This is a genomic window from Gracilibacillus sp. HCP3S3_G5_2 (genome assembly GCF_052063305.1).
In the GTDB taxonomy this organism is placed as follows: domain Bacteria; phylum Bacillota; class Bacilli; order Bacillales; family Amphibacillaceae; genus Gracilibacillus.
Genome location: NZ_JBQHXU010000019.1, coordinates 1 through 54,223 on the forward strand (window position 1 = coordinate 1; position 54,223 = coordinate 54,223).

Genomic DNA, 54,223 nt, shown 5'->3' on the forward strand with positions numbered 1-54,223 from the left:
TAGTTAAGCTCTCCAGCGCCCATGGTAGTTGGGGCTCGCGCCCCTGCGAGAGTAGGACGTTGCCAGGCAATTGAAAGACTTCTTAGTCATAGGACTAGGGAGTTTTTTTGTTATCTTGAAATTAATCTTGACGAAAACTAATCATCCCTTTATCTAATTTTTGGTATATAATAATAGATGAAACAGGATAGGGGGATTTGATGGACTTTTGGTGTTCAACTTTATATGATGAAAGCCATGGATTTGTATCGAATTACGGAGAAAGTATTTTAGCTTTACTTGCTCCAAAAAAAGGCGAGCGAATACTTGATGTAGGCTGTGGTACAGGTGATCTTGCAAATGAGATAGCGAAAAGTGGTTCCATTATTAAAGGAGTAGATCGCTCATCTAATATGGTTAAACAAGCACAAAAAAAGTATCCAAATCTCCATTTTGACACTTTGGATGTCTATAGTATGAATTATCAAGACGAATTTGATGCTGTTTTTTCTAATGCAACTTTGCATTGGGTGACGGAACCAAAGAAAGCTTTGGAGAAAATATATCAAAGCTTGGATACAGGTGGAAGAATCGTGGCGGAATTTGGTGGTAAAGATAATGTTCAACAAATTAGACTGACCATTCAAGAGTCCTACGAGACTATATTTCCACAGAAAGATTCTTTAATGGAACCATGGTATTTTCCAAGTATAGCAGAGTATACATCGCTAATGGAGGAAGTTGGATTTACTGTTAGTTATGCAAGATACTTTTCTAGACCAACTCCATTAGATGGAGAAAATGGATTAAAAAATTGGATCATTATGTTTGCTGCGAGTATGTTAGCTCATTTGAGCGAAATGGAAAAGAGTCAATTAATACATCATATTGAGGGACAACTAAGGCCAATTCTTTATCAGGATAATCAATGGTTAGCAGATTACTGTCGAATTCAAGTGATTGGACATAAAAATTAACATGTTTCACGTGAAAAAACATTAAAAAATGTCGAAGAAAAAATCTATGATTCTTTGTATATCATTTAATAGATTGGCCATACTAATTAATGGAGGTGTGGCATATGGACAAAAATGTACATCCACATATTTGTGGTATATGTGACCAAGCAAAGCATGAAGGTATTTTCTTATATCAACTTTATATTTGTAATGAGTGTGAGAAAGAAATAGTTTCTATCAGTCCTAAAGATGAAAACTATCAATACTATGTAGAGAAATTGCGTGCTGTCAATCAATCTTCTTATACTATATAATGGAATCACATTACGTGATTCCATTATTTTTTTATCCAATCCAAAAAATAATAGGAATTGTCGTAATTAAGAAATAGCTTAATTTTATAGGAGAGAGGGCGTATCATGCATAATGAGCAAAATCAAATACCGCTCTATCAAGCACTGAAAGATTTTAAAGATAACCACAATATTTCATTTCACGTTCCAGGTCATAAAAATGGTGAAATATTCATATCAAAGGCAAAGAAGGAGTTTCAGCCTTTATTACAGTTAGATCTTACGGAATTGGATGGGTTAGATGACCTCCATGCACCAGATGGAGTTATTCATGAGGCGCAATCACTAGCTGCTGAGTGGTTTCAATCTAGCTATACCTATTTTTTAGTAAATGGCAGTACTGTGGGCAATCTAGCTATGATATTAGCAACATGTCAAGCAGGAGATCAAGTGCTTGTTCAACGGAATTGTCATAAATCGGTTTTACATGGAATGGAGTTAGCTGGAGTTCAGCCCATTTTCCTACCACCTGCATATCATAAAACGAAACAGAGATATACAGTCCCTTCTCTAGAAACAATAAAGAAGGCAATAAATGAATACCATGCAGCAAAAGCAATTATCCTTACTTATCCTGATTATTTTGGGGATATATATCCCTTAGAGGAGATAATTAAAGCTGCGCATGCTCGTAATATAATCGTCTTGGTTGATGAAGCACATGGTTGTCATTTTTCATTACCTTACCTATCCATTCGATCTGCTTTAGTATTGGGAGCAGATATTGTTGTTCAATCTGCTCACAAGATGACACCTGCATTAACAATGGCTGCCTATCTTCACGTACAGAGTAATCGAGTAGACCGTCAGAAGCTAAGTTATTATTTACAAATGTTACAATCAAGCAGCCCATCGTACCTTATTATGGCAAGTTTAGATTTAGCTCGTTATTATTTAGCAACCTACACACAAGAGCAAAGTGAAAAGCTATTTACATATATAGAGAGAATTCGTGCCTGTTTTGCTGATAATGATTATTGGATTTTAGAAACGAACAATGATCCCTTGAAACTGTGTTTACGCGTAAAAGAACATATAGATAGTACGGATGTCAAACAGCTATTTGAAGAAGAAAAGCTAATTCCAGAACTTACAACGGAAAAGCATATTTTGTTTATTTTAGGATTAGAGCCTAGCATTGATCCCCTTATTTTAGAAGAAAAAATAACAAGAATTAAAGATAAATTAATTTTTTCTTCTAAGCGTGCTACAATAGAAAGTAGAAATCAATACTTTTTTAATGAGGAGATTAGTCCATTAGCTTTATCGTATGCCGATATGCTGCACCAAAAGCAAAAATGGTGCCAATGGGAGGATGCGGTTGGTAAAATTGCAGCAGAGGCAATTATTCCATATCCGCCAGGAATCCCCTACATTATAAAAGGGGAACAAATCAGAGAAACAACTGTACAAAAGATAAAAGATCTATTCGAACAAAAAATAAACTTTCAACCAAGCAATAGAGAAAATGGCTTATTTATTTACGAGGTAGCAGAAGGAGAATGAACGTGTTTATAACATTTGAAGGTGGCGAGGGTGCCGGTAAATCGACAATCTTAACCCGCCTAGCACAACGATTAACAGAAGAAGGATATCAAGTAATCAAAACAAGGGAACCGGGTGGTATTCCTATTGCAGAAAGAATTCGTGATATTATTTTAGATACTAAAAATACGATGATGGATGCAAGAACGGAAGCTTTACTATACGCTGCTGCTAGAAGGCAACATTTAGTGGAAAAAGTAGAACCAGCATTAGCTGAAGGGAAAATTGTATTGTGTGATCGTTTTGTAGATAGCAGTCTTGCTTATCAAGGGGCTGCACGTGGTCTTGGCGTCGAGGAAGTGTTTCAAATTAACCAATTTGCTATTGCAGGCCAGATGCCAGATCTCACCCTGTTTTTTGATATAAAGCCTGAAGAAGGGCTAAAACGAATAAATAAAAATGCGGAAAGGGAACAAAATAGATTAGATTTAGAATCATTAGCGTTCCATCAACAGGTATATGAAGCGTATCAACAATTACTTGAGAAATTTCCAGACCGGATTGAGAGAATTGACGCAAAATTTGATATAATAGAAGTAGAAGAACAATCATATAAAAAGATTAAAGCATATTTATAAAATAAAAGGAGGCGGCAATTGTGAAATTAATTATGGCGGTAGTACAGGATAAAGATAGTAATCGTTTAATTGATGCACTTGGAGAGCATCAGTTCAAAACGACGAAATTGTCATCTACTGGCGGGTTTCTGAAGGAAGGTAATACGACATTGATGATTGGCTGTGATGATGAATATGTTGATGAGGCCTTGGACACCATCCGTGATAATTGTAGCAAACGAGAGCAATTGGTTTCCCCCGTTTCTCCAATGGGTGGGAATGCGGATTCTTATATTCCACGACCAGTCAATGTAGAAGTTGGTGGAGCAACTGTATTTGTGGTACCTGTCGATTCTTTTCATCAATTTTAAAAGGTAGGTTTGTTATGAAAATCAGTCAAGAAATGAGAACGCAACTGGAAGCATTAAATAAACAAAATCAACAATCAAGACCTCCAGCCCAACGATTTGATACAATGGTAAAGCAACAATCAACACAATTAAAACAAGCAGAACTGCAAAAATTAATGAGTGAACTGACTGCGCAAGGACAAAAAATTGCTCGTTTTCGTTCCTTTAAGGATATCGCTAAGTACAAAAGAATGGTAAAACGATTCGTAAAAGAAGCAGTTGACTACGGAATGACGTTAAAGCAGTCCCACAGCTTTATGTTAGATGGAGATAACCGTCGATTAACAATTGTAGAAGAAATTGATGAAAAATTAATGGAATTAACGGAATCTGTTATGGATCAGGAAAAAAACTCCATTCAAATTTTAGACTTAATTGGAGAAATAAAAGGACTCCTCATTAACTTATATACGTAAGAGAACAAGAGGGTAGATTAGCTGCGGGAAACAACTAATCCATCCTCTTCTTTATAAGGTAAGAAGCAGAGATGACTACGATGAGCTTAGTTAGAACGGACGCTCTGCACTTTTCTTTATTACAATTTATCACGGTGCTAAACGGCTGTAAGACCCCTTCAAGTTTCAAGTAAGATAAGGAGGATAACAGACGCTAACACCCTGATAAGTTTCGCTATTGATCAGGGAGGTCAAAACTCCCACTTTATCATAAAAAGGAAAGTAGGCATGAAAATGGACACTGTATGGGCAGATATGTTGGAAAAACAGCCTATTGTTAGTAAGATGGTGATTAACAGCATCAAAAAATCAAGAATATCTCACGCCTATTTATTTCACGGTGATAAAGGCACTGGAAAATATGAGTTGGCACTTCTTTTTGCCATGAGTATTTTTTGTAAAAAACGTACAACTGTCGATCCTTGTCATCAGTGTAGTGACTGTCGCCGGATTAAAAGTGGGAATCATCCTGATTTACATATTATTATCCCTGATGGTGCAAGTATTAAAAAAGAACAAATTTTACATTTACAAAAAGAATTTACTTATACAGGACTAGAATCAAACAAAAAAGTATATATTATTTCACAAGCAGAAAAAATGACCGATAATGCATCCAATCGGTTGCTGAAATTTTTAGAAGAGCCTAGTCAGCAAACAACAGCCATTTTATTAACAGAAAATAGTCATGCGTTGTTAACAACGATTCGATCAAGATGCCAGATGCTTGCCTTCCAACCATTAAATCCTAAGCAATTAGAGAGAAGTTTACAAGAGGAAGGGTTAACAGAAGCGAATGCCCGTCTAATGACTCATATAACGAATAATTTAACAGAGGCTATCGAGAAGAGTAAGGATACTTGGTTTGCACAGGCACGAAAATTAGTGGTACAATTAGTTGAAATGCTTCAACATAATAAGGACGAAGTGCCAATATTTGTGCATACGCAGTGGATGCCGCATTTTAAGGAACGTACACAATTACAAGAAGGTCTCGATTTATTATTATTATGGTTTAGAGATATTGTTCATTATCATCTGGACGAGCCTTCTGCCATTGTGTTTGCTAATCATCAAAGTAAGTTAGAATCTCAAGCGATGTATTGGTCTTTGCATGATGCAACCACTAACTTACAAAGTATTATGGATGCCAAGCGTAAGTTAGAACAAAATGTGCACCCACAGTTAGTATTGGAGCAATTAACACTTCAAATATAGAGGTGAATATTCGTGATAGAAGTTATAGGTGTCCGTTTTAAAAAGGCGGGTAAAATATATTATTTTGACCCAGATGACTTAAAAATCGCAACAGATGATTATGTCATTGTCGAGACTGTCAGAGGAGTAGAGTTTGGAAAGGTTGTAGTGGCAAATAAAAAAGTGGATGAAGAAGATGTTGTTCTTCCCCTTAAGAAAGTAATCCGTATTGCTAACGACAAAGATAAATTGATCGTCGTAGAAAATAAAGAAATTGCGGAGGAAGCCTATCAAACTTGTCAGGAGAAAATCAAAGAACATGAATTAGAAATGAACTTAGTAGATGTCGAATATACGTTTGATCGCAATAAAGTTATTTTCTATTTCACCGCTGATGGCAGAGTCGATTTTCGCAATTTAGTCAAAGATCTTGCGTCTGTATTCAAAACAAGAATCGAATTGCGTCAAATTGGTGTCAGAGATGAAGCTAAGCTTTTAGGAGGAATTGGCCCTTGTGGTCGTATGCTGTGTTGTTCCACATTTTTAGGCGATTTTGAACCAGTATCGATTAAAATGGCGAAAGATCAAAACCTTTCACTCAATCCATCAAAAATCTCTGGTCTTTGTGGACGATTGATGTGTTGTTTGAAATATGAGAATGATGGTTATGAAACAGCTAAAAAACAATTACCAGACCTTGGTGAAGAAATTACCACAGCTTATGGTCGTGGCAAGGTAGTTGGACTAAATATCCTGGAGCGCCTTATTCAAATTGAAATTCCTGAAAAGGAACGAATGATTGAATATACATTAGATGAACTTATAGATGAAGGAGTTATTAAAACCCAGGCCACAGAATAATGGGGTGGAAGTACGTGAAGAAAAAAGAATTATTTGAACAAGTTTCAGATATGGAAGAGCAAATTGGCCAATTATATCAGCAGTTAGGGGATTTGAAACAGCAGTTAGGAGAAATGCTGGAGGAAAATCACCGATTAGAAATGGAAAATCATCATCTAAGACAAAGATTGGACAATGAATCGGAGGATTCTGATCAATACGAAGAGGCTGATGGTGATTCTGAAATTGGTGAAGGATATGACAATTTAGCAAGACTTTATGAGGAAGGCTTTCATATTTGTAACGTACATTTCGGAAGCCCGAGACAAGAAGGCGACTGCCTCTTCTGCCTGCTATTTCTAAATAAAACCAAATAAATCGAACCAAGGCTGGCATAATAAATGTCAGCTTTTGGTTTATTTTCTACCCATTACTTAATATATTGAAGGAGTAAACAAATGCAACTTAAAGAAGATGAACGAATTGACGATCTATTAACAGATCAATCGATGCAAATCATTCAAAGTCCGACTAAGTTCGCTTTTTCTATTGATGCTGTCTTATTAGCAGATTTCGCAACGGTACCATTAACAAGAGGAAAAATACTTGATCTTTGTTCAGGTAATGCCGTTATTCCGTTATTATTATCAAGACGGTCTAATGTCCCGATCACGGGCGTCGAAATACAAGCACGATTATACGATATGGGATGCCGCAGTATTGCACTCAATCAACTTAACGATCAAATTAAGATGATCCATGGTGACCTGAAGGATATGCCAGATCATTTCAAAAACAATAAGTTTGATTTAGTAACCGTTAATCCTCCCTATTTTCAGACCGAAAATAAAAACCATCATAATCAGAATGATTACCTGACAATAGCAAGACATGAAATCTATTGTACATTAGAAGATGTGGTACAATCGTGTAGTAAGCTCGTAAAATCTGGTGGTAAAGTTGCAATGGTGCATCGCCCATCACGATTTGTCGACATTATTACGTTATTTAGAGAGTACAAAATAGAACCGAAACGAGTTCGCTTCGTCTATCCGAAGGAAGGAAAAGAAGCAAACATTCTATTAATAGAAGGAATTCGAGATGGTAAACCAGATTTAAAGCTGTTACCACCACTATATGCTTTCGACGAAAAAGGAAAGTATACAAAAGAGTTAGAAGGTATATTATATGGAAGAAAAAAATAATCATTACGTCTATATTCTCAAATGCAAGGATGGAACGTTATACACAGGTTACACAACTGATATAGAGCGAAGACTTAAAATGCATGAACAAGGAAAAGGTGCCAAATATACAAGAGGCCGAGCCCCATTTCAATTGCAGTACCAACAACAATGTCAGACAAAATCAGAAGCATTACAATTAGAAGCAAGGATTAAGAAGCTTTCTAGGAAACAGAAGGACTTATGGATAAAAGAAAAGCAAATGGAAAGGTATGGCATATATGCAGATACAAAGGAGTTACCAAACTGATACAGAAAGTGGCACGTTATATGTGGTGCCGACACCAATTGGTAATTTAGAAGATATGACGATTCGCGCATTACGTATATTAGAAGAGGTAGATACTGTGTTAGCTGAAGATACAAGAAACACTGGGAAGTTGCTCCATCATTTTGAACTCAAGAAAAAAATGATCAGTTATCATGAACATAATAAAATGGCAAGACAAGATCAAATTCTAGAGCTGTTGAGCAATGGAGAGAATCTTGCGTTAGTAAGTGATGCTGGTATGCCAGGGATTTCAGATCCGGGGTATGAAGTAATACAAGCCGCCATACAATCGGATTTTCCAGTTGTTGTTTTACCAGGAGCTAATGCAGGATTATCTGCGCTTGTTGGCTCAGGCTTACCAACCGACCATTTTTATTTTTACGGATTTTTACCACGAAAGAAAAAAGATCGCGATCAAGCATTGCAATTATTACAGTCAATAGATACGACGTTCATTTTATACGAGTCTCCTCACCGTATTGAGGAAACAATCAAGCTATTAGCTGAAACACTTGGTGATAGACAGGTAGCAATAGCCAGGGAATTAACGAAAAGATACGAAGAATATATTAGAGGGACTTTATTAGAAATAGCAGAATGGTTTGGAGGTAACTCTTTAAAAGGCGAATGCTGCATTATAGTGGAAGGTGCTAGGGAAAGCAGTGAAACGAATTGGTGGGTAGATTTAACGTTAAAAGAGCATGTTGAAAAGGTGATGGAATTAGAAGGATATTCAAGTAAAGAAGCGATCAAAACAGTTGCAAAGGAACGCAAGGTTCCCAAACGAGAGATTTATAGTGCCTATCATATGTAAATGGATTTAAACGGACATTAGTGGTAAATGTACATAAAAAAACCTCGTTTCAAGTTATGAAACGAGGTTTTTCCTATGGTTAATCTAACGAAAAATATGGTCAGATTATTGATTTAACTTTTTTTGGATTTCATCAATGAGCGTCTTAGCACCTTCAGGACTAAGTACTAGTTTCCCATCCGCTAATGTGAAATTGTCGTCAGAGATATCACCTGTAACATGACAAGTCATATTCGGTTTATATTTTTGTAAGATAATACGCTCGTCATCGACATAAATTTCAAGAGCATCTTTCTCTTGAATGCCTAAAGTACGACGTAATTCGATCGGTATAACAACACGACCGAGCTCGTCTACCTTTCTTACAATACCTGTAGATTTCATTAAATAATTCTCCCCTTCGATAAATAAATTCGGCAATATTCGACATCTATAGCGATATAATACCATTAGTTGCCATAAATGTCAAACTTAATTTAATCAATTTTCAAAAGGCTTTATCAAGTTTTTGAACAAAAAATAGTACCGCGATTATAGATAATATTCGACATTTTTTGTTGTTTTAAATGCTAATTAATTGGTGACAATGTATTTATGATGGAAAAATGTTCGAAAAATCGCTACAATAAAAGCAGACTCTTTATTTATATAGAATAAAAACGTATTGAGGAGGTATAACATGACAGAACACAACAACACTTTTTATATAACGACACCAATCTACTATCCAAGCGGAAATTTACATATTGGCCATGCATATAGTACGGTTGCTGGAGATGCGATGGCACGTTATAAGCGTCTTAGAGGTTACGATGTTCGCTATTTAACTGGAACGGATGAACATGGACAAAAAATCCAAAAAAAAGCGAACGAAGCAGGGGTTACACCTCAAGAATATGTAGACGATATCGTAAGTGGTATTAAGGATTTATGGGAGAAATTAGATATCTCTTATAGTGATTTTATTCGTACCACAGAAGAACGACATAAGAAAGTTGTCGAAAAGATATTCGCTCGTTTGTTGGAACAAGGTGACATTTACTTAGATGAATATGAAGGTAAATATTGTACTTCTTGTGAGTCCTTTTTTACAGAACGCCAATTAGTTGATGGACGCTGCCCTGATTGTGGGGGGCCAGTTGAGGATGTAAAAGAAGAATCTTATTTCTTTAAAATGAGTAAATATGTCGACCGACTTCTTGCTTTTTATGATGAAAATCCGGAATTCATTCAGCCGGAAAGTCGTAAGAACGAAATGATTAATAACTTTATTAAACCAGGACTAGAAGATTTAGCGGTTTCCCGTACAACGTTTGACTGGGGAATTAAAGTTCCTGGAGACCCTAAACATGTCATTTATGTCTGGATTGATGCATTAAGTAATTACATTACTGCTTTAGGGTATGGTACAGATGATGACAGCTTATATCAAAAATATTGGCCTGCAGACGTCCATTTAATGAGTAAGGAAATTGTCCGTTTTCATACGATTTATTGGCCAATTATGTTAATGGCATTAGATTTACCATTACCGAAAAAGGTATTTGCACATGGATGGATTTTAATGAAAGACGGAAAAATGTCGAAATCAAAAGGAAATGTCGTTAACCCGACCGATTTAACAGAGCGTTACGGATTAGATGCATTACGCTATTATCTGTTACGTGAAGTTCCATTTGGTTCTGATGGTGTGTTCACACCAGAAGGCTTTGTAGACCGTACGAATTACGATCTAGCCAATGACCTGGGTAACTTATTAAATCGTACAGTAGCAATGATTAATAAGTACTTTGATGGGGAGATCCCTGCTTTCCGTGCTTCTGAAGAATCTTTTGATGAACAATTGGAGAATTTAGCTAAAGAAACGGTAGCGAATGTAGAAGAAGCTTTAGATGAGATGGGATTCTCTGTTGCGTTAACACACATTTGGAAATATGTTAGTCGAACAAATAAATATATTGACGAAACAGAACCATGGGTTTTAGCGAAGGATGACAGTAAAAAAGAACGTTTAGGTAATGTCATGGCCCATTTGGTTGATAGTTTACGAAGAACAGCCATTTTATTACGCCCATTCTTGACACAAACACCCAATCAAATTTTTGAACAGATTGGTGTAATAGACCAAGAATCACTGCATAGCTGGGATAGTTTGTTAGAATTTGGTGTAGTGGAAGCCGGAACGAAAGTTGTGAAAAAAGATCCGATCTTCCCGCGTTTAGATGTCGAAAAAGAAGTACAAATTATTAAAGACATGATGACAAAACCTGAGCCCGAGAAGAAAGAAACGAAACAGTCATCAAAAGATGAGATCACATTTGATGACTTTATGAAATTAGATCTACGTGTAGCAGAAGTAACACACGCAGAAAAGATGAAAAATGCTGATAAATTGTTGCGTATCCAATTAGATCTTGGAAATGAAAAACGCCAAGTAGTGTCAGGAATTGCACAGTACTATAGCCCTGATGAACTGGTAGGAAGAAAAGTAATATGTGTAACAAACTTGAAGCCAGTTAAACTACGTGGCCAGTTATCAGAAGGAATGATTTTATCGGGAGAAGACAAAGACGGGAAGCTTTCTCTAGCTACCGTAGAAGCAGACCTTCCAAACGGCTCTGTCGTTAAATAAATAAACACTAAAAAGTATACACACGGTTACCATCCCAATGACACGCGTGTATACTTTTTGTTTAGCAAAATAATAAATATGCTGTGAAGTTATTCTTTAGTTATTGCTATCTTCAGCTTCTTCTAAAGAGTGCAGGAATACCGCTCCGGCAGAATACTTCGCTTTCCGTGGGTACGGCTTCAGCTAACTTGGTAAGGAAAATCCCTTTACCAAGTGGATCTTCAGCTCGTACTGTTCCCACAGGAGTCTCCGCATTCTGCCTGCGCTAACTTTCCTGTTCTGATTGTTGAAAGAAGAAAACCATTGGAATTATCATCGCAGGGTTTCTTCTTACCTGATCAAAAAATCACTCAAAGCTGCGGAAAAAATGCGAGACTCCTGTGGGAAAGGAACAGTCTGAAGACCCCGCAGACAAGCGATCTTAGCTTGTAGAGGAGGCTGAAGCGTTCCCCACGGAAAGCGAGTGTTTTTTCCGCAGCGACAGGTTAGCACTCATTCAGATCAGAATGGAAGAATGCCTTTTAGTGATAATTTTCATTAGTTTGCAGTAATTAAATACGAGGATATGGAAGATGGGTTTTTACCTGTTTTTGCTAAGGAGGAATTAGATGTTATTCGATACACACGTTCATTTAAATGTATCTCAATTTGACGAAGACCGCGAAGAAGTGTTACAACGAGCTAAAGAAGCAGGTGTCGAAAACATGGTTATTGTCGGGTTTGACCATGAAACAATCCCAAAAGCAATTGAGATGGCAGAACAGTATGAGCATATTTATGCGGCAGTAGGCTGGCACCCAGTTGACGCTATTGATATGACCGAGAAGGAACTGGAATGGTTAGAAGAGCTATCCGCGCACCCGAAAGTAGTTGCACTCGGGGAAATGGGGTTGGATTATCACTGGGACAAATCGCCAAAAGAAATCCAAAAAGAAGTTTTCCGTAAGCAAATTCAGTTAGCTAAGAAAGTCAACTTACCAATCATTATTCATAATCGGGAAGCGACAGAAGACATTATCCAAATACTGCAGGAAGAAAAAGCAGAAGAAGTAGGCGGTATTATGCATTGTTACAATGATTCAATCGATTATGTGGATGCATGCTTACAGATGAACTTTTATATATCATTAGGTGGACCTGTAACTTTTAAAAACGCTACACTTCCCAAGGAAGTAGCAAAGTATGTACCTGCAGACCGCCTGTTAATCGAAACAGATTGTCCATTCCTTGCACCACACCCAAATCGTGGAAAAAGAAATGAACCAGCATATGTGAAACTGGTAGCCGAAAAAATAGCTGAGTTAAGAGAAATAAGCTATGAAGAAATAAGTAAGCAAACGACAGAGAACGCACGCAAATTCTTTGGTATAACAAGCTAATTGTTGCTTAAACGGCAATGTTGCAAGTAATGTTACGGTAATGTAAACTATTTGAAATATTTAAATATAAAGAGCAGTGAATCCCTTTGAATTCAAGGGATTCACTGCTTTTTTTTATTGGTAAGCAAGTTTGACACTTAAAAAGTATCTTTATATAATACAACGGCGAGTAAAAGGAGGGAAGAGTTCATGAAGCGTCTTAAAATCAGTCACATTTTGAACAATAAAGACTTCGTCTATGCACTTTCTTTATTTGTCTTTATCGGATTTATCTGCATCTCATTTTATGAATTATCGAAGGCAGAAGTTACCGTTGTTCAAGATGGTGAAACTACGACAGTTCGTACACATGCTAATACTGTCGAAGATGTTCTAAATGAACTTGCAATTGATGTGAGAGAACACGATGCCCTTTCACATAAACTAAGTGACCTCGTAGATAGAGAGATGAGAATCGAGCATACAATTGCAAAAGAAGTAATTGTCACTATAGATGGAATCAGAGAAACATTTTTTACAACTAGTGATACAGTAGAAGAATTTCTGGCAGAGCAAGAAATTGAATTAACAGAAAATGATCAATTATCATTAGCAACAAATACAGAAATACATGATAACTTAGTGATCGATATTGAAAAAGCGTTTCAAGTTACCATTAATGATGCTGGTGAAGAACAACAAGTCTGGACTACGGGTGGTTCTGTTAAAGAGCTATTGAAAGAACACGGTATTGAAATAGATGAATTAGATCGTGTTCAGCCTAAACAGTCAGCCTCTTTAAATAAAAATACAGATATCGAAATTACCCGAATAGAAAAACTTACAGATGTTGTGGAAGAAGAACAAGATTATCCTGTTGTGAAGCGCAATGATAATTCTCTAGAAAAAGGAAAAGAAGAAATCGTTTCAGAAGGTGAACCAGGTTTAGTAGAAAAGCATTATGAAGTAGTCTTAGAAAACGGGGAAGAAGTATCCCGTAAACTTATTAAAGAAGAAGTGAAAAAAGAAAGTAAAGAAAGAGTAGTTGCAGTTGGTTCGAAAGTAGACCAACCATCAGCATCGACAGCTTCTTCTAGTAATTCATCTGCGAATGAAGCGAAAGTCGAAACTGTATCCCGTAGTGGCAGTGAAGAGAAGGGTAAAACCCTTTACATGAAAGCGACAGCATATAATTGGGATTGTTCATCCTGTGATGGCAGAGGACTGACAGCTACTGGATATAATTTAAAAAATAATCCAAATGGTGTTGTAGCAGTTGATCCTAGTGTGATACCTTTAGGTACAAAGGTTTGGGTTGAAGGATATGGTTATGCTGTAGCCAGAGATACAGGGGGCAATATTAAAGGTAATAAAATTGATCTTCATATGCCAACCAAACAGAAAGCTGCAAGCTATGGTACGAAAACCGTAAAAGTAAAAATTATAGAATAAAATACAAAGCTTACCTTTTTGAAAGGTAAGCTTTTCTTTTTTGGATAAGAACATAAGATTGCTACGGCGTTTCTCTTTTGTTCATCCGTCGCTAAGCAGGCACTAGTCCTTTTCTTATGTTAAAATAAAAAGAGTTTAAGCAAGAATGGAGGAGCCTTTTTGAAGGTGAAAGAAATTATTGTAGTAGAAGGAAAAGATGATACAGCCAAATTAAAACAGGCCATAGATGTCGATACAATCGAAACAAACGGCTCTGCGATTAATAAAGATATATTAGAACAAATTGCACATGCTAAAAATAAACGAGGAGTTATTGTCTTTACCGATCCTGACTATCCTGGTCAACGGATCAGACAAATTATTGACCAGCATGTTCCAGGATGTAAGCATGCCTTTTTAACGCGAGAAGAAGCTGTTTCAGACAGAAAACAGCATAAGAGTCTCGGAATAGAGCACGCCTCCTTAGAGGTGCTTCGTAAAGCGCTACAAGAAGTATACGAGTTAACAGAGGATGGACAATCAGAAATTACAAAATCAGATTTAATTCGTTTTGGTTTAATTGGCGGTCGTGGCTCAAAAGAAAGAAGAAAGAAATTAGGACAACAATTAAGAATTGGCCATATTAATGGCAAACAGTTATTAAAAAGGCTACAAATGTTTCAAATTACCAAAAATGAATTTGTAGAAGTGATGGAGCAAATAATACAGGAGGAAAGTGAATGACGGAGCAGAAAGCAATAGCCACACCAAAGCGAACAAAGGAAATTCTTGAGAAGTATGGCTTTTCCTTTAAAAAAAGTTTAGGGCAGAATTTTCTAATCGATGTAAATATTTTAAAAAACATTATCGATAAAGCTGGCATTACGAAAGAGATGAATGCAATTGAAATTGGCCCAGGTATTGGCGCGTTAACCGAACAATTAGCGATTGCAGCAGATAAAGTAGTTGCGTTTGAAATAGATGGACGATTATTACCGATTTTAGAAGACACGTTACAAGCATACGATAATGTCGAAATTATTAATCAAGACATACTGAAAGCAGATTTTGAAGAGGTATGGAAGACTCATTTTCAAGATGATAAGCTGGTAAAGGTTGTCGCAAATCTCCCTTACTACATTACAACGCCGATTTTAATGCAATTATTGATGGCTAATTTACCAATTTCCAGTATTACCGTAATGATCCAGAAGGAAGTAGCAGAACGAATGGCAGCACATGAGAATACAAAAGAATATGGATCCTTATCGATTGCCATTCAATATTATACAGAAGCACAAGTAAAGATGGTTGTACCGAAAACGGTATTTATGCCCCAACCGCGAGTAGATTCGGCAGTATTACATTTAGAAAAGCGAGAGAAGCCACCAGTTCAAGTAGACGACGAAGCATTCTTTTTTCAATTAGTACAAGCGAGCTTTCAGCAAAGAAGGAAAACGTTACGAAATAACTTATCACGACATTTTAAAGAAAGTCTTTCAAAAGCTGAGATCGAGGAAGGATTTGAACATGTCGGTATCGATGGCACAAGGCGTGGAGAATCGTTAACTATTGGAGAATTTGCCGCTTTAGCTAATTACTTTAAGCAAAAACAGCAAGAAAATTCCTAAAAAATTAGGAGTTTTCTTTTTTTATACATAATTTTCTTAGAAAAAGGCAAGCTATTGACATAACTTCCAACTTTTTTATTGACAGCTTTCAATTAGTATTGTTATAATAGAATATTTTTAATTGACGGTTGGACAAGAATGTAGTATAATTATCCTTAGTGAGGTGGAATGTATTGGCTAAAACATTGGTTGAAATCAAACAAGGTTTAGATGGAAATGTCGGCAAACGTCTACGGATCAAAGCAAATGGTGGAAGAAAGAAAACCATTGAGCGTTATGGTACATTAGCAGAAACATACCCTTCCGTTTTTATTGTTGAACTTGATCAGAAGGAGAATGCATTTGAGCGTGTTTCTTACAGTTATGCAGATGTTCTCACTGAAACAGTTGAATTGAATTTTACGGAAGATTTAGAAGCGGTCTCAGGAGAGCAGTAAACTTTGTTTACTGCTTTTTTTACTGCAATAACTCAGCTATTATGGATTATTTTTAATCCGGTTCGTCAAACATTCAATGCCAAGAAGATGACTATCACCCTTTTATTACCTCGTATCGTTCAAGTAATAAAACATAAAATAGGACTGTCGTAAAACACGACAGAAAGGGAGTATCTTCAGTGGGTAGAAGACGTGGTCTTATGTCCGATCAATTTAAAGAAGAGCTTGCTAAAGAATTAGGTTTTTACGACACGGTGCAAAAAGATGGTTGGGGTGGTATTACCGCACGCGATGCAGGTAATATGGTGAAAAGAGCAGTACAAATGGCAGAAGAGAGTTTACAAAAGGACAAAGTCTAAGACTTTGTCCTTTTTGCGCTTTTCTTTGTTTTTATGGTATCTTTACATAAAGTAAAATTCTGAATATAAAATTATCAGTAGGTGAGCGACTTTGTATATCATTGAAAAAGCCCCGGCTAAAATTAATCTAACACTAGATGTGCTTTATAAACGACCAGATCAATACCATGAAGTGGAAATGGTAATGACTACTGTCGATTTAGCCGATCGTATTGAATTCTTTCTCTTGGAAGATGATAAGATAGAGGTAGCATCTGAAAATCGTTTTGTTCCTAATGATGAACGAAATTTAGCATATCGAGCGGCAAAATTATTGAAGGATCGTTACCAGACGAAACAAGGAGTACGAATTAAAATAGACAAACAAATTCCGGTAGCTGCCGGACTTGCTGGCGGGAGCAGTGATGCTGCTGCAACATTACGAGGGTTAAATCGTTTATGGAACCTTCAATTAACATTGGACGAGCTGGCTGTTTTAGGAGCAGAAGTGGGTTCCGATGTAGCCTTTTGTGTGTATAATTCCACAGCTCTTGCAAAAGGAAGAGGTGAAAAAATTATCGAACTACCGGCACCACCTCAGTGCTGGGTGGTATTGGCAAAACCGACACAAGGTGTCTCCACACAATCTGTGTATCAATCACTACAACTAGACGATTTAGACCACCCAGATACAGAAGGCATGGTTAAAGCGATTAAACAATGTGATTACCAAGGTGTTTGTAGTAGATTGAAGAATGTACTGGAAACCGTCACATTACCTAAAAACCCCGAAGTATTCCAAATAAAAGATCAAATGTTACGATCTGGTGCAGATGCTGTATTGATGAGCGGAAGTGGTCCGACCGTATTTGGTCTCGTTCAACAAGAAAGTAGAGCTGACCGTATTTATAATAGCCTAAGAGGATTTTGTGAAGAAGTATATGTTGTGAGACTATTGGGTAGTCATCAAAAACTTGATTAAACACGTATAAAATGTTATATTTACCACAAATTATTCGGATTTTGAGGTGTAGTAATGAAAAGAAGTGATCGTCTGGTTGCGATGACAAATTATTTAGTAGAACATCCAATGGAATTAATTTCTCTTCCTTTTTTTTCTGAGACATATGGTGCTGCAAAGTCTTCGATTAGTGAAGACTTGTCAATTATCAATCGTATGTTTAAAGAAGATGGGATTGGCTATCTAGAATCCATTTCTGGTGCAGCAGGAGGAGTAAAATATGTACCAAATGTTTCTATAGAAAATAGTGAGTCTATCATTGAAAAGTTGTGTTACCAACTGGAAGATCCTAACCGGATTTTGCCTGGTGGCTATTTATTTATGAGTGATATTTTAGGGACGCCGAGTACAATTAGGGATATTGGCAGACTTTTTGCTTCTCGTTTTGCTGAATTAAATATTGACTCTATTGTAACAGTAGCAACGAAGGGAATTCCATTAGCTTATGCGGTTGCTTCGTTTCTAAATGTTCCTGTAGTAATTGTTCGTCGTGATCCAAAAGTAACAGAAGGTTCAACAGTAAGTATTAATTACGTATCAGGCTCTTCCAAGAAAATACAGACCATGGTATTGTCTAAGCGGAGTTTAAAGCCAGGAGAGAATGTATGTATCATTGATGATTTTATGAAAGCTGGTGGTACGATAAATGGGATCAAGAACTTATTACAAGAATTTGATGCAAATGTAAAAGCAATTGGTGTGCTTGCAGAAGCGGAGGACGAGGAAGAAGATCGAGTAGTGGATGACTACACTTCTTTATTACAAATAAAAAATGTAGACTCTAACAATAAAGAAATTGAGGTAATGAAAGGGAATTACTTTGACCAGTAGTAAAATATCGTGTACAACCGTTTAGATCTAAACCTATCGAATCATGTCATCACCACTTACTATAAGAAAATTTTCTTAAAAAAGATAAAATTTTTTATAAATTAGGCAGGAATTTTAAAAAGTTTGTTGAATTTAAGATAGTAAGTTCTTAAATAGGGAAAAGGTGGTGAAACATAGTGGAAGTAACTGACGTGAGATTACGCCGCGTGAATACCGATGGAAGAATGCGAGCTATCGCATCCATTACATTAGACCATGAATTTGTGGTACACGATATTCGAGTGATTGACGGGAACAATGGAATGTTTGTAGCAATGCCTTCTAAACGTACACCGGATGGTGAATTTAGGGATATTGCGCATCCAATTAACTCTGGTACAAGGGCTAAAATCCAAGATGCTGTTTTAGAAGAGTATCATCGTGCTGGAGAAGCTGAAGTTGAATATGAAGAAGCTGGAGCTTCGTAAAAAAGAGTGAAAAAGTCTAATCAAAATTTTGATTGGGCTTTTTATTTTTGTATATAAGCAGAAGGTTTCACAAGAGAGAGTAAATCTAGAAAAATAAATTCCCTATTCCTTGGTCTAAGTTAGAATTATAGATAAAAATCGCTACTGTATTATTGGTTATTAAATTATGCCATCTTTATTGAAAATACGCTGGTTTTCGTATATATTCATAATTGGGATATTAATGTTCAAATTCAGAATATCTTATATATAAATTATCGGAGTGAATCGAAACGGAGGGACTATCTTGTCAAATCGCTATGCAATTGTTTTAGCAGCCGGAAAAGGAACAAGAATGAAATCTAAATTATATAAAGTTCTCCATCCTGTATTAGGGAAGCCAATGGTACAACATGTGGTCGATGTGTTAAAAGGGTTGAGCCTTGCCAATATAACTACTGTTGTCGGTTTTGGAGCGGAAAAAGTACAAGAACAGTTAGGAAATAGTTGTGCATTTGTTATTCAAGAAGAACAACTAGGAACAGGACATGCTGTACAGCAAGCTAAAGAATATTTAGCCGATAAGGAAGGTACAACTATTGTCGTTTGTGGTGATACACCGTTATTAACGAAAGAAACAGTGCAAGCTGTATTAGATCAGCACGAAAGTGAAAATGCAGCCGTTACTATTTTAACTGCACATGCAGAAGATCCCTCAGGTTACGGCCGAATTATTAGAAATGCAAACAATCAGGTCAGCAAAATAGTTGAACAAAAAGATGCGACAGAAGAAGAGAAAGCCGTTCAGGAAATTAATACAGGAACCTATTGCTTTGATAATAAATGGTTATTTGAAGCATTGAAGAAGGTATCCAATGATAACGCACAGGGCGAATACTATTTACCTGACGTTATTGAAATTGCACAAGAGGAAGGTAAGAAAGTAACTGCTTATCAGACAGATAGCTTTGAAGAAACAATCGGTGTTAATGATCGTGTGGCATTATCTCAAGCAGAAGCACTTATGAAAAAACGTATTAATGAGCAACATATGAGAAATGGTGTAACGATTATCGATCCTGCTAATACTTATATTGGTGTTGATGTCCAAATTGGAACAGACGTAGTGATTGAGCCAGGATGTGTATTAAAAGGAAACACGACTATAGAGGATGAGGCTATCATTGGGCCTAACTCGGAAGTGACTGATTGCCATATTGGAGCAAATACGGTATTTCGTCATAGTGTGGCAACATCAAGTTATATCGGAAGCCGAGTCCAGGTTGGACCGTTTGCTCATATTCGTCCAGATGCATCTATTGGCGATGAGGTAAAAGTAGGTAATTTTGTTGAAATTAAAAAGTCAAAGATAGATAATAAAAGTAAAGTGCCACATCTTAGCTATATAGGTGATGCAGAAATAGGAAGCAACGTCAATATTGGCTGTGGTGCGATTACCGTTAATTATGATGGCAAGAATAAGTTCAAAACAATGATAGAAGATGATGCTTTTATCGGATGTAATGCTAATTTAATTGCACCAGTTACCATTGGTAAAGGTGCACTCGTTGCAGCAGGTTCGACCATACACCAAGATGTACCAGGTGACGCATTATCGATTGGCCGGGCAAAACAAGTAAACAAAGAGGAATATGCAAAAAAATATAAATAATTAAAAGAACTTATGGAGGTATACACATGTCCTATAAGGATTCATCCTTAAAAGTATTTACATTAAACTCGAATCCAAGGTTAGCGGAAGAGATTGCGGCCAATATTGGGGTGGAATTAGGAAAAAGCTCGGTAACGAAATTCAGTGATGGAGAGATCCAAATAAATATTGAAGAAAGTATCCGTGGCTGTGAGGTCTATGTTGTGCAGTCTACTTGTGAACCAGGTAATCAACATATAATGGAACTATTGATTATGATCGATGCATTAAAAAGAGCTTCAGCAAATTCGATCAATATTGTGATGCCCTACTATGGGTATGCCCGACAAGATCGTAAAGCGCGTGCCCGTGAACCAATTACAGCTAAGTTAATTGCGGATCTATTGCAAACAGCTGGGGCTACCCGAGTCATAACATTAGATTTACATGCTCCACAAATTCAAGGTTTCTTTGATATTCCGGTTGACCAGTTAGTTGGAGTTCCGATTTTATCTAGTTATTGGAGTAAAAAAGGATTAGAGGATATCGTGGTAGTTTCACCTGACCACGGAGGCGTAACGCGTGCTCGACAATTAGCAGATAGATTAAAAGCACCGATTGCAATTATTGATAAGCGCAGACCCCGTCCAAATGTGGCAGAAGTGATGAACATTGTTGGAAATATTGAAGGAAGAACAGCGATCCTGATCGATGATATTATTGATACAGCAGGAACCATAACATTAGGTGCCAATGCATTAATCGAAAACGGAGCTACAGATGTCTATGCATGCTGTACACATCCCGTATTATCAGGACCTGCAATTGACCGGATCCAGAATTCAAAAATTAAAGAATTAGTTGTAACAAATAGTATTCCACTACATGAAGATAAACAAATTGATAAGATTACTCAATTATCAGTCGCTCCTTTAATTAGCGAAGCCATTATACGTGTTCATGAACGTCAATCTGTCAGTATTCTATTTGATTAATTTCAAAAAAAGAGGTTTAGCCTATTAAACTCAAGGGAAATATAGTATTATCATTTATTTTTCTATGGAGGGTGATTAATGTGGCAGTAACTTTAGAAGCAAAAAAAAGAGAGGATTTAAAAAGATCTCATACGAAAGCTTTAAGAGAAGCGGGTGAGGTGCCTGGAATTATTTACGGCTACCAAGTGGAACCAAAGGCAGTGACAGTAAACAGTCTTGAATTAATAAAAACACTTAGAAAAGAAGGGAAAAATGCAATTATCTCTTTACAAATAGATAGTGATGCTGTCGATGTTATGCTACATGAATATCAAATTGATCCATTGAAAGATGAACTAGTACATGCTGACTTTTATGCAGTAAATATGCAAGAAGAAATGGATGTGCAAGTACCGATTACCTTAGAGGGCGAGGCTCAGGGGGTAAAAGAAGGCGGAGTTCTACAGCAACCATTATATGAGCTATCGCTTAGAGCGAAACCTACTGATATTCCAGAACAAATCAAGATTGATGTTTCTGATTTAGCTGTTGGAGACAGCATCTTAGTTTCTGATTTGAAGGATGGCAGAAACTATGAAATCCTAGAAGATGAAGCAGCAACTATTGTTTCCATTTTAGTACCTGATGAAGAACCGGCAGAAGAATCAACTACGACAGACGAATCAGTGGAACCAGAAGTTATTAATGAAAAGAATGCAAATAATGGAGAAAGTGAAGAATAGCTAAAGAGAACGTATTTTTAAGAAAAGGGATATTGCTTCTGTAAAATGCTTAAAAATAAGAGGTTGAGACAAAAAGAAAGTGTTTAGTCTAGAGGCCGGACAATTGCTAATAGCGCCTAGGAAATATACGTAGACTCCTGTGGGAAAGCGCAGTGTGAAGACCCGCAGAAAAAGCGAACTTCTTTTTTCGAGGAGGCTTGAGGACAAGCCTGCGAAAAAGGAGTATATTTCTGAAGCGAGTATTCGCACCATTTATGTTCGGAATTTGCTGGATAAAAAACACTTTTGTCTCAGCCTCTTTTCACCATTTTTATCACGGTGTTAAACGGTCTGTAAGACTCTCACTGGTCATCGTCCCATTTTATTCAGAAATTATACGCTTGGTCTTATTTGCAAACAATATTAATGACTTGGCTACAGAGGATATAACTATGCCGTTCATCCGTCTTTAAATGGGCGCTAGTGCTTTTCTTATGTTAAACTATAAGAAGAAAAAATTAGTTAAAGGAAGACTTTCTATGAAATGTATCGTAGGATTAGGAAATCCAGGAATTAAATATCAGCAGACAAGACATAATGTTGGTTTCATGGTCATTGATGAAATTCTGACACGTCAAGGATGGAGTTTGAATAAAAATAAATTCAAAGGGCATTTTACGGTGGAAAACGTTGAGGGAGAAAAAGTTATTTTACTTCAGCCTCAAACATATATGAATTTATCTGGTGAATCACTTCGTCCATTAATGGATTTTTACGGTCTTCAGCCAGATCAAGTAACGGTTGTCTATGATGATTTAGATTTGCCATTAGGTAAAATCAGATTACGACAAACGGGTGGACATGGGGGACACAACGGTGTTCGTTCTTGTATTGAACAATTAGGAACAAAGCAATTTAATCGATTACGATTTGGCATAGGTAGACCTGAAAGTCCGATGACTGTGATCGATTATGTTCTTGGCAAATTCGATGAAAAAGACCTCGACACCTTACAGCAATCGATTGAACATGCGGCAGATGCAATGGAGGCTTGGCTAAAACAACCATTTCCAAAAGTAATGAATGAATATAATAAATAAGTCATCATTAAGTATATATTTACCCTTTACCGGGTAGAATAACAATTAATCAAGCTATAGCTTTCTTACGTAGGGAGGCACGAATGATGACTTTACTTTATACTTGCAAGCATTGTGGTACGGAAATCGGCAGACTCAAGCCACAAATGTTGGATTTAGAAAAGATAGGATGGAATGTATTATCAACAGAAGAAAAAAACAAGCTGATGAACTATCAGCAAGATCAAACTGTTACACTTCATTCTATTTGTGAAGATTGCCAACAATTATTGGACCAACATCCACAATACCATGAGTTAGATTATTTTATTCAATAATTACTTTTATACTGCTTTTAATTTGACAAAGATAAGCTTTGGTTTGTTCACCAAAGCATTTTTGTATGGTAAGAAAGTATAGACAGAGATGTCTGTATAAGCGCCAAGAACTAGCTAATTTCCTGTTCGTTTGGTCTTGGCAAGGTGAAATAAATGGTTTGTTCGCTCATCTTGATTCTCTTTTGAAAGGGAAGGGATGTTTGATTTAAACCACTACTTTACGTGGCAAAAATCGAACTATCCGTGCTCCTTTTTATTTTTAAGTGGGCATATTGAGCTTTTCTTACAGGTTTAGCAATTATCGAAGAAATGGAACATATATTAGTTTTAAGGTGTTTAGGGGGAGCATTATGTATGAAATAAAACAATACTTACAAAACCGTGACGACGTCCATTCCATTATTAATGGCATTGAGTCCGGTCTAAAGGAACAAGTGGTCTCGGGGTTATCTGGTTCTGCCAGAAGCCTGTTTACAACCTTGATTCAAGAATCTACTCAGAAGAAAACGTTAATCGTCACACATCAATTAACTCAAGCGCAACAATTATATGAAGATATGTTAGAGTTTTCGGACGAGCAGCATGTGTACTTGTATCCTGTTAATGAGCTGCTTGCATCTGAACTAGCAATTGCTAGTCCTGAGTTGCTAAGCCAGCGTATTTCTGCACTGACAAATTGGCTTAATAAAGACAATGCCATTTTAATTGCTCCAGTAGCAGCATTAAAGCGGATGTTGCCACCGGTGGAGTATTGGCAAAAATATCAACTCCACTTTAAATTGGAGCAGGTTATCGATATTGATCAGACATTAGAATATTTAATTGAAATGGGATATGCCAGACAGGATATGGCTTCTAGCCCTGGTGAGTTTAGTTTGCGAGGCGGGATCTTGGATATCTATCCTCTAACGGAGGATCAACCACTTCGAATCGAATTGTTTGATGATGAAATCGACTCTATCCGTTATTATGATGCAGAATCACAACGATCATTGGCAAAGCAGGAACAGGTTACCATCACTCCTGCATCAGAGTTACTATTAAAGAATAGCGATTTAGTTGCTGCAGCTCAGAAGCTAGAACATTCATTAAACCAAACGGTTAAAAAGATCAAGAATAAATCAGATCAGCAAGTACTAACAGAAACGATTACAGCAGATATAGATCGTCTACATCATTGTGAACGTTTCCAAGAAATGAAAAAATATGTTTCCTTTTTCTATGAGGAGAGCTATAGTTTACTAGATTATTTGCCAGAAAATGGATTCCTTGTTTTAGATGAAATGAGCAGAATTCAGGAAACTGCTGCGCATTTAGATAACGAGGAACAGGAGTGGCTTAAAGATAATTTACAGCGAGGGAAGGCCGTTAGAGATTCAAAATTGTCATTTGATTGGCATCAGGTTTGGAATAATATGAAACAACAGCGGTTATACCTTTCGGTGTTTTTACGTCATATTCCTAATACAAACCCGGCTAATATTGTCAATCTCTCAAGTCGGGCAATGCAGCAGTTTCATGGACAAATGAATCTGTTACAAAATGAAATGGACCGTTGGCAAAAAGGGGATTTCTCTGTCATTATTCTAGCTCCGAATCAAAGTAGAATGGAGAAAATCCAGTCTGTGCTGGAAGATTATCAAATGAGTACATTGATAAGTGAGGACTTGCCTTCATTACCTGTAGAGCAACCAGTGATTACTATTGGAAATATTAGCGGCGGTTTTGAATTGCCTATGCATAAGCTTGCGGTTATTACTGAAAATGAGTTATTTAAGCAAAAGACTACAAGAAAAAAACGTAAGCAAAAAATCTCGAATGCAGAGCGAATTAAAAGTTACCAAGAGTTACAAGTCGGTGACTATGTTGTGCATGCTAATCATGGTATCGGTCGATATATCGGTATTGAGACACTAGAAGTGAACGGCTTGCATAAAGATTTTATGCTGGTTAAATATTCTGGGGACGATAAGCTGTTTGTACCGATAGATCAAATAGATTTAGTACAGAAGTATGTCGGTTCAGAGGGCAAAGAACCAAAATTATACCGTCTAGGCGGAAACGACTGGAAAAAGGTAAAAAGCAAAGTTCAGTCCAAGGTGGAGGACATTGCAGATGATTTGATGAAGCTATATGCGGAAAGAGAAGCTGCAAAGGGTTATGCTTTTTCACCAGATACGGAAATGCAACGAGAATTTGAAGCATCTTTTCCATATCAGGAAACAGAAGATCAATTGCGTTGTATTGAAGAAATTAAGCAGGATATGGAGAAAGAAAGACCAATGGATCGTCTTCTTTGTGGGGATGTTGGTTACGGTAAAACAGAAGTAGCAATTCGAGCGGCATTCAAAGCGATAGCAGATGGTAAACAAGTTGCGATACTGGTGCCTACAACTATTTTAGCGCAGCAGCATTATGAAACAGTGTTGGAGAGGTTTCAGGATTATCCGATTAATATCGGTTTATTAAGCCGTTTTCGTACAAGAAAGCAGCAAACAGAAACATTAAAAGGTTTGAAGAATGGCACCGTGGATATGGTAATTGGGACGCATCGACTACTATCAAAGGATGTTACCTATAAGGATTTAGGATTACTGATCGTTGATGAAGAGCAACGCTTTGGAGTCAAACATAAAGAGAAAATTAAACAGTTGAAAACAAATGTTGACGTTTTGACGTTAACTGCTACACCAATACCAAGGACATTGCATATGTCGATGCTTGGTGTTCGTGATTTATCTGTAATTGAAACACCGCCTGAAAATCGTTTTCCTATTCAGACGTATGTAATGGAGTTTAATGGGCCGTTAGTAAGGGAAGCGATTGAGCGAGAGTTATCCCGTGGTGGCCAAGTATTCTTTCTATATAATAGAGTTGAATCTATCGAAAAAATTGCCCAAGAAATTCAGTCGTTAGTAGAGGACGCACGGGTAACGGTTGCTCATGGACAAATGAATGAATCGGAGCTGGAGAATGTTATGTTTTCCTTCTTAGAGGGAGAAGCTGATGTATTAGTGAGCACAACGATTATCGAAACAGGGGTAGACATCCCTAATGTAAATACGCTAATCGTCTATGACGCAGATCGTATGGGGCTAAGTCAACTATACCAATTACGTGGTCGGGTAGGACGTTCTAATCGTGTTGCTTACGCTTATTTCACTTATCAGCAGGATAAAATTTTAACGGAAGTGTCAGAAAAAAGATTGCAGGCTATCAAAGAGTTCACAGAATTGGGCTCAGGTTTCAAAATTGCTATGCGTGACTTATCCATCCGAGGTGCTGGAAATATTTTAGGTGCCCAGCAACACGGTTTTATTGACTCTGTTGGATTTGATATGTATTCACAGATGTTAAATGAAGCGGTTGAAGCGAAAAAACAAGGGAAAGCTGTTGAGGAAATACAACCATTTGAAGTGGAATTAGATTTGAAAATAGACGCCTATATTCCGGATAGTTATATCCCGGATGAAAAACAAAAGATCGATATGTATAAACGATTCCAGGCTATGTATTCTCAGGAAGATATTCATGATTTACGAGATGAATTAATTGATCGCTTTGGTGATTACCCTGAAGAAGTAGCAAACCTTTTCCATGTATCCACATTGAAAATGATGTCCAAAAAGGAAAGAATCGAAGCAATTACAGAACGGAAGCAAAAAATAGAAGTAATAGTGGAAGAAGAAAGAAGTCAAGAATTGGATGGGGCAAAATTATTTGAATTTGCCAACCAATATGGAAGGTTAATTCAGTTAGGTACAGAAGATCGTAAGTTGAAGGTACAGTTCCGCTTTGAGAAGGAACAATTTGTAAAACGATATGATATTTTAGAGGAGTTTATCCAAACTCTAAGCGAAATGAAACAAACGCCTGTCGCTTAAAATGAAATTATTACCGAAAAAAAGTATAGTTTCCAAGTAAATTAATCATACTAACCTTACAACATAATTATTTCAATTGAAGAAATAATTGTATGTATTGCTTAATTATAGAAAGTGAGGTAAATGATTAATATGAAGGCTACAGGAATTGTACGTCGTATTGATGATTTAGGAAGAGTTGTTATCCCAAAAGAAATTCGCAGAACACTTCGAATTCGTGAAGGTGATCCGTTGGAAATTTTTGTTGATCGTGACGGTGAAGTGATTCTAAAAAAATATTCTCCGATTAGTGAACTAGGTGATTTCGCAACTGAGTATGCGGAGGCATTATTTGATTCTTTAGATTTATCGGTACTTATTAGTGATAGAGACGAAATTATTGCCGTTTCAGGTGAATCAAAAAAAGAATATTTAGGTAAGCACATTTCGAAAAAAATTGATGAATTAATGGACAATCGTGAATCAGTTCTCGAAACAAATACCAACACACTGGAAATTATCGAAAATAAGGAAGAAGAATTAGAGGCATACTTACTTCAACCAATTATCGCGGGGGGCGATCCAATTGGTTGTATGGTGTTGTTCACAAGGGAGAAGAAAGATTTTGGTGAAGCAGAGAAAAAAGCAGCCCAAGCAGCCGCCACGTTCCTCGCAAAACAAATGGAATAGGAAACAACAGATAGTATAGAAGTATTTCGCTTCTATACTATTTTTTTATGGATTAGCAGTCATCACCAAAAGAATGGAGAAACATCACATCCAAAATGAATCGTCAATATGTTTAGTTGAAATAAGTGTATAATGCATTTTTTACGAAGCTAGTCCTGTTTCTAATCCGTTATAGGTGATATATGTGGAGGTTTTTAGTACAATGGTGTAATGTGTAAAGGTGTGAAATGGAGGTGGAGAATTTGAACGACCAAATGACGGTTAAGAAAGCGCTAAATAATAATGTGATTATTGCGAGCCATCCTTTATATAAGGAAGTTATTTTGATTGGTAAAGGAATAGGGTTTGGTAAGAAAAAAGGCGATATTGTTCCACAAGAACAAGCAGAAAAAACGTTCTTGTTAAAGGATGAACAAGAACAGGCGCAATATAAACAGTTAGTGTCATATATTGATCCACAAGTAATGGAAGTGTTGCACGAGATTATGCTTTTAATTGAAACAAGAATGAATGAAACACTCCATGAACATATTCATGTTGCCTTAACTGATCACTTATCATTTGCCATTAACCGAGCACATCAAAATGTTCAATTTTCTAACCCTTTTCTTTTGGAGATTGAATCATTGTATCCGAAAGAATATCAGGTCGCTCAAGAAGTTGTAGCTGTTATTCAAGAACGAGTAGGCGTCGTTTTTCCGGAAGGTGAAGTAGGTTTTATAGCATTGCATATCCATAGTGCTCTTACCAATAAAACCATTCAAGATATGAATCGTCATCATCAGCTCATTTCACAGTTAGTAGCAATTATCGAAGAAAATTTACAAATTAAATTAGAACGAAATAATATTAATTATAATCGTCTTATACAGCATCTCCACCGAGCAATTGAAAGGGTTTATCAAGGTGAACAAGTCGGAGAGCAAACAAATTTGGCAAAAGTCTTGAAAAACACTTATCCATTGTGCTATAATCTGGCTTGGAAATTGATCAAAGTGATGCAACAACAAATGCATATAAAAGTTGATGAATCAGAAGTATTGTATTTAACGATTCATCTACAACGGCTAACGCAATCATAAACGTGTTACTGATACGATCAGGCATGAGTAAAAAGGTTGTTTTAGGAAAAGATATGGGAGAAGTATATACTCTCGGCTTTCCTACAAACCCCTTTTACTCATGCTTTTTTATTTGCATGTATTTGTTAATGTTGCAATGAATAAAGAGGAGGATTAGATCATGTCCAATATATTTGGTACCCTACAAAAAGTAGGTAAAGCATTAATGCTGCCTGTAGCACTGCTTCCGGCTGCCGGTATACTATTGGCATTTGGTACAAGCTTTGCACAGGAAGATTGGGTAGAGAGATTCCCATGGTTTGGTAATGCAACCGTACAGAAAGTCTTAGAAGTAATGTCAGAAGCAGGTGGAGTTGTCTTTGATAACTTACCATTACTCTTTGCCGTAGGTGTTGCAATCGGTTTAGCGAAAGGTGATGGTGTTGCTGGACTGGCAGCTATCATTGGTTACTTAATTATGAATGTCACGATGAGTGTTTTTGGTGACATCACGGTGGAAATGACAGAACAACCAGCATATGAAAATATTCTCGGTATTCCTACTTTAGGAACAGGTGTTTTTGGAGGTATTATTGTCGGTATACTCGCCGCCTATATGTATAATCGATTCTTTAATATTGAATTACCTCAGTTTTTAGGATTTTTTGCAGGAAAACGGTTTGTTCCAATCATCACAGCATTTTCATCATTAATTTTAGGTATTGTGATGTATATAGTATGGCCATTTGCGCAAGAGGGTTTAAATGCTGTTTCACACTTTATGTTAGAAACGAATAGAACTTTTTCAACGTTAATTTTCGGTATTATTGAACGTGCGTTAATACCGTTTGGATTGCACCATATTTTCTATTCACCATTCTGGTTTGAATTTGGTACTTATACAAGTGCAGCAGGGGAAATTATTCGAGGAGACCAGGCTATTTTCTTCCAGCAGTTAAGAGATGGCGTTGACTTTACAGCTGGTAACTTCATGACTGGTAAATTCCCATTCATGATGTTCGGTCTTCCAGCAGCAGCATTAGCAATTTATCACACTGCAAAACCTGAGAGAAAGAAAGTTGTTGGTGGTATTATGTTCTCTGCAGCATTAACATCTTTCTTAACAGGTATTACAGAACCGCTTGAATTCTCGTTCTTGTTTGTAGCTCCATTATTGTTTGCGATTCATACGGTATTTGCAGGATTATCCTTTATGACAATGTACCTGCTTGATGTGAAGATTGGTATGACATTCTCAGGTGGTTTAATTGACTTTATTCTATTCGGGATCATGCCTAACCGTACCGACTGGTGGTGGGTTATCATCATTGGTTTAATTTTCTCTGTTATTTATTACTTTGGTTTCCGATTTGCGATTCAGAAGTTTAACTTAGCAACACCTGGTCGTGAAGATGAAGCACAAGATGCAGAGGAAGAAGGAGAAGTGGACGATCGTCCATATGAAATTTTAGAAGCTATGGGTGGTAAAGATAACATTACGAACCTAGATGCATGTATTACACGTTTGCGAGTTAGTGTAGATGATAAAAATAAAGTAAATAAAGACCGCTTAAAACAACTAGGTGCTTCCGGAGTTATGGAAGTTGGTAATAACATCCAAGCAATTTACGGTCCGGTTTCTGATACAATTAGAGGCCAAATGCAAGATATTATGGATGGTAAAACACCAACGAAAAAAGTGAAACCGGAAGAAGAGACTACAGCACCTGAAAATAGTGCAGTAGCAGATTTAGATTTTGTAAGTCCTATGCAAGGGGAAGTAATGCCATTGTCTGAAGTGCCAGACCAAGTATTCTCACAAAAAATGATGGGAGACGGTTTTGCGGTGAAACCGACAGATGGTGAAATTGTGTCACCTGTTAATGGTAAAATCATTAATGTCTTCCCAACTAAACATGCCATTGGTATCGAAGCTGATAATGGTACAGAGATTCTCATCCATATTGGTATTGACACAGTAAACTTAAAGGGAGAAGGCTTCACTGCTAAAGTGGTAGAAGGCGATGAAGTGAAACAAGGTCAAGCCTTGATGGAGGTCGACCTAGACTTTATTAGCAACAATGCACCATCAACGGTAACACCAATTATCTTTACTAATTTAGCAGAAGGTCAATCGATCCAATTAAACAAAACAGGAAATATCAGCAAAGAAGACAAAGACATCTTCCAAATTAATCAATAAATAAAAAGGCTACATGCGTTTCAAACAACATCGAAACGTGTGTAGCTTTTTTGCCAATTAAGATAGCAAATAACAATGTGTACAATAGTCATAACTTTCACTTTATATATGCTTCCTTCCATCCTCTTATGGTGCTGCTTAAATAATCGCTTCGGCAGATTACTTCGCTTTCCGTCTGTTCCACAGGAGTCTTCGTATAGGTTTGTTTCTTTTCTTAGTGTAAGTTGTGACGTGTATCTCATTTTTCATTTAGATGGCGTAAGACTATGTTATAATGGCAAGGAATTTAGAAAATGAAGGAAGAACATGATGACTAACGAAAAACAAAACAAGCACGTTTATAAAGGTGCATTTGCACTGCTTTTAGCAGGGATATTAAGTAAAGTAATTAGCGCCTTTTATCGTATACCATTACAAAATTTGACCGGTGATATCGGCTTCTATATTTATCAGCAAATTTATCCGATTTTAGGGATTGCCTTTATGCTCGCTTTATATGGCTTTCCAACTGCGATTTCAAAGTTTTTAGCAGAACATCAAAAGGAAAAACACAATCGCACTGTTTATATACAGATTTTCACTAGTATGATGGGATTTACGATTCTTCTTTTTCTTGGGTTATTTTTATTAAGCCCAATGTTAGCTGAATGGATGGGTGATAGTCAGTTAGCAACTCCACTCAGGCATGTGTCTTGGGTATTTTTATTTGTACCTTTTGTAGCGCTCTTAAGAGGGATTACCCAATCAGACGAGTGGATGGAACCTACTGCCTATTCTCAAATGATCGAACAGCTATTACGGGCAACCGTCATTATTTTTACAGCAATCCTGATCTATCAAGGGCATTTGCATGTCTATCAAATTGCTGATGGCGCAATGATTGCTAGCATAATGGCTTTGACTGCATCCTTCCTCTTCCTGTATTCATATGCCAAAAAGAAGAAGGAAGGGAATAACCAGCCTTTATCCAGGATAAGACGGGAAAACAGATTATTTCAGAAAATCATTATTGCTGGTCTTATTATCAGTTTGAATCATATGTTGTTACTACTTATGCAGCTGGCTGATGCCTTCACAATGGTTCCTGCTCTGCTTCATTTCGGTGAAACATTGAAAGATGCAACGGTGATCAAGGGGATATTTGACAGAGGGCAACCATTATTACAATTAGTAACGGTTGTTGGTTCATCCTTTGCACTGGCTTTAGTTCCCTCCGTAACAAAATTAAATTGGCAAATAAACAGAGAAGAAACGATAGCAAGGATTCGATTAACAACTAAATATTGTCTATTAATTTCCGTTGGAGCTACAGTAGGTTTAATTTCATTGTTTCCTGAAGTAAATCAATTATTATTTCAGAATCAATTTGGCACCTCCAGTTTACGAATAGTAACGATTTCTTTACTATTTACTTCTTTAGCAGTGACAATTGCCTCTATTCTTCAAGGATTTGGCTATATGAAATGGACAGCTATCATTATTTTTGGTGGGTTATGGATGAAAATGGTGTTAAATTATGTTTTAATTCCCCTATTAGGCATGAATGGTGCCGCCATTGCTACAGTTATGACAGTAATGATGATAGTTACTACTAATTTTTTATTATTACGTTATGTACTAAAAGATTACCGATTACTTATCATACCTTGGGTAAAGCTAATGATAGCAAGTTTAACGATGGCCATTGTGCTAGCTATATTAAAACAAGTAACTCTTTACTTTATATCATTTGACAACCGATTGACCTTATTCCTTTTTGTGATGGCGAGTGTAATCATCGGTTTTATTGTTTATGCTACTATTATCGTTAAATGTCGTATATTAACAAGGAAAGAGCTTGAGCCGCTCCCGCTATTAAATAGATGGAAGAAAGGATAGAAGAACATGAAACCTTTAATCGAAATTATTGGTCTTGGTGGTGGAGATATCAACCAGCTACCATTAGGAATATATCGAAAACTTACAGATGTGCAACAGGTATGCTACGTAAGAACACTGGATCACCCGGTAATTCATGAGTTAAAAGAGGAGATGCAACTATCATTCCATTCATTTGATGATGTCTATGAAAATTACCATCAGTTTGAAGACGTCTATCATGAAATTGCCAGAACTTTAGTAGAAGCAGCCAAAGAGAAAGGGAATATTATCTACGCTGTACCAGGTCATCCCATGCTAGCTGAACAAACCGTACAATTATTAATTAATCATGATGAAGTTGATGTGGAAATTGCTGGTGGTCAAAGTTTCCTAGATGATTTGTTTTCTGCATTAAAAATAGATCCTATCGAAGGTTTTCAGTTTGTCGATGCGACATCATTTAGTCGTCATCACTTGCAATATGAACACCATATCGTTTTTTGCCAGGTATATGATGCCTTTGTTGCATCAGAGGTGAAGCTGACTTTATTGGAAGACTTGCCAGCAGAATATCCTGTCTATATAGTCGAAGCGGTGGGTAGTAAAAATGAGTCAATTAAGAAGATATCATTAGTAGAGTTAGATCAACAAATGCAGCTGAGTAATTTAACAAGTGTTTATATACCGCCGATAGACAAAGAAAAGCTAAATCACCAATTCTATCGTTAAAGAGAAGTAATAGCTACATTAAGAGCTCCTGGTGGTTGCCCTTGGGATCAAAAGCAGACACATGAAACATTAAAAAAATACTTAGTGGAAGAAGTATATGAAGTGATCGATGCTATTGATAGAGAAGATGATGAGGCATTGGCGGAAGAGCTTGGTGATGTTCTATTACAAGTTATGCTACATAGTCAAATTGGAGAAGAAGCAGGATTTTTCAGTATTGATGACGTAATATATAATATAACGGAAAAAATGATCCGCCGACATCCCCATGTTTTTGGTGAGCTAGAGGTCGAGGATGAGTTAGCAGTAATGAAAAATTGGGAAGCTATCAAAAAAGAAGAAAAAGGAGAGCAACAGCAAAGCCTTTTATCTACTTTGAACAAAGGGTTACCAGCAACATTACTTGCAGAGGATATTCAAAAAACAGCAGCAAAAGTAGGCTTTGACTGGAGTGAACCAGAACCGATTTGGGAGAAAGTATATGAAGAGCTGGAAGAGCTAAAGACTGCAAAGGAAAACGAAACGTTTGAAGCGCAGGAGAAGGAATTTGGAGATATACTATTTGCAATGATTAACTTAGGAAGATATTATAAAATTAATCCAGAAATTGCTTTAATGCGAACAAATCAAAAATTTATCGACCGTTTTCAATACGTTGAAAGAATGGTGGAGGAAAGTAAGAAAACATGGGATTCCTTCACATTAGAGGAATTGGACCAGTTTTGGGAAGAAGCAAAGCGTTTAGAAAGCTAATGACATTGCAGAGGAAGGGAATTATCTATGCGACTGGATAAGTTTTTAAAAGTTTCTCGCTTAATTAAACGAAGGACACTAGCAAAGGAAATCGCAGATCAAGGTAGAATCATTATAAATGGTAATGTTGCAAAAGCAGCTACTAATGTAGCGGTAGGAGATGAGATGAAGATTCAATTTGGTCAGAAACTATTAACCATCCAAATTGACGATTTAAAAGAAACGGTAAAAAAAGAGGAAGCAAGTAATTTATATACGATTAAACATGAAGAATATATCAATCAATAGTTTGCTAATAAAGTTCTAAACTTGTCCTTTTATTCATATATTAGTGATGGATAAAAGGGAGGGAAGAACGAATGAATTACTATGATAAAAAAACGATGCCAGCACCACAAATGGAACACCACGTTAAAATGACCAATCGCCGTCTGTTGGAGATAGATGGTGTAAAAGAAGTTGATAGCTTTGATAGTGAAGAATTTCTTTTGCAAACGGTAATGGGTTATCTTGTAATTCGCGGGGATAATTTGCAAATGAAAAACCTCGATGTAGAATCCGGCCATGTTTCCATTAAGGGTAAGATTTATGAGTTATCTTATTTGGACGAGCAGCACGGGGAGAAGGCTAAAGGATTGTTTAGCAAGCTATTCAAATGACGTTAAGTACACAATTCATCACAATTATTACGATGATGTTATCTGGCGTTTATCTTGGTGCCAGTTATCATACGTTTAAACGGATGGAACGCTTGTGGACATCAAGCATAATATGGAAATATGTGCTGGAGCTTCTGTTTTGGTTGGTACAAGCGATTATTTTATATTTTGTCCTGTTTTTGGTGAATGAAGGGATATTACGGTTATATATATTTGTTGCTGTGTTGTGTGGTTATGCTATGTTCAAAAGTCTGTTTGAACAGGCTTTTAATCGAATGGTAGATTTGATCATACGAATAGTATTACGTATATATCGCTTTATTTACCGTATAGTAGAGCTTATTATTGTAAAGCCTGTCGTGTTTATCGTATCATTAGTAGTAGTATGTATTACCAAGATATTTACTACTTTATTTTCCCTAATTCTTTTACTATTAAAAGGATTAGGGTGGCCATTTAAGATGCTTATTTCTATTATTTCACCAATACTACCAAAAAATGTGCCAAAATTTTTGCACCCTTTTTATCGATTTTATAGTAAAATAAAGAGAAAAGAATAATTCTATGCAAGGAGGCAATGGTGATATGGCCAGACGAAATAAGGTATCACGTATTAATCACGAATATATTGAAAAATATGATGCACAAATGAAACGGCAGAAACGCAGAAAAAAGAAATTATATCGTAGGTTATTATTATTTGGCGTAGTCGCCACCATCACCATGATCAGCCTTGTAACGTATCACATTGATCAACGTCTGAAATACCAGGATATGCAACAGGAATATACCGAGCTTTCCGATGAATTGATTAGTCTTCAAAATGAAGAAAAGAAACTAAAAGAAGAAATAGAACTTTTAAATGACGAAGAATATTTATTACAAATTGCAAAAACCAATTATTTCTTTACGGAAGAAGGAGAGATCGTCTTCAAATTACCTGAAGAGGACTCATCTTATTGACACCGTTTTAATTGCTTGGCTATAATGTAGTTGTAGTATATTTTTTTTAAAATCTAAGGAGGAGCAATTTTTTTATGTCAATCGAAGTAGGCAGCAAGCTGCAGGGAAAGGTAACAGGAATCACTAATTTTGGAGCGTTTATTGAATTGCCTGGAGGAAAAACAGGTCTTGTCCATATTAGTGAAGTTGCCGATAATTATGTAAAAGACATTAATGAACACTTAACTGTCGGTGACGAAGTAACAGTAAAGGTTCTTAATGTAGAAGATGATGGTAAAATCGGTTTATCTATTAAGAAAGCAAAAGATAATCCTGCACCATCTAATCGTCGCAAAAATCAAAGTAATCCAAAAAATACCCGTGAAAGAAGTGAATCATTTGAACAAAAAATGAATCGTTTCTTAAAAGATTCTGAAGATCGCTTAGCGACTTTAAGAAAGCATACAGAATCCAAACGCGGAGGACGAGGGGCGAGAAAAGGCTAAAGCTTGCTGTCTATGTAGCGTAAAAAGACGGATGTGCTCGTAATTATATACCATCAAGAAAAGCTGCTGATCAACTGACCGGCAGCTTTTTTTATACTGTCTAGGCATATTAGCATAATCGAAAGAATAATGTGGAGCGGTAGTTTTGCTCTTCTTATCAAAAAAGACTTGGCATTTTGTACTGCACCGTAAAAGTTAGAATCGTTTCGTCTAACTTTTACGATGCACATCATTTTGCCAAGTCTTTTACTTTATAGCGGCGGAGGGAATCGAACCCCCGACCTCACGGGTATGAACCGTACGCTCTAGCCAGCTGAGCTACACCGCCATCATATGAAAGGAAGCTGTCTTTTTTCAAAGACACAAAAAATATAATACAACAGCTTTATCCATCTGTCAACAAACAAATCCAAATTTTTCGAGGAAATGACGCTTTTTCTTTGTCATATTAAACGGTGCAAGTTTCTTCCATTCTGCATGTTAATGGGTGTTATGATACGGTTCGGTAGTATACTGTGCTTTCTATCACCATCAAGTGACAGATCGGTAGTTTTGTGGTTGATTTTATTACGGTGCTAAACGTTTGTAAGCTCTCCACTGATCATCGTCTCACTTTATCATTATCTTTTCTCTATCAACATAGTCTGTCAAAAATATCGGGATAATTGGAAGGATAAGCGACAAGGGGATGTCGTTTCGTTCTGTATTGAAAGAATAGCGTCGAACTTTTTGGAACGGCATCTTCCTTGTTTTGACAAAATGTCGAGAGGGGATGTGATTTAATGTGGACAGAGGAGTGATATAAATGAATACGTATACGGATAATAAACCAAAATCTTTTTTTTCCGGTACTCATCCGATGATGAGTAATTTACGGCAAAAGATCGGCCAACAATGGACAAGCTTAATGTTTGAGAAAGGTTTGCTTATTTGTATTATTGGTTTTCTATTAGGAAGAGCGGTAATCCTATCGACACTTTCGCCATTTGTTATTGCGTTTGTTGCAGCAGTATGGTTTCTGCGTCGAGACAAGGTGCTTCCCCTTATTACATTCTCTTTAATAGGAGCATTTACATACAGTCTAACACATAGCTTCTATATTTTTTTATCAGTGTCAATCTTAATAGTCCTCTCTTTTTTTATTTATCAATCTAAATCGATTGAGAGGTTTCTACCGTTCTTCGTCTTTTTTGCAGCTAGTATTCCTAGAATCAGCATCTATGCGATGACAACTAAACTAACGTACCTGGAGTGGATCATCGCTTTTGTTGAGGGAATATTGGCAGCTGTTTTATTACTTATCTTTATGCAAAGTATTCCGCTATTATCACCAAAAAGATATAAACCTTTATTAAAAAATGAAGAAATTGTTTGTTTTATTATTTTATTAGCCTCGGTACTAACAGGAGTTATTGGCGTACAAATATATGAAGCACAGATGGAACAAGTATTTGCACGGTACTTAGTATTGGTTCTTGCGCTGGTTGGCGGTGCTGCAATTGGTTCTACTGTTGGTGTTGTCGCTGGGTTAATATTAAGCCTGGCTAATATAGCTAATATGTTTCAAATGAGTTTATTAGCATTTTCCGGATTGTTAGGAGGATTGTTAAAAGAAGGCAGGAAGCTGGCTGTAAGTTTAGGTTTATTAATCAGCACCTTGTTAATTAGCTTATATGGTGATTCTTTTGAGTATTTGACAACAGCATTACTTGAATCGGCATTAGCGATTTTACTATTTGTCCTTACACCGAGCAAATTGATTAAACAGATTGCCAAATATATACCTGGAACGGTAGAGCATACAAGGGAACAGGAACAATATTTGCAAAAAGTTCGTAATGTGACAGCACACCGGGTTGAACGGTTCTCCAATGTATTTAAAGCATTATCTCGTAGCTTTCAAACAGAGTCTAGTCAATGGCAGGAACAGGATTTAGAAGTAGACTATTATTTAAGTAATGTCACGGAAAAAACCTGCCAGACCTGCTTTAAAAAGGAAACCTGCTGGGTACAACAATTCGATAAGACCTACGATTTAATGAGGGATGTAAAAGATCAATTGGAAACAGATAATCAATTGAATAATATAACAAATAGACAATTTGAAAATCATTGTATTAAATCTCGTAAGGTTATCGATACGATGCAACAGGAATTATCCTTTTTTCAAGCAAACAAACAATTGAAGAAGCAAGTGTTAGAAAGTAGACGATTTGTAGCAGATCAGTTAAATGGTGTGTCGGAAGTAATGGAAAATTTCGCAAATGAAATTCTTAAGGAAAAAGAAAATCATGAACAACAGGAAGTGGAGATTGTGGCAGCATTAAAGCATGTAGGTATTGAGCTTGAGAAGCTAGATATCTATAGTCTGGAGAAAGGAAATATCGATATCGAAATGGTGATTGCATTCCAGCAATACCATGGGGAAGCAGCCAAAATCATTGCACCTATTCTCTCGGATATTTTAGATGAAACAATCATTGTCGTGACAGAAGATTTATCTCCTTTAGCAAAAGGGCACAGCTTTTTCACCTTTAGCTCAGCAAGAAAGTATGTTATTCATACAGGAGTAGCACATGCGGCGAAGGGAGGAGGATTAATATCAGGAGATTGCTATAAATCGATGGAGCTAGGAGCTGGAAAATATGCACTAGCTATTAGTGACGGAATGGGTAACGGTGACAGGGCACATCAAGAAAGTACGGAAACATTACGCTTATTACAGCAAATTTTAGAATCTGGTTTACACGAGCAAGTGGCGATTAAATCAATTAACTCTATTTTAGCACTGCGAACTAATGAAGAAATTTATGCGACATTAGATTTAGCAATGATAGATCTTCATCAGGCAGTTGTTCAATTTTTAAAGGTTGGCTCGACTCCTAGTTTTATTATGCGGAGTGATAGTGTAGAGAAGATAGAAGCTAGTAACCTGCCAATTGGAATAATCCAAGAAGTAGAAGTGGATGTAGTTAGTACGCAATTAAAGCCTGGAGATTTTTTGATCATGATGAGTGACGGTATTTTTGAAGGTCCAAAGGATATAGAAAATGTAGATCTTTGGTTGAAACGGAAGCTGCTCGAAATGGAAACAAAAGAACCTCAGGCTATTGCAGATTTGTTACTAGAAGAGGTGATCAGGACGCAAAGTGGCGAGATTGAGGATGATATGACCGTTTTAGTAGCTCAGATTACCGAAAACCAACCACAATGGGCGCCAATTCGCTCTTTCCATCAATTTGAAAGGGAAGACATTAGTTAAAAGGCGTTAAGGTCAAACGTATAATTTCTTCCATTATTGGCGAACCTTACTATTAATTAGTGACCAATAATAGGAGGGAAAACGATATGAAAACAGGGACACTTAAACAAATTCTTTTAATTACAGATGGTTGTTCGAACCAGGGAGAAGATCCAGCACTAGTAGCTAGTTTAGTAGCAGAACAAGGAATTACTGTTAATGTTATTGGGATTTTAGAGGATGATCATTCAGAACAGCCTGAAGGATTGGATGAAGTCGAAGATATTGCTAGCAATGGTCAGGGGGTTAGTCAGATTGTCTATCAGGATGCCTTAGCACAAACTGTCCAAACTGTTACCAAACAAGCGATGACGGAAACATTACAAGGTGTAGTGAATAATGAGTTAAAGCAAATACTAGGTAGTGAAAAAACAATGGAAGAGTTACCTCCAGACCAGCGAGGAGAAGTAATGGAAGTAGTAGATGAATTAGGAGAAACATGTGATTTAGAGGTGTTAGTACTAGTAGATACAAGTGCCAGCATGACAAATAAATTGCCAACTGTACAAGAAGCGCTAATCGATTTATCTATTAGTATGAATGCGAGAATTGGTAGAAGTCGCTTCGCTGTTTATCAATTCCCTGGACGGAAAAAGCCTGTGCAACAATTGGTAGATTGGACTTCAAAACTAGATTCCATCACTGCTATATTTGCAAAAATTTCAAGTGGAGGTATTACACCAACTGGTCCAGCCTTAAAAGAAGCAATGTATCAATTTGGTAAGAAGTCGTTAAGAAGGAGATTTATGCGCGATGATTACACAGACATCGAAGAAGCCTGATATACATTTAAAGAAAGGACAAATAGTGAAAGGTAAGTGGCACCGACATCACTACCATGTTGTAAGAAGACTAGGTAGTGGTGCGATTGGCACCGTTTACCTTTGTGTACACGAAAACAAACAGGTTGCATTAAAAATCAGTAAACAAAGTGCCTCTATTAGTTCTGAAGTAAATGTATTAAAATCCTTCCAAGCGGTTCAAGGTTACCACCTTGGACCTTCTTTAATAGATGTTGATGATTACCAGGCACAGAATGGCAATAATTATTCCTTTTATGTGATGGAGTATATTTCTGGAGAGTCCTTGCATGATTATATTAGAAGAAATGGCCATGAAGTGTTATTATCGCTGTTAATTAAATTTACTAATGATCTACATGTATTACATCAACAGGGATATGTATTTGGTGACTTAAAGATAGAAAACCTAATTGTTTCTCGAAGACCTGTTCAATTAAGATGGGTGGATGTCGGTGGAACAACCTTACAAGGCAGGTCGATCAAGGAGTACACGGAGTTCTATGATCGAGCTTACTGGCAATGTGGCTCACGCAAAGCGGATCCAGGTTACGATCTTTTTGCATTAGCTATGGTGATTTTACGTGTTTATTATCCAAATGGTTTTACCAAAGGAAACAATCCTAAAAAAACACTTCAACAGAAAATTAATCAAGCAGTAACGATGGAGCCATTAAGAAAATTGTTATGGATGCTCATTAATAATTCGATTAACGAGGCAGAGCAGGTTAAAGATTATTTGCTAAGTTATTTTATGGATCAGAAAGCAAGAAGAGACAGGCGAAATAGTAATCATCAAGCAAGAAACTCACAAGAAGGGGTTTATCCTTTCTTGGAAATCGGCAGTATATTAACTATTGGAGGTGCTTGCTATCTTTATGTTACATTATTTATGTGATAATAGGATTTTATTACTCATATTATGTTAAAATAATGTAAACGAAATTGGATGGGGTGGTGGTGTTTGAATAAGTCAACCCTTTACGATAAATTAATGCCATTTATGAAGAGACATCAATTAATACATAGTGATGCTACGGTCTTGGTAGGCGTTTCGGGTGGAGCAGATTCCTTATTATTATTACATTTCTTAGCAAGTGTACGAGACGAGTTACGCTTAAAAATTATGGCCGTTTCTATCGACCATGGTCTACGAGGGGAAGAATCTGCAAAAGATGTGCAATACGTAAAAAGTATTTGTAAGAAACTAGGAACTCCTTGTATTGCGAGACAGATCGATGTTAAGAAGCGAAAGGAAATACATAAGGAAGGAACACAACTTGCAGCACGTGCCATGCGCTATCAAGTATTTGAAGAGATCATGGAAGAAACAAGAGCTGATTTCTTAGCCTTGGCACATCATGGTGATGACCAGGTCGAGACAGTACTGATGCGGTTGGTACGTCAGTCGAATCCAGCATCTTTAACTGGAATCCCGGTAAAAAGAAGATTGGCAACGGGGTATATCATTCGGCCATTGCTATGTTTATCCAAGGATGAGATTTACCAGTATTGCCGAGAACATCACATTGTTCCCAGGGAAGATCCTTCGAACAAATCTACCGTCTATACACGTAATTTCTTCCGTCTACAAGTCTTACCATTGCTAAAGCAACAAGATCCGCAAGTACATCATCATGTACAGGAAATGACAGAGCGTTTGGCGGAAGACAAGCAATATATCCAAGAACAATCAGAAAAAATGGTACAAGAAGTAGTAACATATGAAGGAAATGTGGCGTTTTTCCATATTGAAACTTTTCGCTCTTATCCGATAGCTTTACAAAGACGAGCCTTTCATCTAATATTAAACTATCTTTATCAAAACGTACCGACAGATATAACAACTCAGCATGAAAAGGACTTTTTTTTGTTATTAACGCAAGGTAAAAGTAATGTTACATTAGATTTTCCTAAAGCACTGAAAGTAACAAAAAATTATCAGGAACTGCGTTTCCACTTTCTCTCCCAGGTCAATAAGGAATGGAAAGATCATCAAGTTATCAAGATTCCAAGTGAAATCACCTTACCGAATGGTGCCACTCTAAAAGCAGAATATACCTCAGGTCACATCTGTGAAAGTAGTCAGACTTTACATATCCCGATTGAATGTGAATCATTATTACCACTGAGTGTGAGAGTGAGAGCGCCTGGGGACCGGATGATGGTGAGAGGGTTAAATGGTCGCAAGAAAGTAAAAGATATTTTTATTGATGAGAAGGTTCCTGCTTATCAACGAGACAATTGGCCACTCATATTTGGTGCAGATGGATCTTTACTTTGGATTACTGGCTTAAAAAAAGCCGAAATAGCAAGTAAAAGTTCTGTTAATAAATATATTATCTTAACATATACAGATTCAAGTCATTAGGAGGCAGCAAGATGCATAATGAGATTAAGGAAATATTAATTTCGGAGGAGCAAATACAAGCAAAATGTCAAGAGCTTGGTGAACTGTTAACGAAAGAATACGACGGAAAATTTCCGTTGGCAATCGGTGTGTTAAAAGGAGCATTACCTTTCATGTCGGATTTATTACGCTCAATTAATACACATTTGGAAATGGATTTTATGGATGTCTCCAGTTATGGGAATGAAATGCGATCCTCTGGTGAAGTTAAAATAGTAAAGGATTTAGATACTAAAGTAGAAGGACGCGATATTTTAATTATTGAAGATATTATTGATAGTGGTCTTACATTAAGTTATCTAGTTGATTTGTTTAAATATCGTAAGGCAAAATCGATAAAAATTGTTACTTTATTAGATAAACCAGAAGGTAGAACGGTCGATATTAAGGCTGATATGGTGGGCTTTGAAGTGCCGAATGAGTTTGTAGTAGGCTATGGATTAGATTATCAGGAGAAATATCGTAACCTTCCATATATCGGTATTTTAATGCCGGAAATATATGGTGGAGAAGAATAATTCAAATGAAGCAGGTGTCAGTTGTAATTAGTTGTCATAAAGTCTTGCAATATGATACTATTTACTATAGTTTTCTCGTTTCGGGAGGAGGTAGGCAATGAATCGGATTATACGTAATGTGATCCTCTATTTCGTAATCTTTTTGGTTGTGATCGGGATCATATCAGTATTCAGCAGCCAAAACAACCAGGCTGAAGAATTAAAAGTAAATGAATTTATGCAAGCATTGGAAAATAACCAAATCACACAAATGGAAATGCGCCCTTCCAATGGTGTCATACGTGTGGTAGGGGAATTAGAGCAAGATGATAAACCCTTTATTACTAATATCCTAGATAGTCCAGGTATCATCGAACAAGTTGAAGAAACTGCCAAAGACCAAGGAATATTAAGTGTGGAAGAAGAAGAACAACCAAGTGGATGGGTAACGTTCTTAACGACTATGATTCCATTTGTTATTATATTTATCTTATTTTTCTTCTTGCTTAACCAGGCTCAGGGTGGCGGTAGCCGTGTGATGAACTTTGGTAAGAGTAAGGCGAAAATGTACAATGAAGAAAAGAAAAAAGTTCGTTTCAGAGATGTTGCTGGTGCGGATGAAGAAAAGCAAGAATTAGTAGAAGTGGTGGATTTCTTAAAAGATCCGCGTAAATTCTCTGCTATTGGTGCCAAAATTCCAAAAGGGGTTTTATTAGTAGGACCTCCAGGTACAGGTAAAACATTATTAGCAAGAGCAGTTGCAGGTGAAGCAGGCGTTCCGTTCTTCTCTATTAGTGGTTCGGATTTCGTGGAAATGTTTGTAGGTGTCGGTGCATCACGTGTTCGTGATTTGTTTGAAAATGCGAAGAAAAATGCCCCGTGTATTATCTTTATCGACGAGATTGATGCAGTTGGACGTCAGCGTGGAGCTGGTGTAGGTGGGGGTCATGATGAACGTGAACAAACCTTGAACCAATTACTTGTTGAAATGGATGGTTTTGGGGAGAATGAAGGAATTATCATTATCGCCGCAACCAACAGACCAGATATTTTAGATCCAGCCTTATTACGTCCGGGACGCTTTGACCGTCAAATTACAGTAGACCGCCCAGATTTAAAGGGTCGTGAGGATGTATTAGGTGTTCATGCCCGTAATAAACCATTAGCAGATGACGTAGATTTAAAAACTATCGCTATGCGAACTCCAGGTTTCTCGGGAGCTGATTTGGAAAACTTATTGAATGAGGCAGCGCTTGTTGCAGCAAGACATGATAAGGAAAAAATCGATATGGAATCTGTCGATGAAGCAATTGATCGTGTCATTGCCGGTCCTGCGAAGAAAAGTAGGGTTATCTCTGAAAAAGAAAGAAATATTGTCGCATATCATGAAAGTGGACATACGATTATCGGTATGGTACTCGATGATGCGGATATGGTGCATAAGGTTACGATTGTACCTCGTGGTCAAGCTGGTGGATATGCCGTAATGCTTCCGCGTGAAGATCGCTACTTTATGACAAAGCCAGAGTTATTTGATAAAATTACCGGTCTGTTAGGTGGCCGTGTAGCAGAGGAAATTATTTTTGGTGAAGTAAGTACTGGTGCTCATAATGACTTCCAGCGTGCAACTGGAATTGCACGGAAGATGGTTATGGAATATGGTATGAGTGATAAGATTGGTCCGTTACAATTCGGTAGCAGTCAAGGTCAAGTATTCCTAGGTCGTGATATGCAAAGTGAACAGAACTATAGTGATGCAATTGCATACGAAATTGATCAGGAAATTCAACACTTTATCCAATCATGCTATGAGCGTGCAAAGCAAATTCTTACTGAGAATCGTGACAAGTTAGAACTTGTTGCAAAGACATTGTTAGAGGTAGAAACGTTAGATGCTGGTCAGATAAAATCATTGTTTGAAGAGGGTAAACTACCAGATCCCGTTGTTTCTGAACAAGATGGAAAAGAAAAAACATCAGCTACAGAAACAAGTGATGCAAATGAAACAAACGAGGAAAATGACAAGTCATCTGATTTTAAAGTGAATATACAACCGAAGTCTGAGGAAAGTTATTTTGATCAAGATTCGAAAAGCTATTTTGACGAAGACAAATCAACGGAAGATTCCAATGACAAGGATAAACAATAACATGGAGAAGCAGTTCCTATATTTAAAAGGAACTGCTTTTTTACGCTCCAAGAGAAAAAGAGGCACAAAAAATGTAAACTGTGTATAGCTTCTTTTAAAAAATCAGAAAACTTAGCAAAGTGAAGTATCTTGTCATAGCGTATGTAAGTACTCGAATTAGCTACCATGTCAAGGTTTTTTTGTGTTCTTACGTGCGATATAATTGGCTTTTAACCATAAAACTTGCGACGGATTGGTTACAAGCTATACAATATGAGAATAAGTAAACAATTATATATAAGTTATTGTGGAGGATATTATGATATTTGTATTAGATGTTGGTAATACAAACACTGTATTAGGAGTATTTAATGAGGGACAATTAACATACCAATGGCGAATGCAAACAGATAAAAACAAAACGGAAGATGAGTATGCCATGTTTATTCAATCCCTTTTGGCCCATGAAGGTCTCACTTTTTCTGACATTGATGGTATTGTTATCTCATCAGTCGTTCCACCGATTTTGTTTGCCCTCCAACGTATGGCAGATAAATATTTCCATTGTAATCCAATGATAATTGGTGATGAAAAGGTGAATCCATACTTGAAAATGAAGTATCCTAACCCTAAGGAGTTAGGTGCCGATCGTGTCGTTAATGCAGTAGGTGTTATAAAAGAATATGGTACACCGAGTATTATTATCGATTTCGGTACTGCAACAACTTATTGCTACCTTAATGAAGAGGATGAATATGTTAGTGGGGTAATCACTCCGGGCATTAATATTTCCTTAGACGCCTTATATCAAAATGCAGCCAAACTGCCAAAAATTGAGTTGAAGAAACCAAAAAAAGTATTGGGGCATTCAACTGTAGAAGCAATGCAATCTGGTGTTTATTTCGGATATGTTGGTCAAGTAGATGCTGTTGTTAATCGGATAAAAGAAGAGGTTGGAGGATCGCCACAAGTGATTGCCACTGGTGGTTTAGCAACATTAATTGCGAAAGATTCGTCTGTCATTGATATAGTTGATCCCTATCTAACCTTAAAAGGATTATATGAAGTGTATCAAAAGAATGAGAAAGATTTTGCAAAATAGAAAGGACGTTTTTACAATATGAAAGATTATTTATTAAAAGCAACTGCCTATAACGGAGAAGTAAGAGCATACGCCATCCGTTCTACAGATACAGTGGAAGAAGCACGCAGACGTCAAGATACGTGGGCAACAGCTTCTGCGGCACTTGGAAGAACCATTTCGATATCGACCATGTTAGGTGCGATGTTGAAAGGCGAAGATAAGTTGACTGTGAAAGTGGAAGGTAATGGGCCAATGGGGGCAATTATAGCTGATGCAAATGCCAAAGGAGAAGTGCGTGGTTATGTAGTGAATCCTCACGTTGACTTTGAATCCAATGCTCAAGGGAAGCTAGATGTCAGAAGAGCTGTTGGAACGGAGGGAACTCTAAGCATTGTGAAAGATTTAGGATTAAAAAACCATTTTACTGGACAAGTTCCGATTGTATCAGGGGAAATAAGTGAGGACTTTACGTATTATTTAGCTAATTCCGAACAAGTTCCGTCTGCAGTAGGAGCAGGTGTTTTAGTAAACCCAGATCACAGCATTTTAGCGGCAGGTGGATTTATTGTTCAAATGATGCCTGGAGCATCAGAAGAAACAATAGCAAAAATTGAAGAAAACATTGCCACTATTGCTCCAATATCACAGTTAATTCAAGATGGAAAACAACCGGAGGAAATATTAGAGTTGTTACTAGGTAAAGACCATGTGAAAATTCATGAACGCTTACCGGTGCAATTTACTTGCCCTTGTTCAAAGGAAAGGCTGGAAGCAGCAATCCAAAGTTTAGGAAATGAAGAGATTGATGCGATGATAAGAGAGGATCATGGTGCAACAGCATCTTGCCATTTTTGTAATGAAACATACAAGTTCACCATTGATGAGCTACGAGCATTAAAGACAGTACAATAGGGGGAGTAATAGTTGAGGGTATCGCGTTTGGTTTTATGGTCTATTATATTACTATTGCTCATTACCAATATGACAACTATTTTTATCCTTTCGGGAGAGGGCCTTTCAGACGAAAATGTAGTATTAGAAGAGATATCGGTTGATCGGAAAAAACCATTAGCACAAGTCGGCGATGAAAAAATTATGTATCAAGATTGGATGAGCGAATTAGTTGATCAATATGGCGAGTCGGTATTACACGATTTAATTGATAAAGAAGTAGTTTTTCAATTGGCAGAGGATGAAAATATAGAAATACATCCTAAAATAATCGATCGTGAATTAGCTAGAATGATGGTGATGCAAGGGTTACTGTCAGAAGAAGAAAAAGAGAAAAAGACTGAAAAATGGGCAGAACAGATTGAATACCGTTATTATTTACAACATCTTTTAAGCAAAAATATCAGTGTCTCTGAAGCTGAAATAGAAGAATATTATCAATTTTATAAAAACCAATACCGCTTTAATGATATGGTCCAGCTTTCCCATATACTCGTTTCTACTTTACAAGAAGCAGAGTATGCGATGGCTAGATTAGATGAGGGAGAGCCTTTTAGTGAGGTTGCATCAGACCTTTCCATTGACGAAGAAAGTGCAACGAATGGAGGGTATCTAGGATATTATTCTGAAACGAGCAGTTTTATACCAAGTGAATACTATGACACGGCTATTTCATTACAGGCTGGAACATATAGTGACCCGTTATTAGTAGATAATGGATATGCTATTATCTTTCATCATCAGCATCTTCCTGCTATAGATTTAAGTTTTGAAGAAGCGTATGAAGAGGTGAGGCAGGATATAGCGTTAGATCAATTAGAATCTGAAGTAAATGCTTCTGGTCTATGGGATCAATTAGAGGTGGATGTAATATATAAGAATGATGCTAATTAACCAGACACTTCCAATTTATGGGTTGACATTGAATACCGTTTCATGTAAATTGTAGATAAAACCAATAATTTTACTTGGATTTGAGGAGGAACTGGAATGAAGGTGGCTCAAAATGTTGCAGAATTGATTGGAAACACGCCGATTGTGAGGTTAAATCGTACTGCAGATCCTGAAGGTGCTGAGATTTATTTAAAGTTGGAATTTATGAATCCTGGTAGTTCTGTAAAGGACCGAATTGCGCTTGCGATGATTGAAGCGGCAGAAGAAGAAGGCCTGTTGAAAGATGGCGATACTATTATTGAACCAACAAGTGGCAATACAGGTATTGGTCTAGCATTAGTTGCAGCTATTAAAGGATATAAAGCAGTTTTAGTAATGCCGGATACAATGAGTATGGAAAGACGTAATCTTTTACGAGCTTATGGTGCAGAGTTAGTGTTAACACCAGGTGCAGAGGGTATGAAAGGGGCAATTGCGAAAGCAACAGAATTACAAAAAGAACATGGCTACTTCATGCCTCAGCAGTTTAATAACGCGGCGAACCCTGCTGTTCATGCTCGTACGACTGGTAAAGAAATCGTTGAGCAAATGGGTGACCAGCTGGATGCCTTTGTTTCAGGTATCGGAACTGGTGGAACCATAACTGGAGCAGGCAAAGTCTTAAAGAAGCAGTACAAAGACATTAAGATTTATGCGGTAGAACCAGCTGATTCAGCTATTTTATCTGGAGGCAAACCAGGTCCTCACAAAATTCAAGGAATAGGTGCGGGATTTGTACCAGAAGTTCTGGATACGGATGTTTACGATGAAGTAATTACAGTAACGAATGACCAAGCTTATGATACAGCTAGGGAAGCAGCTCGTAAAGATGGTGTTCTTGGTGGTGTTTCATCAGGTGCAGCTATTTTTGCCGCTAAACAAGTAGCGAAAAAACTGGGTAAGGGCAAAAAAGTTCTTGCAGTACTTCCAAGTAATGGGGAACGTTATCTATCAACACCACTTTATCAATTCGATGAAGAATAAAAACAAATGATTTAATAAAGACAGAACCCGTTTCAGTTTTAGTGAAACGGGTTCTTTTTTTACGTAAATGTGTAACAGCTTTTGTAAAACCCTGCTTGATCATAGTCTCGTTTTATCTACAGGATAAAAACAGTGCTAGTAGTAGAAAATATTTTTCAACAGCTCTAAACTTTCCTTGCCTTTTTATGTTATAATATTTTGTTATGAATAGATTATAGATTACTTTTTCTTAAGGACGGGGTATCATGCAAGAATGGTTACGAACTAAAATAAAGGATTATCATTATCAGGAAAAAACATTAGTCATGGGTATCTTAAATATTACACCAGATTCGTTTTCAGACGGGGGAAAATATCATAATATCGAGTCAGCCATCCGTCAAGCAAAAAAAATGGAAGCAGAAGGTGCAGATATTATCGATATTGGTGGTGAATCAACTAGACCCGGACACACCCCAGTATCAGAATCGGAGGAAATAGAAAGAGTTATTCCGGTTATTAAAGCATTGGTTGATGAAATAAATATACCCATTTCTATTGATACATGGAAAGCAAAGGTGGCAAAGCAAGCAATAGAAGCTGGAGCATCGATTATCAATGATGTCTGGGGGGCAAAGAAGGAACCGGATATTGCAAAGGTAGCAGCGGAATGGGATGTTCCGATTATATTGATGCACAATCGAGAAACTCCCAAGTACGAGTCATTAATGGAAGACGTGTTAAGTGATTTGCAGGAGAGTATCCAGATTGCGTTAGATGCAGGAGTAAAAAAAGAACAGATTATTCTCGATCCAGGTATTGGATTTGCTAAGACTTACGAAGAGAACATTCAAGTAATGCAGGAAATGGATCGATTGAGAGAATTAGATTATCCGGTTTTGTTGGGAACCTCTCGTAAGTCTATCATTGCGCAAACTTTACTTTTACCAGTGGATAAACGTGATGAAGGAACAGGGGCAACTGTTTGCTTCGGTATCATGAAAGGCTGTGAAATTGTCCGAGTCCATAACGTTGAGATGCATGTAAGAATGGTCAAAATGATGGACAAGCTAATCGGTAAGGGTGGTGTACAGAATGGATAAAATCTATCTTAATCAAATGGCTTTTTACGGGTTTCATGGTGTATTCCCAGAAGAAAAAAAGTTAGGACAACGATTTTTGGTAGATGTAATTTTAGAAGTGGATCTGAAGCGTGCAGGGAAAACGGATGATTTAAACCAATCTGTTGATTATGGGCTTGTTTATCAATTGACAAAACAAATTGTTGAAGGGCGTTCTAAAAATTTAATCGAAGCAGTGGCTGAAGAGATTGCCGAAACACTATTGGCCCAGTTTGATCCATTAAAAGCATGTACTATTAAAGTAATCAAGCCTGATCCACCTATTCCAGGACATTATCAGTCGGTTGCTGTGGAAGTACATAGGATGAAGTCTATATGAAAAAAGTATATATAGCTCTTGGATCTAACATAGAACCAAGATTAACCTATTTAAACAAAGCTATCGAACAATTGGCAAAACATGATAAAATAGAAATAAAAGATCAATCTTCTGTTTATGAAACAGATCCGGTCGGTTTGGTCGAACAAGAGCAATTTCTCAATATGGTAATCGAAATGGAGACAGATTTAGATCCAATTTCCCTGTTAGATCTTTGTCAACGTATTGAGCTTAATCTCGGTAGGAAACGGGAAATAAAATGGGGTCCAAGAACAATTGATCTTGACATTTTAGTATATAGTAAAGAAAATATGGTAACAGAACGATTAATTTTACCACACCCAAGATTACATGAACGAGCATTTGTTTTAATTCCATTAGCAGAAATAAATTCACTGATATATATCGAACAGTTAGATCAGAATATAACAGAACTATTAGCTAGAATACCTGCACAAGACAAAGAAGGGGTAGTCAAATGGCAGCAAACAGATGGGGTAAACGAATCAAAGCATTTAGGAAGTTAAAGGGATATACCCAAATAGAATTTGCAGATGAACTTGGAATATCTGTTTCGCAATTAGGAGAGATTGAAAGAGGTAAGCGAAACCCTACGATGGATAATTTGGAGGAAATTGCAACTAAGCTCGGTATTACGTTAGAAGAATTACAGCCTAAAGTAAAAGAAAGTGAGAAGAATGGATATGTCGAAAACACATGACATTGACATTCCAAACCATTGTCTAAGCACTAGCCAGAACGACATTTATTTATACTGGCGACTTAAAGGCGCAAGCACGCAGTATGGTATTTAAAAGAACTTGTAAAGTACTTAATCAGGTTAATAAAACGGAATCCAAAGAAGAACGACAAGAATTATTATGGATTATGGAGAACAATAGAGCGAAAGCACCGGTTTCCTAAGTGTCTATACATTGACACAATCAAGTTCCTTTTCTATACTAATCATGAATGAGATACTGCCAGTTTGATGCTGGCAGTTTTTTGATATATGTCATATATAATTAATTATTGAGGTGAACAGGATGAGCGAAGAACTGAATGAACATATGCGTGTACGTATGGAGAAAATGAACAGCTACCGCGAACAGGGGATTGATCCGTTTGGTGATAAATTTGTTCGTACCCATTTGGCAGAGGAACTAAAAGAGCAATACGACAAATTCTCTAAAGAGGAATTAGAGGAAAAAGCCATTGAAACAACCGTGGCTGGACGAATTATGACTAAACGTGGTAAAGGAAAAGCTGGCTTTTCTCATATACAAGATTTAAGTGGGCAAGTTCAATTGTATGTGCGTAAGGATAAGATAGGGGAAGAAGCATACGAGATTTTCAAGTCAGCAGACTTAGGAGATATTGTAGGTGTTTCAGGAACTGTTTTTAAAACAAATGTAGGGGAGCTTTCTGTTAAAGCAAGTGAATTCACATTGCTAACGAAATCGCTTCGCCCTTTGCCAGAAAAGTTTCACGGCTTAAAAGATGTAGAGCAGCGTTATCGACAACGTTATTTAGATTTAATTACGAATATGGAAAGCAAAAACACATTTGTTCTTCGCAGTAAGATCATTCAATCAATGCGTCGTTATTTGGATGAAAGAGGCTTTTTAGAAGTAGAAACACCAATGATGCATGGTATTGCAGGCGGTGCTTCCGCACGTCCGTTTGTAACGCACCATAATGCATTGGATATCCCTTTATATATGCGGATTGCAATTGAATTACACTTAAAGAGATTGATTATTGGTGGTATGGAAAAGGTTTATGAAATTGGTCGTGTATTCCGTAATGAAGGTGTATCTACTCGTCACAATCCGGAATTTACCATGATTGAATTATATGAAGCATATGCAGACTATAACGATATTATGGAACTTGTTGAAAATATGGTCTCTCATATTGCTAAAGAAGTAACGGGATCTACAACAGTTGCTTATGGTGACGATGAGGTTGATTTAGCGCCAAAATGGACAAGACTTCATATGGTAGATGCAATTAAAGAACATACTGGTGTTGACTTTTGGAAAGAGATGTCAGATGACGAGGCGAAAGCTTTAGCGAAAGAACACGGTGTAGAAATCCAAGATACAATGACTTATGGACATATTGTTAATGAATTTTTCGAACAGAAAGTGGAAGATAAATTAATTCAGCCGACATTTATATATGGTCATCCTGTAGAAATATCTCCTTTGGCTAAGAAGAATAAAGAGGATGAACGTTTCACAGATCGCTTTGAGCTCTTTATTGTGGGACGCGAGCATGCAAATGCATTCTCTGAATTAAATGATCCAATCGATCAAAGAGAGCGATTTGAAGCGCAGGTTAAAGAAAAAGAACAGGGTAATGATGAAGCGCACGAAATGGATGAGGATTTCCTTGAAGCATTAGAGTATGGTATGCCTCCAACTGGTGGTTTAGGAATAGGTATTGATCGACTCGTTATGTTATTAACCAATTCTCCATCTATTCGAGACGTTTTACTTTTCCCTCAAATGCGCAATAAATAGTTATAGGATAGGACCTTGGCGAGCTAATTGGTCGAGGTTCTTTTTTATAGAATATTGTAAGAAAAAAAGCTTCAATTAACTTGTTTAAAAAAACAAAAAAAGTTGTTGACTTTAAATAACGATCCGTGTTATATTTTTAAACGTCGCTGAAAACGACATAACAAAAAAGTCTCTAACATCTATTAAATAACAACATTAAAAAAGCAAAGAAAGTTGTTGACATTATGTTGATGAGATGATAAGATATAAAAGCTGTCGCAAAAAAAGACAGCAACGATTGATCTTTGAAAACTGAACAAAACAACCAGTATGATTTTAAACATGAAACAAGCTAGCTTATAGAAGCGAGCAAGGTCAGATGTTACCGATTAAGAACGCGACGTCCTGT

The 54,223-nt window shown here is 36.9% G+C and carries 53 protein-coding genes, 1 tRNA gene and 1 pseudogene; 53 read left to right on the top strand and 2 right to left on the bottom strand.

Annotated elements, in window-relative coordinates; genetic code table 11:
- Positions 1 to 200: 200 nt before the first annotated feature.
- From ACTNEP_RS19325 to rsmI, 12 genes are all read left to right on the top strand, one after another.
- The gene (locus ACTNEP_RS19325; RefSeq protein WP_441163600.1) at positions 201 to 956 is read left to right on the top strand and encodes a class I SAM-dependent methyltransferase; all 756 of its coding nucleotides are present in this window, start codon (positions 201 to 203) and stop codon (positions 954 to 956) included.
- A 104-nt stretch (positions 957 to 1,060) separates the two neighbouring features.
- The gene (locus ACTNEP_RS19330; RefSeq protein WP_441163601.1) at positions 1,061 to 1,252 is read left to right on the top strand and encodes a sigma factor G inhibitor Gin; all 192 of its coding nucleotides are present in this window, start codon (positions 1,061 to 1,063) and stop codon (positions 1,250 to 1,252) included.
- Between the two features lie 105 nt (positions 1,253 to 1,357).
- Positions 1,358 to 2,797, top strand: a complete 1,440-nt coding sequence (locus ACTNEP_RS19335) for an aminotransferase class I/II-fold pyridoxal phosphate-dependent enzyme (RefSeq protein ID WP_441163602.1) — start codon at positions 1,358 to 1,360, stop codon at positions 2,795 to 2,797.
- Positions 2,794 to 3,414 (top strand): dTMP kinase, encoded by a 621-nt coding sequence (tmk, locus tag ACTNEP_RS19340; protein ID WP_441163603.1) that lies wholly within the window; start codon positions 2,794 to 2,796, stop codon positions 3,412 to 3,414. Before ACTNEP_RS19335 ends, tmk begins: the two co-directional genes overlap by 4 nt.
- Before the next feature lie 20 nt (positions 3,415 to 3,434).
- The gene (locus ACTNEP_RS19345; protein WP_441163604.1) at positions 3,435 to 3,764 is read left to right on the top strand and encodes a cyclic-di-AMP receptor; all 330 of its coding nucleotides are present in this window, start codon (positions 3,435 to 3,437) and stop codon (positions 3,762 to 3,764) included.
- Between the two features lie 14 nt (positions 3,765 to 3,778).
- Positions 3,779 to 4,219, top strand: a complete 441-nt coding sequence (locus ACTNEP_RS19350; RefSeq protein ID WP_441163605.1) for a YaaR family protein — start codon at positions 3,779 to 3,781, stop codon at positions 4,217 to 4,219.
- Between the two features lie 273 nt (positions 4,220 to 4,492).
- Positions 4,493 to 5,476, top strand: coding sequence for a DNA polymerase III subunit delta' (gene holB, locus ACTNEP_RS19355; RefSeq protein WP_441163606.1), 984 nt, complete (start codon positions 4,493 to 4,495; stop codon positions 5,474 to 5,476).
- Between the two features lie 12 nt (positions 5,477 to 5,488).
- Positions 5,489 to 6,316 carry a PSP1 domain-containing protein gene (locus tag ACTNEP_RS19360; protein WP_441163607.1) on the top strand — a complete coding sequence of 276 codons (828 nt, stop codon included), beginning with the start codon at positions 5,489 to 5,491 and terminating at the stop codon, positions 6,314 to 6,316.
- A complete protein-coding gene (yabA, locus tag ACTNEP_RS19365) occupies positions 6,316 to 6,672 on the top strand; it encodes a DNA replication initiation control protein YabA (RefSeq protein ID WP_441163608.1) in 357 nt (118 codons plus the stop codon). The genes ACTNEP_RS19360 and yabA overlap by 1 nt, the downstream gene beginning before the upstream one ends.
- Positions 6,673 to 6,753: 81 nt before the next feature.
- Positions 6,754 to 7,500, top strand: coding sequence for a tRNA1(Val) (adenine(37)-N6)-methyltransferase (locus ACTNEP_RS19370; RefSeq protein WP_441163609.1), 747 nt, complete (start codon positions 6,754 to 6,756; stop codon positions 7,498 to 7,500).
- Positions 7,484 to 7,789: a GIY-YIG nuclease family protein gene (locus tag ACTNEP_RS19375; protein ID WP_441163610.1), complete on the top strand. Its 306-nt coding sequence runs from the start codon at positions 7,484 to 7,486 to the stop codon at positions 7,787 to 7,789. Before ACTNEP_RS19370 ends, ACTNEP_RS19375 begins: the two co-directional genes overlap by 17 nt.
- Entirely contained in the window at positions 7,761 to 8,624 is an 864-nt protein-coding gene (rsmI, locus tag ACTNEP_RS19380; RefSeq protein WP_441163611.1) for a 16S rRNA (cytidine(1402)-2'-O)-methyltransferase, read from the top strand. Before ACTNEP_RS19375 ends, rsmI begins: the two co-directional genes overlap by 29 nt.
- A 105-nt stretch (positions 8,625 to 8,729) precedes the next feature.
- Here the strand turns inward: rsmI and ACTNEP_RS19385 are convergent, their stop codons facing one another.
- Entirely contained in the window at positions 8,730 to 9,008 is a 279-nt protein-coding gene (locus ACTNEP_RS19385; protein ID WP_441163612.1) for an AbrB/MazE/SpoVT family DNA-binding domain-containing protein, read from the bottom strand.
- Positions 9,009 to 9,303: 295 nt separating this feature from the next.
- Here ACTNEP_RS19385 and metG point away from each other — a divergent pair, with 295 nt between their 5' ends.
- The 26 genes and pseudogenes from metG (at position 9,304) to ACTNEP_RS19515 (ending at position 36,779) form a co-directional block, all read left to right on the top strand.
- Positions 9,304 to 11,256, top strand: a complete 1,953-nt coding sequence (metG, locus tag ACTNEP_RS19390; protein ID WP_441163613.1) for a methionine--tRNA ligase — start codon at positions 9,304 to 9,306, stop codon at positions 11,254 to 11,256.
- Positions 11,257 to 11,864: 608 nt separating this feature from the next.
- On the top strand, positions 11,865 to 12,635 hold the full coding sequence (locus ACTNEP_RS19395; protein WP_441163614.1) for a TatD family hydrolase: 771 nt from the start codon (positions 11,865 to 11,867) through the stop codon (positions 12,633 to 12,635).
- 189 nt (positions 12,636 to 12,824) lie between these two features.
- Positions 12,825 to 14,066 carry a ubiquitin-like domain-containing protein gene (locus ACTNEP_RS19400; protein WP_441163615.1) on the top strand — a complete coding sequence of 414 codons (1,242 nt, stop codon included), beginning with the start codon at positions 12,825 to 12,827 and terminating at the stop codon, positions 14,064 to 14,066.
- A gap of 159 nt (positions 14,067 to 14,225) precedes the next feature.
- Positions 14,226 to 14,789 carry a ribonuclease M5 gene (gene rnmV / locus ACTNEP_RS19405; protein ID WP_441163616.1) on the top strand — a complete coding sequence of 188 codons (564 nt, stop codon included), beginning with the start codon at positions 14,226 to 14,228 and terminating at the stop codon, positions 14,787 to 14,789.
- Positions 14,786 to 15,676: a 16S rRNA (adenine(1518)-N(6)/adenine(1519)-N(6))-dimethyltransferase RsmA gene (gene rsmA / locus ACTNEP_RS19410; RefSeq protein ID WP_441163617.1), complete on the top strand. Its 891-nt coding sequence runs from the start codon at positions 14,786 to 14,788 to the stop codon at positions 15,674 to 15,676. The genes rnmV and rsmA overlap by 4 nt, the downstream gene beginning before the upstream one ends.
- 173 nt (positions 15,677 to 15,849) lie before the next feature.
- Positions 15,850 to 16,113 carry a biofilm formation stimulator Veg gene (gene veg / locus ACTNEP_RS19415; RefSeq protein WP_441163618.1) on the top strand — a complete coding sequence of 88 codons (264 nt, stop codon included), beginning with the start codon at positions 15,850 to 15,852 and terminating at the stop codon, positions 16,111 to 16,113.
- Between the two features lie 179 nt (positions 16,114 to 16,292).
- Positions 16,293 to 16,472, top strand: a complete 180-nt coding sequence (locus tag ACTNEP_RS19420; RefSeq protein ID WP_441163619.1) for a small, acid-soluble spore protein, alpha/beta type — start codon at positions 16,293 to 16,295, stop codon at positions 16,470 to 16,472.
- A 91-nt stretch (positions 16,473 to 16,563) separates the two neighbouring features.
- Positions 16,564 to 17,433, top strand: coding sequence for a 4-(cytidine 5'-diphospho)-2-C-methyl-D-erythritol kinase (gene ispE / locus ACTNEP_RS19425; protein ID WP_441163620.1), 870 nt, complete (start codon positions 16,564 to 16,566; stop codon positions 17,431 to 17,433).
- Between the two features lie 54 nt (positions 17,434 to 17,487).
- A complete protein-coding gene (gene purR, locus ACTNEP_RS19430; RefSeq protein WP_441163621.1) occupies positions 17,488 to 18,303 on the top strand; it encodes a pur operon repressor in 816 nt (271 codons plus the stop codon).
- A gap of 176 nt (positions 18,304 to 18,479) precedes the next feature.
- The gene (spoVG, locus tag ACTNEP_RS19435) at positions 18,480 to 18,770 is read left to right on the top strand and encodes a septation regulator SpoVG (protein ID WP_018934289.1); all 291 of its coding nucleotides are present in this window, start codon (positions 18,480 to 18,482) and stop codon (positions 18,768 to 18,770) included.
- 286 nt (positions 18,771 to 19,056) lie between these two features.
- Complete coding sequence (gene glmU / locus ACTNEP_RS19440) at positions 19,057 to 20,421, top strand: bifunctional UDP-N-acetylglucosamine diphosphorylase/glucosamine-1-phosphate N-acetyltransferase GlmU (RefSeq protein ID WP_441163622.1); 1,365 nt, start codon at positions 19,057 to 19,059, stop codon at positions 20,419 to 20,421.
- Between the two features lie 20 nt (positions 20,422 to 20,441).
- Positions 20,442 to 21,395: a ribose-phosphate diphosphokinase gene (locus ACTNEP_RS19445; RefSeq protein ID WP_441163649.1), complete on the top strand. Its 954-nt coding sequence runs from the start codon at positions 20,442 to 20,444 to the stop codon at positions 21,393 to 21,395.
- Between the two features lie 80 nt (positions 21,396 to 21,475).
- Positions 21,476 to 22,117: a 50S ribosomal protein L25/general stress protein Ctc gene (locus tag ACTNEP_RS19450; RefSeq protein WP_441163623.1), complete on the top strand. Its 642-nt coding sequence runs from the start codon at positions 21,476 to 21,478 to the stop codon at positions 22,115 to 22,117.
- Positions 22,118 to 22,635: 518 nt separating this feature from the next.
- Positions 22,636 to 23,196, top strand: coding sequence for an aminoacyl-tRNA hydrolase (pth, locus tag ACTNEP_RS19455; RefSeq protein WP_441163624.1), 561 nt, complete (start codon positions 22,636 to 22,638; stop codon positions 23,194 to 23,196).
- An 86-nt stretch (positions 23,197 to 23,282) separates the two neighbouring features.
- Positions 23,283 to 23,513 carry an anti-sigma-F factor Fin gene (locus tag ACTNEP_RS19460; RefSeq protein ID WP_441163625.1) on the top strand — a complete coding sequence of 77 codons (231 nt, stop codon included), beginning with the start codon at positions 23,283 to 23,285 and terminating at the stop codon, positions 23,511 to 23,513.
- Between the two features lie 350 nt (positions 23,514 to 23,863).
- On the top strand, positions 23,864 to 27,397 hold the full coding sequence (mfd, locus tag ACTNEP_RS19465) for a transcription-repair coupling factor (protein WP_441163626.1): 3,534 nt from the start codon (positions 23,864 to 23,866) through the stop codon (positions 27,395 to 27,397).
- 132 nt (positions 27,398 to 27,529) lie between these two features.
- Positions 27,530 to 28,066 carry a stage V sporulation protein T gene (spoVT, locus tag ACTNEP_RS19470; protein WP_441163650.1) on the top strand — a complete coding sequence of 179 codons (537 nt, stop codon included), beginning with the start codon at positions 27,530 to 27,532 and terminating at the stop codon, positions 28,064 to 28,066.
- 242 nt (positions 28,067 to 28,308) lie between these two features.
- Positions 28,309 to 29,148: a glucose PTS transporter transcription antiterminator GlcT gene (gene glcT / locus ACTNEP_RS19475; RefSeq protein WP_441163627.1), complete on the top strand. Its 840-nt coding sequence runs from the start codon at positions 28,309 to 28,311 to the stop codon at positions 29,146 to 29,148.
- Positions 29,149 to 29,308: 160 nt separating this feature from the next.
- Positions 29,309 to 31,330 carry a glucose-specific PTS transporter subunit IIBC gene (ptsG, locus tag ACTNEP_RS19480; RefSeq protein WP_441163628.1) on the top strand — a complete coding sequence of 674 codons (2,022 nt, stop codon included), beginning with the start codon at positions 29,309 to 29,311 and terminating at the stop codon, positions 31,328 to 31,330.
- Between the two features lie 309 nt (positions 31,331 to 31,639).
- The gene (locus ACTNEP_RS19485; protein WP_441163629.1) at positions 31,640 to 33,208 is read left to right on the top strand and encodes a putative polysaccharide biosynthesis protein; all 1,569 of its coding nucleotides are present in this window, start codon (positions 31,640 to 31,642) and stop codon (positions 33,206 to 33,208) included.
- A gap of 6 nt (positions 33,209 to 33,214) precedes the next feature.
- A pseudogene (gene mazG, locus ACTNEP_RS19490) lies at positions 33,215 to 34,672 on the top strand (nucleoside triphosphate pyrophosphohydrolase).
- A gap of 27 nt (positions 34,673 to 34,699) precedes the next feature.
- Positions 34,700 to 34,960, top strand: a complete 261-nt coding sequence (locus ACTNEP_RS19495) for an RNA-binding S4 domain-containing protein (RefSeq protein WP_441163630.1) — start codon at positions 34,700 to 34,702, stop codon at positions 34,958 to 34,960.
- 71 nt (positions 34,961 to 35,031) lie between these two features.
- Positions 35,032 to 35,331 carry a sporulation protein YabP gene (gene yabP / locus ACTNEP_RS19500; RefSeq protein ID WP_018934276.1) on the top strand — a complete coding sequence of 100 codons (300 nt, stop codon included), beginning with the start codon at positions 35,032 to 35,034 and terminating at the stop codon, positions 35,329 to 35,331.
- Positions 35,328 to 35,891, top strand: coding sequence for a spore cortex biosynthesis protein YabQ (gene yabQ, locus ACTNEP_RS19505; RefSeq protein ID WP_441163631.1), 564 nt, complete (start codon positions 35,328 to 35,330; stop codon positions 35,889 to 35,891). The genes yabP and yabQ overlap by 4 nt, the downstream gene beginning before the upstream one ends.
- Before the next feature lie 25 nt (positions 35,892 to 35,916).
- Positions 35,917 to 36,294 (top strand): septum formation initiator family protein, encoded by a 378-nt coding sequence (locus tag ACTNEP_RS19510; protein WP_441163632.1) that lies wholly within the window; start codon positions 35,917 to 35,919, stop codon positions 36,292 to 36,294.
- 74 nt (positions 36,295 to 36,368) lie between these two features.
- A complete protein-coding gene (locus tag ACTNEP_RS19515; RefSeq protein WP_441163633.1) occupies positions 36,369 to 36,779 on the top strand; it encodes a S1 domain-containing RNA-binding protein in 411 nt (136 codons plus the stop codon).
- A gap of 254 nt (positions 36,780 to 37,033) precedes the next feature.
- Here ACTNEP_RS19515 and ACTNEP_RS19520 read toward each other — a convergent pair.
- Positions 37,034 to 37,107 (bottom strand) — tRNA-Met (locus ACTNEP_RS19520).
- 477 nt (positions 37,108 to 37,584) lie between these two features.
- Between ACTNEP_RS19520 and spoIIE the strand changes: the two genes are divergently transcribed.
- The 15 genes from spoIIE (at position 37,585) to lysS (ending at position 53,835) form a co-directional block, all read left to right on the top strand.
- Positions 37,585 to 40,041 carry a stage II sporulation protein E gene (gene spoIIE / locus ACTNEP_RS19525; RefSeq protein WP_441163634.1) on the top strand — a complete coding sequence of 819 codons (2,457 nt, stop codon included), beginning with the start codon at positions 37,585 to 37,587 and terminating at the stop codon, positions 40,039 to 40,041.
- Positions 40,042 to 40,127: 86 nt separating this feature from the next.
- Complete coding sequence (locus ACTNEP_RS19530; RefSeq protein WP_441163635.1) at positions 40,128 to 40,862, top strand: VWA domain-containing protein; 735 nt, start codon at positions 40,128 to 40,130, stop codon at positions 40,860 to 40,862.
- Positions 40,834 to 41,778, top strand: coding sequence for a serine/threonine protein kinase (locus ACTNEP_RS19535; RefSeq protein WP_441163636.1), 945 nt, complete (start codon positions 40,834 to 40,836; stop codon positions 41,776 to 41,778). Before ACTNEP_RS19530 ends, ACTNEP_RS19535 begins: the two co-directional genes overlap by 29 nt.
- A 66-nt stretch (positions 41,779 to 41,844) precedes the next feature.
- Positions 41,845 to 43,251, top strand: a complete 1,407-nt coding sequence (gene tilS, locus ACTNEP_RS19540; protein WP_441163637.1) for a tRNA lysidine(34) synthetase TilS — start codon at positions 41,845 to 41,847, stop codon at positions 43,249 to 43,251.
- Between the two features lie 11 nt (positions 43,252 to 43,262).
- On the top strand, positions 43,263 to 43,808 hold the full coding sequence (gene hpt, locus ACTNEP_RS19545; RefSeq protein WP_441163638.1) for a hypoxanthine phosphoribosyltransferase: 546 nt from the start codon (positions 43,263 to 43,265) through the stop codon (positions 43,806 to 43,808).
- Positions 43,809 to 43,905: 97 nt separating this feature from the next.
- The gene (ftsH, locus tag ACTNEP_RS19550) at positions 43,906 to 45,936 is read left to right on the top strand and encodes an ATP-dependent zinc metalloprotease FtsH (RefSeq protein WP_441163639.1); all 2,031 of its coding nucleotides are present in this window, start codon (positions 43,906 to 43,908) and stop codon (positions 45,934 to 45,936) included.
- A gap of 298 nt (positions 45,937 to 46,234) precedes the next feature.
- Entirely contained in the window at positions 46,235 to 47,017 is a 783-nt protein-coding gene (locus ACTNEP_RS19555; protein WP_441163640.1) for a type III pantothenate kinase, read from the top strand.
- Between the two features lie 18 nt (positions 47,018 to 47,035).
- Positions 47,036 to 47,911 carry an Hsp33 family molecular chaperone HslO gene (gene hslO, locus ACTNEP_RS19560; protein WP_441163641.1) on the top strand — a complete coding sequence of 292 codons (876 nt, stop codon included), beginning with the start codon at positions 47,036 to 47,038 and terminating at the stop codon, positions 47,909 to 47,911.
- A 12-nt stretch (positions 47,912 to 47,923) separates the two neighbouring features.
- Positions 47,924 to 48,844: a peptidyl-prolyl cis-trans isomerase gene (locus ACTNEP_RS19565; RefSeq protein ID WP_441163642.1), complete on the top strand. Its 921-nt coding sequence runs from the start codon at positions 47,924 to 47,926 to the stop codon at positions 48,842 to 48,844.
- A gap of 96 nt (positions 48,845 to 48,940) precedes the next feature.
- Positions 48,941 to 49,867 (top strand): cysteine synthase A, encoded by a 927-nt coding sequence (gene cysK / locus ACTNEP_RS19570; protein ID WP_441163643.1) that lies wholly within the window; start codon positions 48,941 to 48,943, stop codon positions 49,865 to 49,867.
- Positions 49,868 to 50,112: 245 nt separating this feature from the next.
- Positions 50,113 to 50,949, top strand: coding sequence for a dihydropteroate synthase (gene folP, locus ACTNEP_RS19575; RefSeq protein ID WP_441163644.1), 837 nt, complete (start codon positions 50,113 to 50,115; stop codon positions 50,947 to 50,949).
- The gene (gene folB, locus ACTNEP_RS19580; RefSeq protein ID WP_441163645.1) at positions 50,942 to 51,307 is read left to right on the top strand and encodes a dihydroneopterin aldolase; all 366 of its coding nucleotides are present in this window, start codon (positions 50,942 to 50,944) and stop codon (positions 51,305 to 51,307) included. The genes folP and folB overlap by 8 nt, the downstream gene beginning before the upstream one ends.
- Positions 51,304 to 51,834 carry a 2-amino-4-hydroxy-6-hydroxymethyldihydropteridine diphosphokinase gene (folK, locus tag ACTNEP_RS19585; RefSeq protein WP_441163646.1) on the top strand — a complete coding sequence of 177 codons (531 nt, stop codon included), beginning with the start codon at positions 51,304 to 51,306 and terminating at the stop codon, positions 51,832 to 51,834. Before folB ends, folK begins: the two co-directional genes overlap by 4 nt.
- A complete protein-coding gene (locus ACTNEP_RS19590; RefSeq protein ID WP_441163647.1) occupies positions 51,786 to 52,028 on the top strand; it encodes a helix-turn-helix domain-containing protein in 243 nt (80 codons plus the stop codon). Before folK ends, ACTNEP_RS19590 begins: the two co-directional genes overlap by 49 nt.
- Before the next feature lie 325 nt (positions 52,029 to 52,353).
- Positions 52,354 to 53,835 carry a lysine--tRNA ligase gene (gene lysS / locus ACTNEP_RS19595; RefSeq protein ID WP_441163648.1) on the top strand — a complete coding sequence of 494 codons (1,482 nt, stop codon included), beginning with the start codon at positions 52,354 to 52,356 and terminating at the stop codon, positions 53,833 to 53,835.
- The last annotated feature ends 388 nt before the right edge of the window (positions 53,836 to 54,223 follow it).

What these genes read in the sequence shown, in the direction of transcription:
- ACTNEP_RS19325 (WP_441163600.1), top strand. Translation starts at nt 201, where the DNA reads ATGGACTTTTGGTGTTCAACTTTATATGATGAAAGCCATGGATTTGTA.
- ACTNEP_RS19330 (WP_441163601.1), top strand. Translation starts at nt 1,061, where the DNA reads ATGGACAAAAATGTACATCCACATATTTGTGGTATATGTGACCAAGCA.
- ACTNEP_RS19335 (WP_441163602.1), top strand. Translation starts at nt 1,358, where the DNA reads ATGCATAATGAGCAAAATCAAATACCGCTCTATCAAGCACTGAAAGAT.
- tmk (WP_441163603.1), top strand. Translation starts at nt 2,794, where the DNA reads ATGAACGTGTTTATAACATTTGAAGGTGGCGAGGGTGCCGGTAAATCG.
- ACTNEP_RS19350 (WP_441163605.1), top strand. Translation starts at nt 3,779, where the DNA reads ATGAAAATCAGTCAAGAAATGAGAACGCAACTGGAAGCATTAAATAAA.
- holB (WP_441163606.1), top strand. Translation starts at nt 4,493, where the DNA reads ATGGACACTGTATGGGCAGATATGTTGGAAAAACAGCCTATTGTTAGT.
- yabA (WP_441163608.1), top strand. Translation starts at nt 6,316, where the DNA reads ATGGGGTGGAAGTACGTGAAGAAAAAAGAATTATTTGAACAAGTTTCA.
- ACTNEP_RS19370 (WP_441163609.1), top strand. Translation starts at nt 6,754, where the DNA reads ATGCAACTTAAAGAAGATGAACGAATTGACGATCTATTAACAGATCAA.
- ACTNEP_RS19375 (WP_441163610.1), top strand. Translation starts at nt 7,484, where the DNA reads ATGGAAGAAAAAAATAATCATTACGTCTATATTCTCAAATGCAAGGAT.
- rsmI (WP_441163611.1), top strand. Translation starts at nt 7,761, where the DNA reads ATGCAGATACAAAGGAGTTACCAAACTGATACAGAAAGTGGCACGTTA.
- ACTNEP_RS19385 (WP_441163612.1), bottom strand. Translation starts at nt 9,008, where the DNA reads ATGAAATCTACAGGTATTGTAAGAAAGGTAGACGAGCTCGGTCGTGTT.
- metG (WP_441163613.1), top strand. Translation starts at nt 9,304, where the DNA reads ATGACAGAACACAACAACACTTTTTATATAACGACACCAATCTACTAT.
- ACTNEP_RS19395 (WP_441163614.1), top strand. Translation starts at nt 11,865, where the DNA reads ATGTTATTCGATACACACGTTCATTTAAATGTATCTCAATTTGACGAA.
- ACTNEP_RS19400 (WP_441163615.1), top strand. Translation starts at nt 12,825, where the DNA reads ATGAAGCGTCTTAAAATCAGTCACATTTTGAACAATAAAGACTTCGTC.
- rsmA (WP_441163617.1), top strand. Translation starts at nt 14,786, where the DNA reads ATGACGGAGCAGAAAGCAATAGCCACACCAAAGCGAACAAAGGAAATT.
- purR (WP_441163621.1), top strand. Translation starts at nt 17,488, where the DNA reads ATGAAAAGAAGTGATCGTCTGGTTGCGATGACAAATTATTTAGTAGAA.
- pth (WP_441163624.1), top strand. Translation starts at nt 22,636, where the DNA reads ATGAAATGTATCGTAGGATTAGGAAATCCAGGAATTAAATATCAGCAG.
- ACTNEP_RS19460 (WP_441163625.1), top strand. Translation starts at nt 23,283, where the DNA reads ATGACTTTACTTTATACTTGCAAGCATTGTGGTACGGAAATCGGCAGA.
- mfd (WP_441163626.1), top strand. Translation starts at nt 23,864, where the DNA reads ATGTATGAAATAAAACAATACTTACAAAACCGTGACGACGTCCATTCC.
- spoVT (WP_441163650.1), top strand. Translation starts at nt 27,530, where the DNA reads ATGAAGGCTACAGGAATTGTACGTCGTATTGATGATTTAGGAAGAGTT.
- ptsG (WP_441163628.1), top strand. Translation starts at nt 29,309, where the DNA reads ATGTCCAATATATTTGGTACCCTACAAAAAGTAGGTAAAGCATTAATG.
- ACTNEP_RS19485 (WP_441163629.1), top strand. Translation starts at nt 31,640, where the DNA reads ATGACTAACGAAAAACAAAACAAGCACGTTTATAAAGGTGCATTTGCA.
- ACTNEP_RS19495 (WP_441163630.1), top strand. Translation starts at nt 34,700, where the DNA reads ATGCGACTGGATAAGTTTTTAAAAGTTTCTCGCTTAATTAAACGAAGG.
- yabP (WP_018934276.1), top strand. Translation starts at nt 35,032, where the DNA reads ATGAATTACTATGATAAAAAAACGATGCCAGCACCACAAATGGAACAC.
- yabQ (WP_441163631.1), top strand. Translation starts at nt 35,328, where the DNA reads ATGACGTTAAGTACACAATTCATCACAATTATTACGATGATGTTATCT.
- ACTNEP_RS19510 (WP_441163632.1), top strand. Translation starts at nt 35,917, where the DNA reads ATGGCCAGACGAAATAAGGTATCACGTATTAATCACGAATATATTGAA.
- ACTNEP_RS19515 (WP_441163633.1), top strand. Translation starts at nt 36,369, where the DNA reads ATGTCAATCGAAGTAGGCAGCAAGCTGCAGGGAAAGGTAACAGGAATC.
- spoIIE (WP_441163634.1), top strand. Translation starts at nt 37,585, where the DNA reads ATGAATACGTATACGGATAATAAACCAAAATCTTTTTTTTCCGGTACT.
- ACTNEP_RS19530 (WP_441163635.1), top strand. Translation starts at nt 40,128, where the DNA reads ATGAAAACAGGGACACTTAAACAAATTCTTTTAATTACAGATGGTTGT.
- ACTNEP_RS19535 (WP_441163636.1), top strand. Translation starts at nt 40,834, where the DNA reads ATGATTACACAGACATCGAAGAAGCCTGATATACATTTAAAGAAAGGA.
- hpt (WP_441163638.1), top strand. Translation starts at nt 43,263, where the DNA reads ATGCATAATGAGATTAAGGAAATATTAATTTCGGAGGAGCAAATACAA.
- ftsH (WP_441163639.1), top strand. Translation starts at nt 43,906, where the DNA reads ATGAATCGGATTATACGTAATGTGATCCTCTATTTCGTAATCTTTTTG.
- ACTNEP_RS19555 (WP_441163640.1), top strand. Translation starts at nt 46,235, where the DNA reads ATGATATTTGTATTAGATGTTGGTAATACAAACACTGTATTAGGAGTA.
- hslO (WP_441163641.1), top strand. Translation starts at nt 47,036, where the DNA reads ATGAAAGATTATTTATTAAAAGCAACTGCCTATAACGGAGAAGTAAGA.
- cysK (WP_441163643.1), top strand. Translation starts at nt 48,941, where the DNA reads ATGAAGGTGGCTCAAAATGTTGCAGAATTGATTGGAAACACGCCGATT.
- folP (WP_441163644.1), top strand. Translation starts at nt 50,113, where the DNA reads ATGCAAGAATGGTTACGAACTAAAATAAAGGATTATCATTATCAGGAA.
- folB (WP_441163645.1), top strand. Translation starts at nt 50,942, where the DNA reads ATGGATAAAATCTATCTTAATCAAATGGCTTTTTACGGGTTTCATGGT.
- folK (WP_441163646.1), top strand. Translation starts at nt 51,304, where the DNA reads ATGAAAAAAGTATATATAGCTCTTGGATCTAACATAGAACCAAGATTA.
- ACTNEP_RS19590 (WP_441163647.1), top strand. Translation starts at nt 51,786, where the DNA reads ATGGCAGCAAACAGATGGGGTAAACGAATCAAAGCATTTAGGAAGTTA.
- lysS (WP_441163648.1), top strand. Translation starts at nt 52,354, where the DNA reads ATGAGCGAAGAACTGAATGAACATATGCGTGTACGTATGGAGAAAATG.